38 protein-coding genes and 3 pseudogenes (2 of these 41 cut by a window edge) are annotated in these 57,671 nt (G+C 44.2%); 8 read left to right on the top strand and 33 right to left on the bottom strand.

The features are described 5' to 3' along the window. From AB4114_RS17260 to AB4114_RS17210, 11 genes are all read right to left on the bottom strand, one after another. A protein-coding gene (locus AB4114_RS17260; protein WP_441989560.1) for a carbohydrate ABC transporter permease crosses the window boundary here: on the bottom strand, positions 1 to 698 show its 5' portion. It extends 208 nt beyond the left edge of the window; the window shows 698 of its 906 coding nt (coding positions 1–698); the start codon lies at positions 696 to 698; its stop codon lies beyond the left edge, outside the window. A 75-nt stretch (positions 699 to 773) separates the two neighbouring features. Continuing rightward, on the bottom strand, positions 774 to 2,117 hold the full coding sequence (locus tag AB4114_RS17255) for an ABC transporter substrate-binding protein (RefSeq protein ID WP_441989559.1): 1,344 nt from the start codon (positions 2,115 to 2,117) through the stop codon (positions 774 to 776). 276 nt (positions 2,118 to 2,393) lie between these two features. Continuing rightward, positions 2,394 to 3,992: a response regulator gene (locus tag AB4114_RS17250; RefSeq protein ID WP_441989558.1), complete on the bottom strand. Its 1,599-nt coding sequence runs from the start codon at positions 3,990 to 3,992 to the stop codon at positions 2,394 to 2,396. After that, positions 3,970 to 5,763 (bottom strand): cache domain-containing sensor histidine kinase, encoded by a 1,794-nt coding sequence (locus AB4114_RS17245; protein WP_441989557.1) that lies wholly within the window; start codon positions 5,761 to 5,763, stop codon positions 3,970 to 3,972. The genes AB4114_RS17250 and AB4114_RS17245 overlap by 23 nt, the downstream gene beginning before the upstream one ends. Positions 5,764 to 5,998: 235 nt before the next feature. Then, a complete protein-coding gene (locus AB4114_RS17240; protein WP_441989556.1) occupies positions 5,999 to 7,024 on the bottom strand; it encodes a glycoside hydrolase family 88/105 protein in 1,026 nt (341 codons plus the stop codon). Between the two features lie 15 nt (positions 7,025 to 7,039). Then, positions 7,040 to 8,794: a hypothetical protein gene (locus tag AB4114_RS17235; protein WP_441989555.1), complete on the bottom strand. Its 1,755-nt coding sequence runs from the start codon at positions 8,792 to 8,794 to the stop codon at positions 7,040 to 7,042. Between the two features lie 15 nt (positions 8,795 to 8,809). Next, positions 8,810 to 10,453 carry an extracellular solute-binding protein gene (locus tag AB4114_RS17230; protein ID WP_441989554.1) on the bottom strand — a complete coding sequence of 548 codons (1,644 nt, stop codon included), beginning with the start codon at positions 10,451 to 10,453 and terminating at the stop codon, positions 8,810 to 8,812. 67 nt (positions 10,454 to 10,520) lie between these two features. Then, on the bottom strand, positions 10,521 to 11,396 hold the full coding sequence (locus tag AB4114_RS17225) for a carbohydrate ABC transporter permease (protein WP_441989553.1): 876 nt from the start codon (positions 11,394 to 11,396) through the stop codon (positions 10,521 to 10,523). A gap of 24 nt (positions 11,397 to 11,420) precedes the next feature. Then, on the bottom strand, positions 11,421 to 12,350 hold the full coding sequence (locus AB4114_RS17220; RefSeq protein ID WP_441989625.1) for an ABC transporter permease: 930 nt from the start codon (positions 12,348 to 12,350) through the stop codon (positions 11,421 to 11,423). Positions 12,351 to 12,716: 366 nt separating this feature from the next. Beyond that, complete coding sequence (locus tag AB4114_RS17215; RefSeq protein ID WP_441989552.1) at positions 12,717 to 14,951, bottom strand: helix-turn-helix domain-containing protein; 2,235 nt, start codon at positions 14,949 to 14,951, stop codon at positions 12,717 to 12,719. Positions 14,952 to 15,213: 262 nt separating this feature from the next. Then, the gene (locus tag AB4114_RS17210; protein WP_441989551.1) at positions 15,214 to 17,106 is read right to left on the bottom strand and encodes a beta-L-arabinofuranosidase domain-containing protein; all 1,893 of its coding nucleotides are present in this window, start codon (positions 17,104 to 17,106) and stop codon (positions 15,214 to 15,216) included. Positions 17,107 to 17,280: 174 nt separating this feature from the next. On the opposite strand from AB4114_RS17210, the gene AB4114_RS17205 reads away from it, so the two are divergent. The 3 genes from AB4114_RS17205 to AB4114_RS17195 all read left to right on the top strand — a co-directional run bounded on the left by AB4114_RS17205 (position 17,281) and on the right by AB4114_RS17195 (position 21,567). Continuing rightward, entirely contained in the window at positions 17,281 to 18,120 is an 840-nt protein-coding gene (locus AB4114_RS17205) for a helix-turn-helix domain-containing protein (RefSeq protein WP_441989550.1), read from the top strand. 614 nt (positions 18,121 to 18,734) lie between these two features. Next, complete coding sequence (locus AB4114_RS17200; RefSeq protein ID WP_441989549.1) at positions 18,735 to 19,922, top strand: RCC1 domain-containing protein; 1,188 nt, start codon at positions 18,735 to 18,737, stop codon at positions 19,920 to 19,922. Positions 19,923 to 20,052: 130 nt separating this feature from the next. Continuing rightward, positions 20,053 to 21,567 (top strand): methyl-accepting chemotaxis protein, encoded by a 1,515-nt coding sequence (locus tag AB4114_RS17195; protein ID WP_441989548.1) that lies wholly within the window; start codon positions 20,053 to 20,055, stop codon positions 21,565 to 21,567. 78 nt (positions 21,568 to 21,645) lie between these two features. Here the strand turns inward: AB4114_RS17195 and AB4114_RS17190 are convergent, their stop codons facing one another. The 9 genes from AB4114_RS17190 to AB4114_RS17150 all read right to left on the bottom strand — a co-directional run bounded on the left by AB4114_RS17190 (position 21,646) and on the right by AB4114_RS17150 (position 35,416). Further along, on the bottom strand, positions 21,646 to 22,809 hold the full coding sequence (locus AB4114_RS17190; protein ID WP_441989547.1) for a DUF4317 domain-containing protein: 1,164 nt from the start codon (positions 22,807 to 22,809) through the stop codon (positions 21,646 to 21,648). A gap of 313 nt (positions 22,810 to 23,122) precedes the next feature. Next, on the bottom strand, positions 23,123 to 24,115 hold the full coding sequence (locus tag AB4114_RS17185; protein ID WP_441989624.1) for a LacI family DNA-binding transcriptional regulator: 993 nt from the start codon (positions 24,113 to 24,115) through the stop codon (positions 23,123 to 23,125). A gap of 105 nt (positions 24,116 to 24,220) precedes the next feature. Then, positions 24,221 to 25,798 carry an ABC transporter substrate-binding protein gene (locus tag AB4114_RS17180; protein WP_441989546.1) on the bottom strand — a complete coding sequence of 526 codons (1,578 nt, stop codon included), beginning with the start codon at positions 25,796 to 25,798 and terminating at the stop codon, positions 24,221 to 24,223. A gap of 40 nt (positions 25,799 to 25,838) precedes the next feature. Then, positions 25,839 to 26,747, bottom strand: a complete 909-nt coding sequence (locus tag AB4114_RS17175; protein ID WP_441989545.1) for a carbohydrate ABC transporter permease — start codon at positions 26,745 to 26,747, stop codon at positions 25,839 to 25,841. 47 nt (positions 26,748 to 26,794) lie between these two features. Next, entirely contained in the window at positions 26,795 to 27,664 is an 870-nt protein-coding gene (locus tag AB4114_RS17170; protein ID WP_441989623.1) for an ABC transporter permease, read from the bottom strand. 123 nt (positions 27,665 to 27,787) lie between these two features. Continuing rightward, complete coding sequence (locus AB4114_RS17165; RefSeq protein WP_441989544.1) at positions 27,788 to 30,496, bottom strand: beta-galactosidase; 2,709 nt, start codon at positions 30,494 to 30,496, stop codon at positions 27,788 to 27,790. A gap of 254 nt (positions 30,497 to 30,750) precedes the next feature. Continuing rightward, on the bottom strand, positions 30,751 to 32,283 hold the full coding sequence (locus AB4114_RS17160) for a response regulator (RefSeq protein WP_441989543.1): 1,533 nt from the start codon (positions 32,281 to 32,283) through the stop codon (positions 30,751 to 30,753). Positions 32,284 to 32,297: 14 nt separating this feature from the next. Then, on the bottom strand, positions 32,298 to 34,097 hold the full coding sequence (locus AB4114_RS17155; protein WP_441989542.1) for a sensor histidine kinase: 1,800 nt from the start codon (positions 34,095 to 34,097) through the stop codon (positions 32,298 to 32,300). A 23-nt stretch (positions 34,098 to 34,120) separates the two neighbouring features. Next, positions 34,121 to 35,416 carry an ABC transporter substrate-binding protein gene (locus tag AB4114_RS17150; protein WP_441989541.1) on the bottom strand — a complete coding sequence of 432 codons (1,296 nt, stop codon included), beginning with the start codon at positions 35,414 to 35,416 and terminating at the stop codon, positions 34,121 to 34,123. A 320-nt stretch (positions 35,417 to 35,736) separates the two neighbouring features. Here AB4114_RS17150 and AB4114_RS17145 point away from each other — a divergent pair, with 320 nt between their 5' ends. Together AB4114_RS17145 and pdxR are read left to right on the top strand one after the other, a co-directional pair. Next, the gene (locus AB4114_RS17145) at positions 35,737 to 35,946 is read left to right on the top strand and encodes a hypothetical protein (protein ID WP_171629715.1); all 210 of its coding nucleotides are present in this window, start codon (positions 35,737 to 35,739) and stop codon (positions 35,944 to 35,946) included. A 595-nt stretch (positions 35,947 to 36,541) separates the two neighbouring features. Continuing rightward, positions 36,542 to 37,978 (top strand): MocR-like pyridoxine biosynthesis transcription factor PdxR, encoded by a 1,437-nt coding sequence (gene pdxR / locus AB4114_RS17140; protein ID WP_441989540.1) that lies wholly within the window; start codon positions 36,542 to 36,544, stop codon positions 37,976 to 37,978. 789 nt (positions 37,979 to 38,767) lie between these two features. Here pdxR and AB4114_RS17135 read toward each other — a convergent pair. Continuing rightward, positions 38,768 to 39,535, bottom strand: a complete 768-nt coding sequence (locus AB4114_RS17135; RefSeq protein WP_441989539.1) for an alpha/beta hydrolase — start codon at positions 39,533 to 39,535, stop codon at positions 38,768 to 38,770. Positions 39,536 to 39,563: 28 nt separating this feature from the next. Continuing rightward, on the bottom strand, positions 39,564 to 40,484 hold the full coding sequence (locus AB4114_RS17130; RefSeq protein WP_441989538.1) for a COX15/CtaA family protein: 921 nt from the start codon (positions 40,482 to 40,484) through the stop codon (positions 39,564 to 39,566). A 169-nt stretch (positions 40,485 to 40,653) separates the two neighbouring features. Between AB4114_RS17130 and AB4114_RS17125 the strand changes: the two genes are divergently transcribed. Then, positions 40,654 to 40,842: a hypothetical protein gene (locus AB4114_RS17125; protein ID WP_441989537.1), complete on the top strand. Its 189-nt coding sequence runs from the start codon at positions 40,654 to 40,656 to the stop codon at positions 40,840 to 40,842. Positions 40,843 to 40,861: 19 nt separating this feature from the next. Next, complete coding sequence (locus AB4114_RS17120) at positions 40,862 to 41,152, top strand: hypothetical protein (protein ID WP_441989536.1); 291 nt, start codon at positions 40,862 to 40,864, stop codon at positions 41,150 to 41,152. Positions 41,153 to 41,349: 197 nt separating this feature from the next. Here the strand turns inward: AB4114_RS17120 and AB4114_RS17115 are convergent, their stop codons facing one another. The 9 genes and pseudogenes from AB4114_RS17115 to AB4114_RS17075 form a co-directional block, all read right to left on the bottom strand. Continuing rightward, a complete protein-coding gene (locus AB4114_RS17115) occupies positions 41,350 to 41,739 on the bottom strand; it encodes a hypothetical protein (RefSeq protein WP_441989535.1) in 390 nt (129 codons plus the stop codon). A 117-nt stretch (positions 41,740 to 41,856) separates the two neighbouring features. Next, positions 41,857 to 42,633, bottom strand: a complete 777-nt coding sequence (locus AB4114_RS17110) for a metallophosphoesterase family protein (RefSeq protein ID WP_441989534.1) — start codon at positions 42,631 to 42,633, stop codon at positions 41,857 to 41,859. 604 nt (positions 42,634 to 43,237) lie between these two features. Continuing rightward, on the bottom strand, positions 43,238 to 44,515 hold the full coding sequence (locus tag AB4114_RS17105; RefSeq protein ID WP_441989533.1) for a Gfo/Idh/MocA family protein: 1,278 nt from the start codon (positions 44,513 to 44,515) through the stop codon (positions 43,238 to 43,240). Between the two features lie 42 nt (positions 44,516 to 44,557). Continuing rightward, positions 44,558 to 46,576 (bottom strand): alginate lyase family protein, encoded by a 2,019-nt coding sequence (locus AB4114_RS17100; protein ID WP_441989532.1) that lies wholly within the window; start codon positions 46,574 to 46,576, stop codon positions 44,558 to 44,560. Between the two features lie 25 nt (positions 46,577 to 46,601). After that, positions 46,602 to 47,623 (bottom strand): annotated as a pseudogene (locus AB4114_RS17095) (glycoside hydrolase family 88 protein); the annotation flags it as partial. A 33-nt stretch (positions 47,624 to 47,656) separates the two neighbouring features. Continuing rightward, a complete protein-coding gene (locus AB4114_RS17090; RefSeq protein ID WP_441989531.1) occupies positions 47,657 to 49,972 on the bottom strand; it encodes a helix-turn-helix domain-containing protein in 2,316 nt (771 codons plus the stop codon). 122 nt (positions 49,973 to 50,094) lie between these two features. Next, positions 50,095 to 51,624: an extracellular solute-binding protein gene (locus AB4114_RS17085; RefSeq protein WP_441989530.1), complete on the bottom strand. Its 1,530-nt coding sequence runs from the start codon at positions 51,622 to 51,624 to the stop codon at positions 50,095 to 50,097. Between the two features lie 78 nt (positions 51,625 to 51,702). Further along, positions 51,703 to 52,581 (bottom strand): carbohydrate ABC transporter permease, encoded by an 879-nt coding sequence (locus AB4114_RS17080; RefSeq protein WP_441989622.1) that lies wholly within the window; start codon positions 52,579 to 52,581, stop codon positions 51,703 to 51,705. A 52-nt stretch (positions 52,582 to 52,633) separates the two neighbouring features. After that, the gene (locus tag AB4114_RS17075) at positions 52,634 to 53,581 is read right to left on the bottom strand and encodes an ABC transporter permease (protein WP_441989529.1); all 948 of its coding nucleotides are present in this window, start codon (positions 53,579 to 53,581) and stop codon (positions 52,634 to 52,636) included. Between the two features lie 384 nt (positions 53,582 to 53,965). Between AB4114_RS17075 and AB4114_RS17070 the strand changes: the two are divergent. Continuing rightward, positions 53,966 to 54,545: pseudogene (locus AB4114_RS17070) on the top strand (IS6 family transposase); the annotation flags it as partial. A gap of 684 nt (positions 54,546 to 55,229) precedes the next feature. On the opposite strand, the pseudogene AB4114_RS17065 reads toward AB4114_RS17070, so the two are convergent. Both AB4114_RS17065 and AB4114_RS17060 read right to left on the bottom strand, forming a co-directional pair. Then, positions 55,230 to 55,361 (bottom strand): annotated as a pseudogene (locus tag AB4114_RS17065) (macrolide ABC transporter ATP-binding protein); the annotation flags it as partial. A gap of 167 nt (positions 55,362 to 55,528) precedes the next feature. After that, a protein-coding gene (locus AB4114_RS17060) for an adenosylcobalamin-dependent ribonucleoside-diphosphate reductase (protein WP_441989528.1) crosses the window boundary here: on the bottom strand, positions 55,529 to 57,671 show its 3' portion. 497 nt of this gene lie beyond the right edge of the window; the window shows 2,143 of its 2,640 coding nt (coding positions 498–2,640); its start codon lies beyond the right edge, outside the window; the stop codon is at positions 55,529 to 55,531.

Below are 57,671 nucleotides of genomic sequence, written 5' to 3'. Positions count from 1 at the left end.
GATCCAATCATCGATAACATCATACAAACCGTAAAGGCACCTGCAAGAAGTGGGAACGTGATATGTCTAAATTGCTGCCAGCGGTTTGCACCATCAATGCCTGCCGCTTCCGTTAACTCAGACGGGATCCCTTGCAGACCAGCTAAATAGATGATCATATAGTAGCCAGATGCCTTCCAAATCGTAAATATGATGATAGAAATGAGTGCATAATCTGGATTTCCAAGCCAATCAAGCTTTAGAGATGATAATTTTAACTTATCAAGAATTTGTGTAAGCACACCGAAGTTATAATTCAAAATAATGGTCCAAACGAAGCCCAACACGATACCACTAAGCAAAACTGGTAAATAGAACACGCTTCTAAATAGGTTTCGAAACCATTTCACTTGATCAACCAGCATGGCAAGTGCTAAAGCAACGACATTCTCTAAAACGACTAATACGAGGGAAAGAATGAGCGTATTTTTGAGCGCGTTATGTACGCGATCACTATGCCACATTTCCACAAAATTATCGAAACCGATGTAGCGGATCTCATTACTTATGCCATCCCAAGAGGTAAAACTTAAATACAAACTGCCGAAAGTAGGTACAATAACGAACATCGTGTATAAAATAAAAGCTGGTAACAAAAATAGTACCGTATAGGAAAGCCACGACTTCTTTTTCTTTACTTGTTGTATGGTGGTTGCCATTCTCTCACGCTCCRTTCGACTTAGAGAAGGAGAACCTCCGCTGTGGGCAGAGGTTCCTCCAACTGAAGCCGAGTTTTATTTTTTCATTGCTTTAATCGCAGCATCCCATTCCGCATCCGCTTTTTTCATATAATCTACGCTAAAGTCACCTTTAACTAACCAGTCTTGCGCCAGTTTGTAGAACCAGTTACGCCAAGTTGGCGGCATTTGGTCTTCACCCCAGAAACTATTAATTTGTAGCGTTTTAACGACTTTCGGATCTGCCATCATCGTAAGAACTTCTTGAAGCTGAGGACTTGCATCATACGTAATTTTCTCTTTGGTAGATGGAATTGCACTTGCAATTTTCAAATAGTTTGCATATTGATTTTTGCTGAAGAAGAATTTGATATACTCACTGATTGCAGCCGTTTTGTCAGGATCCTTGATGGCATTCGCTGAGAACGACCAACCGGAAGGCTGTGCAAGTCCGACAACATTAACGACACCTTTTTGATCAGGAACTGGGTACCAGCCGAAATCAAACTTCGGATCTGCTTGAGCGATCGTCGGGAACATCCAAGGTCCGGAATAAAGACTTGCTGCTTTACCCGTTACGAGCATCGATGCAGTTTGGTTATCTGCCGTACTCATAAATCCTTTGTCTACATAGCCCTTAGTGAAAAGTTCCGTAAACAATGTCATTGCTTTCATCGGACCTTCGTCTGTAAAGCTTGCTTTTCCTTGTGAACGCTTGGAATTCCAGTGAGGATCTTGCGCGAGCATTTCGTCCATAAAGAATTTATTGATCCAGAAGCCCCAGTGGAAAATATCTTTACCGCCAACAACGATTGGTGAAATACCTTTCGCTTTCAGCTTCTCTTGTGCGGCAATAAAATCAGCATACGTTTTTGGCTCTTCGGTGATACCCGCATCCGCATAAGCTTTTTTGCTATAAATAATACCTTGTGGCGCAGGCAAAGAAATCGGTGCATTGTAAACTTTGCCGTTTACTTGAGGTACAGTGTCGAACAAGCTTTGCAAATCTTTAGGTAATTCGGCAATTTTACCGCTATCTGCGAACAATTGGGTATCACGCATTTCAATTAAATCCGGGAACTCCCCAACAGCATCCTTCGTTTTGATGAAATCTAAATACGAAGCCGTTGTCGTCTCACTTAAATCTTTAATTTTGATATGAGGATTAGCTTTGGTAAACGCCGAAATGGAATCGGCAACCGCTTGTTTCGTTGCTGGATCGCCAGTCGCATAAATGACACTGAATGTAACATCCTTCTTCGGAGCCGCAGTTGCTGCTGCTGTGCCGGCCGGTGCTGCGCTTGATGTTGACGTTGTGGAATCATTGTTATTGCCGCAGCCTGCCACAATGAGTGCTAAAGCTGTCGATCCTAAGAGTACTTTGGAAAATGTTTTAACCATGTTGAAAGTAACCTCCCTTTAGTATGTAGCTTCTTGTGAACAACGCCAGCTTTGTTTGTACTTTCGACGCATCAGGTGTTGTTCTGTTCCTTGATTTAAGACTAACATACGCCCAAATCGTTTAGAATGAAGTTTTTTAAGCTCGTTATGCATGAATTTAAGAAGGTGACAATGAATGCTAGTGCTTTTATCTATATGGAAAAGCAGCTTCCACCCATGCTTCGAATCGAAGCATGAGTGGAAGCTGCCTACAGGAATAACAGAAATTACGACAATTCATCCTTTGATTTGGCTCTTGTATTCATGGGGCAGCTTGCCATAACTTTTCTTGAACATATCGCTGAATTGCCGTGGATTTTGATAACCAACCTTCTCAGCAATTTCGTAAACGAGCAGATCCGTTTGCAAAAGCAGCCTAACCGCATTCTTCATTCGGATGTTCGTAACGTACTGCTTAAAATTCTCTTGCATGTGCTTCTTAAAGAAACTGCTAAAATAATACGGATTCATAAACACTTGGGAAGCTATGCTTTCTAGTGTTATATTTTCGCTATAGTGCTCCTCAATATATTCCTTAACAATCTTCATCTGCTGCGCTTCGCGGCTGCCACCTGCGGTGCTTACTTGTTCCAGTATGTCCAAAATACGAACCGTTATAAAATCAGTAAGATCATGAAAACGGTAAAATTGATGCATCTGCTGTTGCCAGTCATTCCGTTGCTCCGGCGAAACCTGAAGGTCAATCCCAACAGCCGACATCTCCTCCATTAAATCTGTCAATAAGGCATATACGATTAATACCGCCGATTCTTTGCGACCATTCGCATTGGTTGCTGCCTGCTCAAAGAAACTGCCCAAAAGCTCATGTACCTGCTGCTTTTCCTTGGCAATGACCGCTTTAATTACAGCCTGCTTGGCACTTGCCAAGTGCTCCTCTGAGCCAACACGCCGTTCATTCACTGACCAGGATAGAATCATCCCTTGCTTTTCAAAATAGCTGTAGTTCATCGTCTMAAGGGCTGACAGATAGGATTGCCTCATGTCACGAAGGCTGTTAACCGGCAAACCGATACAGATTGTCACATAAACTTTAAGATAAAATAAAATCTTATCCCGCATTTCGTTAGCTAGCCGCTGCAAATCATCCTCTACCTGCATGTGGTTCACAATGACGCATAAATTCTCGCCTTTTCGAATGACGAGACCACTGCCATAATGTTGGATCATCTCATCCACCAGATTGGATACCGCAAACATTAATAAACGCTTCTCATGCTCTCCCCATCTGCCATCTTGTAACTGAACATGAGCTAGCTCCACATACAGGACGCTGAAACAAAGGCCACTAAACTGCGCATTCAAAGCTTGAAGTTTACGCTCCGCTTCCTCCCACCGGATATCCCCTTGCGTAAGCCTGTCGAACAGCTCCTCGAGCTGCGTCTTCTTATCTTTTTGTTCATAAACGGCCAGCTTACCTTTGGAGGATTGATCTTCATCTGCTTCCTGCAACTGCATCATTGCTTTGCCAACTGCCTCGAGCAACAGGCTCTTCTCAATCGGTTTTACCAAGTAATCGACTGCACCGAAGGCTAAAGCATCCTTAGCATAGGAGAACTCTTGATAGGCGCTGATGAAAATAATTTTGGTCCGCAGCTGCCGCCTTTGCACTTCCTTTATGACATCAATTCCTGTGCCATCTGGCATGCTAATGTCCGTGATGACAAGTTCAGGCTGCTTGAGTTCAATCTGTTCCATCAAACTTCTGCCTGTCATCGCTTCACCTACGATTGCAATGCCGAGCTCTTCCCACGGGATGAGCTTTTTTAACCCTTTGATAATAATCGGTTCATCATCAGCTAGAATGGCGTTCAACACGGACGCTCACCTCTTTCGTTAAAGGAATGACAAGACGGACGGTAGTCCCAATATGTTGGCTGCTATTGATCTCTACGCCAAAACCTTGCCCATACAATGCAATAATGCGTTCATGGACATTAATGAGCCCAATGCTACTTCCCGTATCCAGCGAACTGCCATTAGCCAACTTTTTACGAACAATTTCTAACGTATCCTCGCTCATCCCTACTCCGTCGTCATCTACAGTGACACTAAGCAGGTTATCTGGCAGCTTCTCAATCGAAATACGGATCGTGCCTTTCCCTGATCTGGGCATAATGCCATGATAAATAGCGTTTTCAACAATCGGTTGCAGAGATAGCTTCGGAATCGCACAGTCCATCAAGTCCGAATCGAAGCGGAAGTCAAGTCCTAGCCTATGCTCGCCGTACCTGATGACCATCAAGTGAAAGTATTGCTCCAGGTTTGCTTTCTCAGCCCGGATTGTAACCGTTTCCTCACCGTAATCGAGTACATACTTAAGCTGATGTGATAACGACAAAATCATATCGCCCACCTCATTTGCATCTTCGGCAACAGCGCTCATCCGAATCACTTCCAGCGTATTATACAAATAATGCGGTCTGATTTGGCTTTTCAACGCGTTCAGCTCCGCTTGCTTCTGTTTAATCTGTGCAACATACACAACGTCAATGTATTCCTTCAGCCGCCATACCATCTTATTAAAGCCATGGGATAGGAGCCCTAGCTCATCCTCTGTCTTAACGGTCACCTGCGTATCGAAATTACCGGACTCCACTTTCGCCATTTCTCGCGTAATACTGCGAATCGGGTTAGAGAAGCGATTAGAGAACCAGACTGCGACCACAATCAAAGAAACCATACATAAGCCGATGACGATCGTAATCGTCTGAATGAGCTGCTCTACTTTGAGAAACAGTTCTTTTTTATAAAACTCACCAATAATTTGGATACTATTCTCAGCTGTTTCCTGTTGTAGATGCAAGAAATCATCCGAAGCATTCGCCTGAAATACAGTACCGATGTGCTCCTTTTTATTGCTATATAGGATAATCCCCTGTTTATCAACCACATAAACGGTATCCCGATTATTCAGAACCATCTGCTGGAAAATTTCATTAAATACGCCTAGCCCTACGTCCATGTAAAAGGTCCCGACAATTTCGCCTTCAACCTTAGATGACCCCAAGACGTCAGTGAGATTGCGACCAAACGTCATGACTTGATCCGTTGCCCCAATATAATAATCCTGCTTATGCGTCGGAAAAAAGCCAAGACCATTACGATTGACCTGCATCTGCTCTTTCCAATCAACCCTTGGGTATTGATATTGGTAATCTAGAGCCACGTTTTTCTTCGTCAAACTTTGAAAAGTCCCGTCCGGCTGAACAAAAAAGACATTTTGCAAGTTACGTTCAGTATATAAAATCGTTTGCAAAAAATCGTTGATCGTCGTCGTTAATCGGTAATCTTTTTCCTTATTTTGTGCTGCAATCGCTTGTCCCAATTGCCCGTACTGCCCACCAACCCCGTAAGAGTACATGAGTTTGGAAATACTGTTGTATTTAACAAACATATCATCTACATTTCGGCTCGCAAACAGCAGCATTTGCTCATAATTGTTCGTCGCATAACGCTCCATAAAGCCGCTGAACGTCTGCAGTGAAATATAACTGAGAATGAGCAGTGGGATGAGACCTACTGAGATGAAAGAGAGTGTGAATTTGGCAAAAATGCTTTTGTGCAGCCGGAAAGGGTTCGATGCCATCAGAGAGCGCCTCATTCTTTCGATTTAGAATAAGTCTATTTTAACAGAAATCTCACGCGATACTACCGTTGTAATTTAATGTGGAAGTGCGCTTTTTTAAGACATATATGAAAAACGCCACCCTTGTGGGTAGCGCTGCGCTGTCGGACGAACCTGTTATTCAACCATGACACTTTAAAACAGTCGATCCCCAGCATGAACATCCGTACTAGAGATAGATGCACTCTTCCTGACCTTAAGTTGTTTCATGCGCTTCTTGGCATAGCATCAACAAGGCAATTCCTTGTCCCCATGGCATGATAGACTGACGGGGAATAGCATTATACGCCAGAATACTTTTTTGAATGCCCGTTCCTGCCGAAACATCCTGCACCGTACCCTCTTCCGAAATATGCCGAAGTACAGCCTTATACCCTTTCTCCGCGCAGTGTAAGTATTTTTTATCCAAATAGCCCATACGCACGCTTTTATTAATTCCATATACAAAGCCCGCCGTCGCAGAGGTTTCCTCATAGGAGGAGGCGTCATTGAGAATGGTAGGCCACATGCCATTGTCATTTTGAACAGCCGCCAGTCCCTCGACCTGTAGGTGGATTCTTTCAAAAAACCATTCTTTTTCCTTTTCATAACCACGCAAGGTTGTGAATATTTCCGGTATGCTGATCGTTACCCAGCTGTTTCCTCTTGCCCAGAGACAGCCGCTGAGATGATAATTACCCGACAGACAGTATCCATGGTAAAGCAGCCCATTTTCCCTGGTTTGAAGGGCTTCGATATGAAGCCTTGCCTGCAGCAGTCCTTCCTCGATATAAGCTGCTTTATTCAGGATCTGTCCCAATTCCGTTAAGAACACTCCGGCCATAAATACGGTATCTACCCACATCTCTCCGGCAAACTTATCGTTAATAACCGTATGCTCAAGAGCTCCATTAGATAAACGTGGAGCTTCCTTCATGAGCCAACTGGCAAATTTTTCGGCAAAATCAAGATAATGAAGTTCTTCCGTTTCTCGATAGAGCAGCAAAACCGAGAGCAGCGGTGCGGTAGTATTGATGTTATACGAAATCTTCTGGCTGTTCGCCATGTTAGAGTCGATAAACGTTTTGATAAAGTTATAAATCTCCTGGCTTCCGGTTGTCTCATACACTTTCCGCAATCCGTATAAAGCGACACCTGCTCCCCAGTCCCAATCGCCTTTCTTGTCTACATTAAAATCCATCCCCATGGTTGTTCGTGCTACTTTTTCCAGAATTCCATTCACTTTTCACACCCCCGTTTACTCTTGCCTTACTGTTATCTGATTAAAATCGTAGGTTACCTTTTTTCGGTTAGACTTTACTTCAACAATTCCACTGTTAAAAGCTGAAAACATATAGGGCCCGTTATAGGTAGGATAAGGAAAGATCACCTTTTCTCCATTTATGGTTCGCTTAGATTTGTCCATCGATAGTTCCCCCTCCGAGGAGGAATGGTACGATAACTGCATATTTACAGGGTCAAATGCAACACGGTTCTGTAAAATCGTCCTGCGAAACGTTGCAAAATCCGGGAAGTTCATGTTATCTCCCACTTCGCAAATGACCGCATTGCACCTACCCTTACTTCTAATTTCCCTTCTGGCAAAGTCTCCATCTTCTGTCCAGTTATACCCATTATGGATAAATAAAGAGATATAAACCCAGGACTTTCTTAGAAAAAGGTAATTCCCCTCTTCCTTCACCTCATCGAAGGCATCCCTCGGAACATGGACATGAATCCAATGCAGCGCTTGCTCCTGAGGGATCTGATACATTGCCATCACCACATTTTTTTCGCCAAAAAAGTGCCCGCAACCACAACCCAAATCTCCCGTCCAGTAGCCATGCTCGCTTCCCTCCGTGCCATGATGCCCAGGATGATGACTGAATATTTTCAAATTGGTCTCCTCCACAAGGCTCAGATCCCATTGGTGCTGCTGATGATGGGCATACCAACCCGCTTCACTACCTAGACGGTATGAATCTTGGAAATTCACAGCTCCCATGATATACCGGGGCGTGTAATAGGTATATTTATTGATGCTTCCCTCCTCCTGCGGCAGCTTTTTGTGAGGAGTTTCAAAAGTTATGCAGTGTAAATGCTTGCTTTCCTCGTGAACATAGGGCTGCGTTCTCCCTAGTGCAATCTCGTAAATCTGTTGATGGGGCTGATAGCCCGAACAAATGGCAGCAATGAGACAGGGACCCTGGATCTCCTCCCTATAGCCATGCCCGAAATACAGATAGTAGAGAGGAAAGGTACCGCTTCGGGCATGATCCAACGCAACAGGAGCATAGATGCGGCCATGGGCCCCTCCGTACATACCGTCGAGGCTATCGCATACCATGTCCAGCATTAGCAAATCCAGCATCATCTCTGCAAGTTTAACCAGTTCCGAATCGCAAGCAAAATCATAGAGACACAGCAGACACTCCACGACCTCTGGTAGATAGCTGGAGGAATCAAACTCTGCCCAGCCCCGCTTGGCGCGAAAAACAAGGTATTCCCGGAGAATGTTTCCTTCCTCCTCCAGAAGCTCCTTTCCTTTCTTTCCATACGCCTTAAAGCACTCTTTCGGATATTTCTGTGCAGCCAGATACCGGGAAGTATGAAAAAGCAACATATGATTCTCTGACTTGTACTTGCTTTCAAAACCATGATTCAGATAAAAATTTCGTATGGAGTTGGTAGTCAACTCCTGCAAAAGTCCAATTGGTTCAAACTGGTAAAGGGCACGTATCAGCTTTATGGCCGTAAAATCCGATTCTCCTTGCGGATCGCGGCCATAAGGATGGGGATGCTCAAACCACTCAGATGATCTCACCAAACTCTGATTACTTTCCTCCATATACATGGCTTTACTCAGGTTCGCAACGGCCATACCTCCATATAGATCCTTGGACAAATCCCTCTGAATTTGCTTATCGAGCAAATAGGAGCTTCTTTCTTCAAGGCTAACTATCGCATTCCTTGCCAGAAACTCCGCATCGTCGGACAATCTAATGAAATCCATTTCCATCTCACCTTATTATTTTTTAGCTAGGAACTGGTAAATGTCCTTAGTAAAGAAAGCATTCTTTTTATTCTGCTCATACCACTTCGCGTACCAATCGAAAGTCTGATTTTGTCCAATCTTCTGCTTCAAACTCTTAAGATCATTCATCGCTTGATCAACGGAATAGCCGTTCCCACTTACTACTGTCTTGGCAATAAGATCCTTGCTTTGCTGGGTCCAATCATTGTTGATTTTTAACAAATCAGCTGGAAGTGTAGGCATATGCTCACCATGTGTTAACGTGTACAGCGGCACTGTGGGGTTTTCGTACAGATCACGTGTTTCTTTTCTGATTCCAGCCCATTCCTCAGCATTTGGAATATTCTTATCAAGAACTGGAACGTTACATATCTCTTTGGAATCAATCGTTGTCGCTGTCATATACATATCGGTGTTGTAGCCTATTTCAATTTTACGTAAATCCGGATTAGTCGCTCTCGGGCATCCGAGCTCATCATTTTTCCAATGAACGTTTTCCGTGCCGAATTTGAGCAATTTCCATGTCGTTTCAGCTAGCATGAAATCAATCTCTTTCACTGCGGAGACCGGGTCCTTTGAGCCCGCATAAACAACCGTTGTCATCTGAAGCGGATTTAACATTCTGATCGTGTATTGTCCAAACTCTGTCTTAGGCATCAGCATGGGGGATATCGTTGCTTCTTTATTTGTGCTGCGGAGCGTCGTTAGTAAATCAACGTTCGCGTTATCAGCCACATAGATTCCCAGCTTGCCAGATAAAAAGTCTTTCTTCGCTTTCTCGCCGTTCTTATCCGTCAAATAATCACGATCAACAACACCTTCGTCAAACAGTCGTTTCTTGAAGGAAACGGCCGCTTTCATTCTCGCATCCTCTTCGACCAGCTTGTCATCTTTAATGAACATCGAATTGCCATGCATAGCATCAATAGCTTCATCCCCTAAATAAGCGAGTGAATAGCCGTACGTGTCCTTCTTCCCATTGCCGTCCGGGTCTTGTTCGGTGAACGCTTTCGCTACTTTAAGCAGATCGTCCGGCGTTTGTGGTATGGGCAGCGAGAGCTTTTTTAGCCAGTCGGTGCGGATGAATACAGCTATTTGTACGGTGCTAGGAATAACTCGCCCAATTTCGTACAATTTACCATCAGGCTTTGTACCGATCTTGCGCAGAATGGGATACTTTTCCAGCATCTTGCTGTAATTCGGCGCATATTGTTTGACCAGATCATCCAGCGGCAGCAGCTGCTTCTGGGTATACAGTTGATCCCGATAGCCCGTTTCAAACTCGTTGATCACGTCGGGAGCTTCTCCGGAAGCAAACAACGTATTAAATTTCTGCTTCGATTCAAACCTCGGAATGGCAACAAATTCAACATCCGCTGGCCCGTTTTCGTTAATCCATTTCGTCCAGCGATTGTTCGTAATTGATCCTTCCGCTGGTGGTGTGTTGCCACGGTCGTAGAGGGACATTTTGATCTTGCCCCGTTTCTCCGGTGCTGTTGACGATGATCCCGCTTTTGTTGGTGAGACGGAAGCTCCACTACCCTCTTCTTTTGGTTTGCTACAAGCCGCTAGTACCGTCCCTGCCGCCAACAAAGTCACCACTGCTGTTAACGTACTTTTCTTCATTTTGACTTCCACTTCGTTCATCCCCTTTTGTATTTATAGACTGAATTCGAATCCGTTCATCCTATCGCCATTTTACGACTTATCCTTTGATAGCGCCAAGCATCACACCCTTTACAAAATACTTTTGCAGAATCGGATATACAATCAGCATGGGCAGTGTCATGATCGCAATGCCCCCAGCTTTCACAGCCTCAGGTGACATATTCTCCAAATCTTCCGGCTGCAAGGCGATCGTCTGCATCAGCATGCTCTGACTCTGCACCATCTGCTGAACGAATACGGTCAAATTCATCTTTTCCGCATCATTGATGAATATGAGGACGCTCAGGAAGGAGTTCCAGTAACCAACCGCTAAAAATAGACAAACCGTCGCGATAACAGGTAATGATAACGGAAGAAATATTTGTACAAGAAGCCGCCATTCCCCACAACCATCGATGCGTGCAGACTCCTCAATCTCTGCAGGAATACCTTCGAAATAGGTACGCATGAGCAGCAGATTATAGGCGCCAACCAACCCAGGGAGCCATAGGGACCAGTAAGTATTAATGAGGCCAAGGCTTTTCATCAGAAGAAAGAAGGGAATCAGCCCACCGCTGAACATCATCGTAAACACCATGGCCAGCGTAATAAATTTGCGCCCAAAGCAGTATGTACGAGACAACGCATAAGCGGCAAGAGTCGTGCAGAGCAAGCTCAACCCCGTTCCTACTATCGTGATGTTCAAGCTGTTCAGAAAAGAGGGAATGACTCTTGAACCGATAAATAGGGTTTTATAAGATTCCACATTAAAATGAATCGGCCAAAGCCAGACGAAACCGGAATCGATGGCCGCTGAGTCGCTGAACGAGACAGCGATAATATTAATTAGCGGAATAAGGCAGCTGACGGCAGCCAGCAGCAGAATTGTATGAACAGAAGCATTAAACCATTTCCCTGCGTAATTTTCTCTCACGTTCTCACTTCCTTTCAAGCCCGATTACCATAGGCTCTGGTTGAATTTACGGGCAATACGGTTTGCTGTTAACACAAGTGTGAAGCCAACTAATGATTCAAATAACCCCATTGCAGCCGGAACGCCGAATTCGCCCCCCTGAATTCCCGTCTTGAATGTATACGTACTGATGACTTCCGAAATATCGGCGACAACCCGATTCTGCATCACATAGATGTGATCGAAACCAACCTCCATGACACGTCCTACACCAAGGATTAGCATCAAAATAATCGTAGGTCGAATGCCAGGAAGTGACACATGCCACATCTGCCGCCATTTGCCAGCGCCGTCCATTGCAGTCGACTCGTACAAGCTCGGATCGATCGTCGTAAGCGCCGCTAAATAAATGATCGCCGAAAAGCCAGCCTCTTTCCAAATACCTGCACTCAAAAAAACGGCAATCCATGAAAACGGTTGATAAAGGAAGGCATACCGTTCAACGCCCAGCTTTTCCAGTATGTCGTTCACCATCCCGGAATCCTGAGAAAACAAGGTGATAAAGATGCCGCCGACAATAACCCAGGAAAGGAAATGGGGCAAATACAACAGTGTTTGTACGATTTTCTTGAACCACATTTTTCGAACCTCATTCAGCAGCAGAGCAACCAATATCGGAAATGGAAACCCAATAAAGCTTAATAAGCTCAGCATGAATGTATTGCGGATGATCTTCCATCCAAGTGGATTATTAAACAAATAATCAAAATGCTTTAATCCAACCCATGGACTCCCCCAGATTCCATCCCAAAAGTTATAATCCTTGAATGCAAGGACGATCCCGCCCATCGGCGCATACTTGAATAGGAGAAAACAAATAATGGCTGGAGTCAGCATGATATACAGCGGAATATTTTGCTTCAGATATTTGCTGCCACGCTTTTTAATATCTCTGGTTCGAACTGATTTATCCATGTCCAAAGCTGTGTGCTGCGAAGATACTTGCATGTGACTTTACCTCCTATGTCGCCCTGCCGAGCGTGTATCGCTTGGTTGTGATCGTTGCTATTCCGTTCACAACTCAACACTACACGGAAGTCCCTTAGCAAGGCAATTCACACATTTAGACGCGATGCACTACTTCAATAATCAGCAGGAGTTCAGGGTTTAAACGGCATGCCCCACGCTTTGTGGCATGCCATGCACAGTTTTCACACAAGACTCTGTTTCCACAATACCCTGCACTATTGGGGACAAACGGCTTGTCGGCTAAACAAAAAACGACCCATTCAGGGACTTTGTTGATCTTTCCCTGAATCGATCGTTTTCGATACTTCCTGATTATAATTGTTGGAACTCTTTGCGGTATTCGCCAGGTGTCCGGCTCACGAGTTTCTTAAATACACGAATAAACGAAAAGGTATGTGTATACCCGACCTTCACTGCGATTTCCTGGATCGTAATAGATGTTGTGACCAGCAAATATTTAGACTGTTCGATTCGTAGGCCAGCCAAATAATCAATGAATTTCTCACCGAATTCTTCTTTAAACAAGCGGCTTAAATAATTCGGTGTCAACTTAAATTTCTCACTCAGCATGACGAGTGAGAAATCTGGATTGTTATACTCGTTTTCGATATACACTTTCACTTGGTCAATCAGATCATGCTGACTTCGCTGCGCGCGAAGGTTATCCAGCCTCCTGCAGGCATCCTCCAGAATACGATGTAATTCTTCCTCCAATTCATCCACCGTGTCGAAAGACACAATCCATTCGTTAATTGGATTCATGGCATATTCTCGCCAACATTCCAGATAATCTGCGGATAACCCCGACATTTCCTTGTAAAAGTGAAATAATAAATAATTCATCAGATTGACAACTTGTTCCCGTGAAAATAACTGTAAGCGAATTTCCACAAACAGGGCGTTATAATGGCGTTCCCATTCGGCTTCACCGAGCCTGTAGAAATGGACCAATTCACGAATATATGGAAGGGATCGGAATATTTCTTCGCCCGACTTGTTAGTGATATCCTTGAATTCAATAACGCTGCTGACTCCGACCGTGGTCTTATAGCTGAGTGCTTCTAACGCTTCTTCATAGGAACTAGATACCCCATGAATGCCTGACACTTTCGTTCCAAGTCCACAGGTGATCGTAATCGCTACATTTTCGTGGATCCAATCCACTGTTTTGCGCATAATCTCTCGAAACGGATCACCTGCTGCAATCTCATTCGGCAGTTGACAGACAACGCACAATCGATGCTTTTCAATCCATTCTGGACAGATCAGAATACCCTCATTCTGGTTCAGTTCTTGAACAACGTTATCAATAATAAATTTAATCAAATATTGATCCTTATTATTGTAAGTTGAGGTGAAATTCGAATACTTGTCGATCTCGATAATGGCCACCACATATTGATCGTATGTCTCATGAAATCCGAAACGAGATAACTCCTTTTCCCACCCTTCCAGCTGAAGCTGCGTCCCGGTCAGCAATTCTTCGAACAGATATCGCCGACGGTAGCTAAAATTCTCGTCGTTCTCTAGCCGATACTTGCCGAATTGCTCGAGCAGATGATCAAGTAGATTGTCAATAATTTTGAATTCATCAAACTTGACTTGTCCTAGTATATTGGGTCTCTGCAGCGGAACGGATGAGAGCCGCTCCAGAAGAGACTGAATCGGCTTATAGTTCTGCCGACTAGCGTATATAATCCATAGTGCACCCGCAAGAACCGTGATGATGCCGATCACCAGCCAGAAGGCATTGAGGTTCGAGAGAAAGCGAAAAAATACGCCGTCGATAAATCCGCTTCTAATCGTCCAACCTGTGTACTCCGATTTCATAACGGTAAAATCTTCCCGATCTAGGCTAGCTCCTCCGTCTATCGCGTCGTCACCGATGATATAATCTCCATTGGCATCAAGTAGGTGAAGATAACTGAATTTAGAACTGGACACATTGTTGACGAGCTTAGCGATCGTATGTAATTTTATATTTGCAACAAGAACCCCCTCTGTTCCCAACGGCAACGGCATCCGCATGACTAGAGATACGACGGGCGTTGTCACTCCGGCGTTGTCGATATACTGACGACTTATACTCCAGCGATTAGCAGGGGGGGCGGCAATTAGCGTATTCAAATATTGGCTATTGGAAAATTGATCGAGCCCCATCATCGACGTGTCACTTAAGACGATTTGGTCACGTGTACGATACAAATACACCGATTCGATCTCGCTGAAGCTGTCTCGCAGCAAAATTAATTTCTTATATACGTCACGGTCGTTAAGATATCGGTTCTGAGAAAACGGAGATGTACTGTAAAAATCGATGACAGATTGGTCATCGAGAAATGTCTGCACGATATATTGTTCGACAGTTCGCAGCTTGGAATCGATGTATTGCATGGTATTTTCTGCATAGATCTCGTTCGCCTTCAGCGCTTGCTGCTTGGACAATTCACTCATGGTGACGAAAAATATCCATAGCAACACTATAATAACGAGAATGAAAACTGGCAGATAAGCAAATACAAGGCGATTTCTCCACTTCTTCCTCATGTCAACATCCCCTTTATTCGTACAAAGTACAACGAGTCGGATAGACAAGTCAATACTCAATTAGGAGAATCATGCACATTTAGAAGAATGAAGGCAATGAATGAACAAAGAAACCCCTTCCAACCAATCAGGCTGGAGGGGAATAGCATCCTTCAATCATTTATTCACTTCGTTGTTTTAACCTCTAGTTGCAGCCTGCGCACCCTCATTTTTACATTAGCAACGATCCATCGTGCCATCCATGAAATGAACTCTCGCTAACTTACTCTTTTATCTGATTAACAGGAAAATAAATCGTGTACACTTCATCCTTAATTTCATAGAGAGGAATAAAACGTATCCCCCTATCCTGTCCCTTCGTTCGATAATAGCCCACATTCCACCAACTGTGGTTCCTCTCACTATCCGCAATGAGCATGGTGTCTGGCAATGTAGGGTTGCCAATCAATCTGTGTTCACGTTCAATCAACCCCGCCAATACAATTGGCCCGTCCATAAAAGCAACCATCTCCTCTGACCCAGAAAGTGGCTCCGATGTCAAAGACTTAGGAAATTCAATTTGCACGTTGTCCCCGTTGCTCCACGTTTTACGAATTTCAATGAGTGATTGAGGTTTACCAGCATCAGCAAGTAGGACGCCATTCACATACATGGTCGGCTCGTCTTTCACCCAACTCGGTACTCTAAGTTTTAATGTAAATTCAGCATCCTTGTCACAAGTAATTGTCAAACGATACGTAAATCGATCAGGTCGATGTACAGGAATTGGCGGCATATCAATTTTCGTTATCGTCGTCATGCCTGTAACATTCCAATTATTCAATGGATGAACACCATGTTGCCCATCTTGCTTAAGACTAATGTTAATTGTAGTATCATCTATCTTCAAATTAACTTCAGCTGGAATCCACTGGCACACAACTACGCCATCCTTCTCCTCCATGAAAATCTGCTGCTCATAAGAGGCATTCGCTTGAACTAGCGTACCATGGCAGCACCAAAAGTGCTGCGTAGCTGATCCCCACTTCTTATGACTCCCTGCGCCGATTCCTAGAAAATACGAGATCATGCCTGTCTCTCCATGCTGATGAGCAAGGACTCCGTTATAAAACCTTCTCTCCCAGTAGTCGGCGTATTGTGGTTCTCCCGTCCATCTGAGCAGTACGTGAGCTAGTCGCATCATATTGTAATTCACACAGTGCTCCTGTCCTACGCCCATTCTCTCAGCAAATTGACCGGCGGGAACCCATAATTCACCATCATCTCCAGCACCCGTACAATAGTACCCTCTATCGGTAACCGCACACTTCCAGAACGCTTCTACGACTTCTCTAAATCGCACTTCGCCCGTTACCTCCCACGCTCTAGCGGCTCCCAAAATTTCAGGAATCTGCGTATTCGCATGCTTATTCGTCAACACATCTTGTCCCGTCAATAAAGCGTCAAAAAAACGACGGCGATCGTACCGATGGATTAATGCAAGATGTGTATCATCGCGAGTTACACCATACAGATCTGCCCATACTTCCAACATCCCGCCTGTTTCTAAATCAAGTAAATCATCCATTTGTTCTCGGCTAAACTGTCCAGTCCAGCGGTAGAACCAGGAAGCTAAGCCACGCATAAGTTCGAGTGCCTGTTTATTTTGACCAATCTTATACATATCGTATAAACCCATCAAAAGCTTGTGAATCGTATAATGCGGTGCCCATACATATTTTCCTTTGGCAATTCTAGTCATGTAGGTCTCTGGAAAAGCGGCAAGCCATTCTCCACCATTCGCTTCCTGACAGCGAGCCAACTCTTGGACAATGAAGTCCGCTTTTGCCTTAACTAACCTATCTTCCGTTTGTGCATATATGCGAGCTGCTGCAGATAACCAATGCCCCATCATGTGACCACGCAACTCACAAGTTGGAGATTCCCATCCCCAATGCCAATGTTCTGGGCCATCCATACTCGTCGTGGTTGCACTAGTAGTTCCGCCATTTCCACTGTAACTCCATAATCCAGCTTCCAAATAGAAATTACGAAGTAAATTTTCATTTGTTAAGCTTACTACATACTTTTTATTGAGCTCATAGCGTGCTGTAAGAGGTCCTGCTGACAATTTTACCTGACCTGCCTGATAGTCTTCCATACTAGTTGATTCCAACTGAATACCTCCATTATTTTGTGTTTTTAATAATTATAGAACTTTGCTATCATTGATAGAAATACACAAATCATCTAATTACATATACTTTTTTTGGGATAAAATAGTATCGGTATACGAAAGGAGGTCTGCAAGATCGATTCGTTCGTTTATTTAACAGGTGACCGGTTCCCCATGGTACGAGATATCGGCTGGAATCAAGTAGATACAGTTTATACACATCACGATCGCATATTGGACTTCGATGTTTTTGTATTTGTTACGAATGGCCGCATGCAGGTCGTTGAGGGGAACACGGAATATATCATTCAGGAGAAGGAGCATCTATTTTTAAAAAAAGGGCTTCATCATTGGGGACGCCCTGAAACATTACCAGGAACATCTTGGTTCTGGGTGCATTTTAATTCACCTGAATATGACTGCGCTTCCTATAAAGAGCACGCCCCCTTACCCGAAATCGATTTCTTTTATCCGGATCATTATGCCTACAGATTCCCAATGCCAAAGCATGGAACTTCACCTTTCCATCGAACTCTAGAAAATAAATTACATAGGCTAGTGGAGGACTTTGGTAAGCCAACCGAACATGGTATGGTTCAACTCAGCATTCACGTGTATCAGTTGTTTATACAGCTTCATCAATCGATGAAAGAACAGAGCAATTCAACAAGAAACTCAGGAAAAGGGGAAACTGTTGCTGGGCGGGTGATGACTTTTCTGAAGCAGCATACAGACGAGGACTTTGATTCTGAGAAACTAAGCAACCATTTGAATTTAAACTATAGTTACATATCCGCAACTTTTAAAACACAAACAGGGCTTAGCATAATTGAAACGCATACGAAATTAAGAATAAACAAAGCGATGGATTGGATGCGAAACACATCTCTCAATGTATCTGAGATTAGTGAGAAACTAGGATATAAGAATCCTTATTATTTCAGCCGAGTGTTTAAAAAAGTAGTAGGGGCATCTCCCTCAGCTTATATGAGCAATTTCTATAAGACTTTTTGATGATTTTGCACGAGAAGTCCTCAAGTAAATAAGAAAAGGCGGCATGCGCCGCCATTTTGATATTTGTGCGCTAGCGTGCGATGCCTGACCAGGATACTTCTCTTGCGCACAATATTTGTGCGCTAGCGTGCGTTGACTGACCAGGATACTTCACTAGCGCACAATATTTGTGCGCTAGCGTGCGATGACTGACCAGGATACTTCTCTTGCGCACAATATTTGTGCGCTAGCGTGCGTTGATCGACGGGATACTTCTCTTGCGCACAATATTTGTGCGCTAGCGTACGATGAGCGACCGTGTTACTTCACTAGCGCACAATATTTGTGCGCTAGCGTGCGATGACCGACGGGATACTTCTCTTGCGCACAATATTTGTGCTCTAGCGCACGATGACCGACAGGATACTTCACTAGCGCACAATATTTGTGCGTGAGCGTGCGATGAGCGACCGGGTTACTTTCAATTATTTTTAAAAAATGCCTAGTTCTGATTAGACTCAGACTAGGCATTTCCCATCCGTTTCAACATCAAACCGAAACTTTTCCTATATTTTACAGTATAATGTTTTGATTTCAATTATTATCCATTTATACCAAAGAAATGAGGATGAACAATGAAAACGAGCTTTCATACTTTGCATCTTAAGAAGCTTTTGCTAGCTTTTACTGCTGTAGGACTCCTGAATACAAGTCCTATTATTTTTTCTTCCGCACAAGCTGCCGCGGACTCTTCCTCTGCTTCACCACAACCGGTAAAGGTGTCAGCAGGTTTGGAATCGTATAGCCTTCTCGATGATGAGGGACATGTCTGGATAATCGGTAAACGCGTCCCAACTAGAGTAAAGGGCTTAGAAAATGTTTCTGACTTTGCTTTCAATGGCCGAGGGTTGGCTGCTCGAGAAGATGGGACGGTGTGGGAATGGTCTTATCAATATAATTCACCTGAGGATACAACCTGGTACTTTCCTGTCACTTCTCCGGTTCAAATTCCACAATTAAAAAATATTGTTAAAGTAGCTGAAAATGCTCAGCAATTAAACGCAGCTTTGGATAAAGAGGGGACTGTTTGGGTGTGGAATTCCAAACACAGTCTGGAGAAAAGAGAAGAAAAAGCCCCTGTGCCGATTCCTGCGCTGAAAAAAGTAAAAGATATTACCCTTTTTAAAGATCAGGTTATTGCCTTACAAGAAGACGGGACTGTATTTAGTTCCACTGGATTCGATGATTATACCTACAATTTATCTGCAAATTGGAATTTACAGATCAATGAAAATACATCCTATAACATTAAAACAAAACAAGTTCCGGGTTTATCTGACATTGTTGAACTAGGAAAAGGAACGAATACAAGACATCTGCTAGCTTTGAAAAAAGATGGCACCGTCATGGCATGGGGCGAAAACCATTATGGTCAACTGATAGGCAAACTCGGGGATGCTGAACCGATAGAAGCCGTACAGGTGCCAGGGCTAACTGATATTATTTCGCTAACATCCGGAAATACACATAGTCTTGCACTTAAAAAAGATGCGACGGTCTGGGAGTGGGGATATCTTACTATGAATGGAAGCCATGATTTTGAACAGATTACCACACCTGTGCAAGTTAAGGGGTTGGACCACATCACCGCGATTAGTTCAGGCTTTGGCTTCAATACGGCCATTCGGCAAGATGGAACACTTTGGGCATGGGGAGATAATAATTTTGGACAGTTAAGCGACGACACCAATACCCCCAAATTTAGTCCGGTCCATGTTTCATTTCCGAAACCAAGATGGATGCTTGATCTTCCAAAAAATTGAATTACAATCGTGGAATTCCGCCAATCAATGCATGTTAAGCATCATTTTAAAAGGAGTTCCTCCAAGCTGTGCAGAATTCCCCCATCTAGAGCAGACCGACAATGATCGGCATTCAAAATGGGGGATGAAGATGACTATTTCAAGCATGTTCAACAAACAAGATTTAAAGCAAGAATCACATCTTTCTCTTCGTGACCAAGACGTTATTCGCCGGAACTTTATTGTTTTCCTTGCCATTTCTGCTACCGCTTTACTCATTTATATGAGTGTGCTTACCTTAGGCGCGGGAGAGATGGACTTTAGTCTTACGTTTACGCTCATATTTGAAACAATCATTTGGTTGACGTTTGCCTACTTGCACTTCACCAAGAAGTTTATTCATTATTTATGTTATTTCGCGGTCATTACCAGCGGCATTTCAACTACCGTGCAGCTGATTGGAAAATCGGATGTCACCAACATCTTTTCCGTCTATTATATGATGATCATGGCGCTTATTTTCATGAAAATGCTGCCTTGGCTCATCTCTGCTGTATGGGGACTTGCTCTGGTCCTCTACCAATTCGTCGGCCAAAAAGATGCGCTGCAAATCGATCCGCAAACAGCTCCTACCTATCTCATTTATTTTTTCTTAATTAGCGTTCTGATGTTCGCCGTTTTGAAGGTTACTGGCTATATGCACAAAAGTATGGAAGAAGCCCGGACGCAAGCGGAGCAGTTCCTTGCCCTTCAGCAGGAACAACGAGAAATCGCCACTAAGCAAGTTACGCTGGTCACGGAGCATCTGCGTTCCATCACACAATCAGCCGAGGAAGATAGCTCTTCCTTTGATGAAATGAACAACGCCTTCCAGGATATTGCAACAGGCGCAGGTGATCAAGTCGATTCAACACTATCGATTACGGAGTCCGTGAATCACATGAATGAGCTGATTAAAGAGATGTCCGACTCAATCTACAACTTGCACGGAAAAACATCCGAAGCAGCTACACTCTCCGACCAAGGTCTCGGCCGTATGGAGCAGCTTTCGGATACTTTCTTAGCTTTCACCAAAGATATTGAGGCTGTTTCTCATGACACAACTTCCCTGATCGCGCGTTTAGATGAAACAAGCCAATTCAGTCACACGATTCAGGATATCGCGAATCAAACGAACCTCCTCTCGCTCAATGCCAGCATTGAGGCGGCAAGAGCCGGCGAACATGGCAAAGGCTTTGCCGTCGTCGCGAATGAAATCCGTAAGCTGGCCGATATGACAGCCAAATCTGCCATTCGCATTTCCGAGCAGTTACAGGAATTCACAACACTGTCTAGCCAAACTCGCTCCCGAATGGATCAAGTCTCTCTGCGTATGCAGCAGAGCACGGAGATTACAGGCCAAACGAAACAAGCGTTCGAGTCCATCACCGATTCCGTCACGATGCTTAAGGTGCTTTCTATGAGTTATGGCGAGCTCATGGATYGAATCAGCAACTCGTCCGTCACAATCAGCGATTCCACGAACAACTTGGCGGCGATCTCTGAGGAAGCATCGGCGACACTCGAAGAGTTGTCCGCAACCTTGCAATCTCTGCTCCTCAACAATCGCAAGAACTTAGTTCGTATCAAGGAAGCGGAGCAAAACTTGCGTGTGGTTACTCAATAGGGCTGTAAATCATGGTTAATTAAAAAAACGGAGCCCGCATACCCGCGGCGCTCCGTTTTTTTAATTTCAGAATTTTCTCTACAAATCCTCCGTATTAAGCGTAAATCCTTCGATAATGACGTCTTCATCAACCTCGATCAAAATACATCGTTTTCCGTGATAATTCACCTGTTTCACGTATTTTAAATCTTGTGGACTGACTGTAATCGTGGCGATCTTCGTATCAATCTTAATCGATTTTGAAGTGAACTTCGGCATGACGCTGCTCGCTTTGATTTCATAGTTTTTGTCGTCGACAACGTTTTGGAAGGCTCGTTCCACCTTTTCTGTCGTCACATTCTCCACGCCACTCGCCGACAGCATGCGTTCCACATCTTTATAATCCAGCTTTGGAGGCTCTTCCTCCTCGTTGGATTCGATGACTCGATGAATTTCCTCGTACACATGAGCAATCGTAGCGGCATCAAGCTGATCCCCTGCCAATTCATTCACGATATCTTCAAAAATGGCTCTCTCTTCTAATGCTGTCACGGTCTTCTCGGCATTTAAGACTTGCTCGATGTATTGCCAATTCGGTTCATGCGCTCTGCCCGAGCAATACAGAATGCGATTCACGTCGGAGTAGTTGTCCGTCACACTAGGATAGAAAAAACCTTGCTCCGGCGTGTTCAATTTGATGATCGGATCTACGAAGACATTATACTTATATTCCCTCTCCACATAGTCGAACATGAGCGTTTTCTTTTGTTGTTCCGTAGAATTCACACTGCACAGAATGAATAGATTCGCGAACATCTCGTTCTTCTCGCTCTCCATGGCATCTTCGTTCCTACTCTTGGTCGGCCGTGAATATTGCCCTCGAACGAAAGTACACACAGTATCTTGCTCGTATACGGTATCAACCAACATTTTCTCCACCAACAAAAGCATCAGATCTTGCCATTCTTCCGCATTACCGGTCACCAAACCTTGATGCAGAAGCACCTGTGTAGGCTGTTCCGCTTCGTCCTGAAACTTTAACTCATACATCTTCTGATCTAATTCGCCGGTCAGCAGTTTTTTGAAATTAAGCATATATAGTTCCTGCTTCTCCCTGTCGACTAAGGCGAACGGTTGGCGCTCAAAATGGTAGATCTCGTTGGTTTCCTTCATGATATACACGTTTAAAATATCGTGAATTTTAAGCATTTCGTTATCCAATTTAAAATGCTTGCGAATATGTGCGATTTCTTTCTTTATCATGGTCCTGTAGACGCTCCTATGAAGTAAAATGGCCTTCCTAAATGCTCAAATCATAACAAAAGCCCTTCATGAGAAGGGCTTCCACCGTTGCTTCCCTTTATTTCAGATCCAACTAAAAATGAACAGCACTTCATATATCTCGTAATTGAACATATAGCGTTAATTGACTCTACTTATGAACTACTTCCTGTATGTTAATTCATAATTATAGATTTCTCAACAATTTTGAGTAACTATCTTCAAAATAAATAATAATTGTGATGTTCAGGCGTACATTTACATTATGAATACGGATCCCGTGACCGAATTGTTCTCATTGTGTACTCTGCCTAATGATGAGATTAGGCTCTAACACCGTCAGTTTCGTCACTTTTTCTTTCTGAATCAATTTGGATAAAATCAACATCGCCTGCTTGCCGAGTTGTTCACTTTGCTGCGAAACCGTCGTAAGTTCTGGATTCATCGCTGAGGACAATTGCGTATCATCAAAACCAGCAATCGCGATATCTTCAGGAATCCGTATCCCGCGCGACAGGACTGCTTTCATAGCACCTATGGCCACATAATCATTAATACATAAAATAGCTGTAGGGCGATTGGACATGGCAAGGAATGCTTCCATTAGTTGTCGACCGCAGGACATAGAGAAACTCCCCATGCGTACCCATTCCTTGCGGTAAGATAGATGATTCGCCTCTAGCGTACGCCGGTAAGCTTGCAACTTCTCCATCGTGGTTGTCGTAGCTGCGCTTCCGCCTAAGAAACCGATCTGCCGATGGCCTTGATCAATCAAATGCTGAACAATTAGCTTTGTGCCTAAATATTCGTCTGTTTTTACGCGATGACATGGATGTCCTGGCAGTGAGCCATTAATCATAACGATGGGGATTTTCCTCTGAATATCCACCACTTCCTGCACGAGTGAATCTGGACAATGCCGGTCATTAATACGGCCACCCATGAGAATGAGTCCATCCACTTGCCGTTCACATAGTAAATTTAAATACTCGGATTCTCTGCTATAATCGCTGAAGGTATTGCATAAAAAAAGGGTGTACCCCAGTTTCTGTGCAGCTCGCTCAGCCCCTCCGAACACCTCTGGGAAAAACATATTACTGCTATCCGGAAACAAAACACCGATCATGCCGGTTTTCTTATTAACCAGACTGCGTGCCAGGGCGTTGGGTTGAAACTTATATTTTTCAATAATCGCTATAATTTTCTCCCTCGTGGAAGCTCGTACAGGTGCCGTATCATTGAGAACCCGGGAAACCGTCGCGACGGAAACGTTCGCTTCCCTAGCAATATCGTAGACTGTGATCGTGTCCAGGAGCTCACTCTCCGTTACATCGAAATGAAAAGCGAAAGATCGAAGGCCTGTTCTGAACAGACCTTCGATGTGTGAATCCTCTTATTTCGTGCTTTCTACCATTTTTTTGAATTCATCCAATTGCTTCTGAACTTCCGTCATCACTTTGTCGAAACCGGCAGCTTTCAACTTCGCTCGGAAATCATCTACCGCTTTCACAGGGTCACCCGCTTTACCGTAGAGAATAGCAGGGCCCATGGATCCCACAACTTGTGTAATCGCTGTCAACTCATTCGTGACGTTAGCTTTATCGAAGACAAATCGGCCATATGGATACGGCTTCTTGATCTTATCGTAAGAAGCATACAAAGCGCCTTTCCCAACCCAGTCTTCGCCATTAGGAATTTCGTTCTTGTCTATACGTCCGCCCCAGAAATCGGAGTAGAAATCGTCTCTTTGCACATCATACCCGTCCGGACGGTAGCGTTTGCCGTCTTTCACGACATACTGCACACCTTCGAGGCCATAGTTCATCAGACGATATACTTCAGGGTCTTGGCGAATGAGTTCATACACCATCAGCGCGCGCTCTGGATGCTTACTTTTCGCACCAATGGATGTACCGCCATGCGTGATCGACATGGAAACGAGGTTATTTTTAGTCGCTGAGAATGGGAAGAATTGCAGATCTGAGCCTGGCTGAAGTTTATCCATTTTGATGCGCTCGCCAAGGTAGGTTTGTGTATGATGTTGATCGACAGAGGTTTTACCTGCTTCCATCTCCGCACGGTTGTCGCCTTTATAGTTCAAAACATCCTCGCGCCAGAATCCCTTGTCGCCCCAGCTTTTCATCATCTTAGCAAAATCAACAAACGTATCATCAAGGAATGGACTATAGGCTTTGTATTTATCATTAAAAGATTTGCCGTAAATTAATGCGAATAATCCTGTATTTATCGGAAGTTCAATCGCATCCGTGTAAGAATTGATATAGCCGCCAATGTTGCCTCCTGAAGTACCATTCGTATCCCACGGAACAACGCCCGGCTTTTTATCCTTGACACCTTGCAAGTATTTCTCTAAAGTCTTCCAATCCGTAATTGGTGACGTGATGCCGAATTCCTTGGCCCAATCCCCACGATACTGGAAGCCGTGATTTACCCATTGCGTATAATGATCTTCGGGAATCAGCATGATCTGATTCTTGTATTTCGTCTCAGCCCAGTTCTCTGGCGGTACTTCCTTCCATGTAATTGGCGCAAAGGTTGGCAGGAGCTTATCTAATGGCTGGAAGGCGCCTTTTTGCGCATTTTGCCATGTATCCAACCAGTCTGTTGCTACGGTAATTAAATCAACAGGCTCCCCAGATGCGAGTAATAAATTGTATTTTGTTTGCCAATCAGCCCACTCCACCCATTTAATTTCCAGTTTTGCATTGACCTTTTGTTTTAAAATGGCATTAATCTTATCCATGACTTTCTCGAACTGTCCATTCTTCGGCTTGTCGCCCAACATGACATAAGAAATCGTTTGAAACTCAGACGTATCGATTTTCCCGCCAGCAGCTGTTGCAGGTGCTGGCGAATCTGAAGAAGTGCTGTTAGATGACGTACAAGCCGTCAAACTTACTGCGAGCGTCGCAGCGAGTGCAATACTAAGCGCTTTCTTTTTCTTGAACATGGAATTGCCTCCCCATTATCATTTTGGTCTATGCCTAACGTTAGCCTTTAACAGCACCAACGGTGATACCTTTGATGAAATATTTCTGCACCAAGGGATAAAACAGGATGACAGGTCCTGTTGCAACAACCGCTGTGGCCATTTTCATGGACTCGAGCGGCATATCTCTGGGTTGAACATTGGATGAAACGGACGAATTCTTTATAAAGTCAGCGCTGGTGACCACATTATAGAGAAACAATTGAAGTGGTCGATATTTCAAATCCGGCGAAAGGAAGAGCATGGCATTGTACCATTCATTCCAGTAGCCTAGTGCAATAAACAGTCCTATCGTAGCCAAAGCAGGTGTCGTCATCGGCAAGATTAAATTTGTAAATATTCGAAAATCGCCTGCTCCATCCATTTTGGCCGACTCTGTAATGGCATGAGGAATCGAGGTGACGAAGCTTTTCATCATAATAATGAGAAAAGGGCTCATGAGTCCTGGCAACAGAACCGCTAAGTAGTTATCTTTGAGGTGCAGCCACTGCGTCATGATTAAGTAAAAAGGGACGACGCCCCCTTGAAACAACGTTGTAAAGTAAATGAAGAAGGATATCCGGTTCCGATACGGAAAGTCTGGACGTTGCAAGGAATATCCCGTCATGGCGACGACGAATAGTCCAATCGCTGTTCCCGCGACCGTAATCCCCAGCGTCACACCATAGGATCCTAGAATCACGCCCGGATTTTCAAACACGATTTTATAAGCAAACGTACTGAATTCGGCAGGCCATAAATTATATCCATGCAGCGTAATTGATTTCTCTGAGGTGAACGAAGTGCCTAGGACGAGAAGAAATGGGATTAGGCAGCATACTGCGAATAAACCAATAAAGATATAGCCGAATTGTCGTATAAGCACGGATGATAAATCCGTCCCCCTCTGTCGAGCGATGACTTGCTCCATGGGATGTCCCTCCTCTGCTATTCATCATTGAATAAATCAGATAACTTTTAAAATAAGGTGTTCTCAGGTGAAGCCTTTTTAACTAACCAGTTTGCTGTGATGACGATAAAGAAGCCAAAAATGGACTGATATAAGCTGACAGCGCTTCCTAAAGAGAAATTAAAATTGTTCATTAAGGAACGGAACACGAATGTCTCAATAATATCTGTAGCATCGAACAACGCTGTATTATTAGCTCCAACTAAGTTGTAGAATAAGCCGAAATTGCCTCGGAGGATGCCTCCCAATGAGAACAGAAACAAAATAATAAAGGTTGGCTTCAGCCATGGGAGCACAATATAACGAATCCGCTGTAAGGCATTGGCGCCGTCAATTTCTGACGCTTCCACAATCTCAGAGTCTAAGCCCATAATGGCGGCGAAATACACAATGGAGCCATATCCTGTGGACTGCCACAAATACGTGATGACAATGATAAAAGGCCAAATACTTGGATTTGAGTATGTTTTGACAGGATCCCAACCGATCGATTTCAGAATGCCGTTCAGCAATCCGAAATCATAGCTGAGAATGTTATAAGCAATGAGTCCAACAAGCACGAAAGAGATGAAATAAGGCAGAAACATCAGCGATTGCGAGACTTTCTTAAACCACTTTTTACGAAGCTCATTGAGTAGAATCGCAATGCTGATCTGCAGAATATTGCCGAATACGATAAACTCGAGATTATAGAGAATGGTATTGGACGTTAACTTCCACAGCGCGCCTGAAGTCACTAGAAATTTGAAGTTATCGAACCCAACGAAGTCACTGCCAAAGATCCCGGCCGAGTAGTTATAGTTGATAAATGCAAGATACAGCCCAGGCATAGGAAGATACGACATCACTAGGAAAAAAAGAATAGCAGGTACGCACATCAGCAATAACGTGCGATGCGACCAAAATCTTCGCAACGGTGTCGTTCGCTTTCTGACAACGGGTGAAACGACATCTATGGTCTTGGTTGTGGTGGCAGTTTTCATACGTTAGCTCCTTTCATATTAACTATCGGAGACGGGTACGAAACGAAATGGTTCCAATATAGCATCGTTTTCTAACCCTACAGCCTCCAACATAACAGCTAGTTCGTTCCCCTCTTCCCGCTTATGGAACCATGCCCCAGGCAAGTAAAAGGATTCGTCACTCCCGCCACGGAATATCGGCCGATTCGCACCGCCTTGCGTCCATAGACGCCCAACCAGATGTCCGTTAAAGAACACCGTCAGTTTCATATCTCGGCCACTGGCATATACACGCCAACCTAAGTCCTGATTGCTGTCTTCGAGCTCGCCATAGAGCCATGCGACGGCACCAGGCTTCAGCGCTATCGCTTCTGTGACAGGTTGCGCATCGATGCGCGAGGCTTTAGCATGTTGCAATAAGCCTTGTTCCTTACAACCCACTACGCTCCATTCATTCGCCGACGTACCTTCGTACAATGTAATTTGTCCACTCAAGGCAATGAACGTTTTATCCAATAATAGCGTAATGACCGCAGTTTCTCCCGCATGTACGAAAGGCGTAAGATCTAGAAAAGGATCATGCGGATTCACTTGTCCTAGTGAATGTCCATTTACATAAGCATAAGCTTGGCTGAAGTTGCCAGGCGTATGAAGAATCCAACGATTGGCTTGGTCTGCCAGCTTAACGTGCTTACGATAGCAGTGATATGCAGGCAAATCTGCTGATAACCAGCCTCCTATGCTGACGATCGGCCATTGCCCGTCATCCACATCCGTAGCTGCATATTCGTCTTTGATACCACCGGCTTGCATGAGCTTGAATCGCCAATTTTGATTTAGATCTCTTGTCGACGTGACGCCAACAATACCAGTAAGTCCCTTCAGACTGTTCAAATGTAGCCCGGGAAGTGTCGTATCGTGGAAATTGGTATGTCCCCAAATTTCCGCACGGGCTGTTAGATCAGGTACGACGTGTATGCCTTCAGGAATCGGCACATAGCGGCTTGTTCCGCCTGGTGTTACGGTACCCATATACTCTTCTCCCGTATAAAGAGAAACCACATCACTAGCTCGCTGTAGGATGAAGCCTTGATAGTTGTCATCAGTCTGCGGCAATTGGGCTTGATACCAAGCGAATCCACGATATATCCCGTGTTTTTCTAAATGATCGGCATCGTCTCCAAGGTATAGGGTTTCTTCTGAAAGGGAAAGCACGTGGTCAACCTTGCTTAGTTGCCATGACGTCTCCACTTCCCTGCTTTCCCTCGCTTGCACAGCAAATGCTTCAATTCTCAACTTGCCATCCTCATCGATGCCTTCCAAACGAAGCGCACGAGATCGGCTCATTCCGATGATTTCAAGAATATGCCCATCTGATAGATGAATCGTAGCTCTAGCTTCATTGTCCGAAGATTGAAAGGATAACGTTACCCTTCCTTTTAATTGCGAATCATGAACGGTCATTTCGATATTCTTTACCTCGATCTCCGACTCAAAGGTGAATTGCACTTCCCCTTCACCCTCCGTATGGAAAATGAAAAGTGTACGCTGCTCATGCGCTAGATGCTTCACTTGCATTAGTTCAGCTGTTGCATAATCGAGCCCACCGCCATCAGCAATCCCCCAAGTTTGTAAAGGCACATGAAGTGGCAAAATCGGGCATTCTAATGCCGAGACATTCAATTCGAATACGAGCTCGCCGCCGTGCTTCAAAGCTAGATGATTTTGCTCACTTGGCGTTGCCTCAGCTAGCGAAGCACCATAGGTTTGAATGACGTAATGCAGCAACCTGCCCTCGTACGCTTCTTCCCGGATATGCCCTTCTGGCGTAATCATGCCATGAAAATCATAATCCGATGTCAGAAAGGAAAGCGGATCTCCCCAATTGTTGGCGGCATTCGTAAAGCCAAAGTTTGTCCCTGATGCTTGCAAATAAGGACCTAACAATTTGGCTCCAGCTGAAAGAAGACGTCGGAGCAAGAAGTGCGAGCGGTTCGTTTCGGTTACCAGTAAGGGATAACCCCTTCTTGCTAATTCCTCTCTGTAGTAGTGAACTCTCTCTTCAAAGGATGGATCACGATCATTCGGGTAAAAATTGCAGGTTGGCACAACACCTTCAGCGAACCCGGTTGCTTGTAACAAACCGCCTTGGCCAGCACATGCAAGTAAGGGAACCGTGATGCCATGTTGGTAGGCTAGATCTCTCAACGCTGAAATATAACCTTCGGGATCCGTACAAGGATAGAAATCAAGCTCATTCTCCAGTTGAACAGCAATGATGGAGCCTCCCTGGCCTTGTTCATATTGCTGTAGAATGGGTAGAATCTGTGCATACCATCTAGCCACATGCGTTAAGAATAGCGGATCATTGTCCCGAATACGTATGTTTTCTTCGATAAATAGATAGGCGGGTAATGCGCCCCCATCCCATTCGGAGCAAATGTACGGACCTGGCCTTGCGATAACCCATAAGCCAGTGTCCGAAGCCTCTTGAAGGAACTGCATAACATCTTTCTCTCCGCCGAAATCCCATACCCCTTCTTCGGTCTCATGATAATTCCAAGGAAAATACACATCAATTGCGTTATAACCAAAGGCTTTTATTTTACGTAATCGTTCTTTCCAACAAGCACGAGGGAGTCTAAAGTAAAACAAAGAGGCACAGAGTATAACTTCTGATTTGCCATCTATGCGTAACGCCTCGGGCGATAATTGAATGATCTGATTTTGGCTGATGGATTGTCGCACGTGTGATTCCTCCCTCGGTTGGGCTCTCTACTTCTCGTATGAAACCCATTTCATTCGCCATGTAGGTTTCATGTTGTCCCTATTGCCAGTATAGTTAAAATATAAAGCGCTTTCATTCAAATAAACTTCTAAATACATAAGAAAACAACAGGATTCACCACATCACAAAAAAGCAAAAAGTTGTGAATTATAACGCAATTCACAACTTCATGCCTTCCATATTTCACTGATTTCTTATATTTTTCACTTCACTTTTAAGACTCACATCTAAATTCTTTGACAGTTTTCCCCTCAAGCTCTTTAAATACTTTACAAAAATAGGAGGTTTCTTGGAAACCTGTTTTTTCTGCGACTTCATATACTTTCCAGCTAGGATCCTGAAGCAATAACTTAGCCTTACGAATTCGATATCGATTTAAATATTCTACGAATCGTATCCCTGTCTCACTTTTAAACAAATTAGAGACATAATTAGAACTAAGATGAAGATTATCAGCCACCTTGGTAACCGTGATATCCTCCGCATAATGCTCCTCGATATAAGCAATGGCAGCTTGAATCTCTTTACGAAACGGCGTATTCCCCATTGATTCATAACTTAATTCTTTTTGCCATTTCTGAAATAGTTGCTTCAGTTGCGGTAAAGTGGGGAAAGCTTCGAGTAATCGATTTATTTGTCGATAGGTTGCCTCCGCACTTGAAGAAAACTTCCCTCTACCAATCGCAGCTGCTTTCGTTATTATGGTGGCTTCATGAATGATGACTTTCAATTCCTCCAACGAGAGTCTTCTTGCCAAAAGTAAGTCAAAGAATAGCTCAGTTTCCCTGACTACTGCTTCGAATTGGCCGCTTTGTATGGCAGTGGCGTAGGCTTTTATCGAGACCTCTACCCCTTCTGTTACTCGAGGCTTACTACCCGAATAGGAATAAACTAGACCGGCACCATCATAGATTGCGTGTTCGAGGGCTGTTTCTGCTTGACGATACAGCATCGCCCAATCCGTTAAACCATGTCCGATTGAACTGATGCTTACAGTCAAGGTACTAGGTTCACCCTTATTTTCCAAGAACACAGCAGCTTGCCGCAACAATTCATCTCTACATGTTTGTTCGCTATGTTCATTTGGAAAATGCCTCATAAGCACGTTGCGATGATCTGAAATCGAAACTTGTATAGGGGCTTCCCCTAGTTCAGATAGCAAGGCACGCGTGAAATTAGCGTCAAATTCGCCCTCGATAAGCATAATGGCAATGGGACCAGAGGGGATCGGGAATCGTATCGCTCTCGCTTGCTCCTCCATGTCATCACCCGTCTTCAATTCCCCTAATATGAGCTTACGTCCTAGTAAATGCCACATTTCCTGCAAATTCTCATTTCGGATTGCTGCTTGTCTCTTCTGATGAAGCCCCGCTTCAATTTTCATTTTCATTTGCCGGAGTAATTGCTGCAGGGACTCAGGTTCCAAATCATGTTTAAGTAAATAATCCTCAGCACCCAGCTTCAGAGCCTCCTTCACGAACCGAAAATCATCAAAGGAGCTAAGCGCAACAATTTTTATCGAATCATCTTGTTGTTTCACCTGCTGAATCAAATCAATCCCATTCATTTCGGGCATTGATATGTCTGTCAGAATTAAATCCACCTGTTGATGCTGCAATAAGTCTAGGGCATGCACACCATTTAGAGCTTCGCTCACGATATGAAAGCCGTAATCTTCCCAACAAATGATCGATTTAATAGCATAGCGGTAGATCGCATTGTCCTCAACGATCATGGCGTTCAGCATACTGAGCCCCCTCCTTAACGTTTTATTTTATAAGGAATCCGCGTGGTGGCCTTGGTACCTAGTCCTAAAGCACTCTCATAACTAAGCCCATATTGAGGCCCATAGTAGAGCTGAATTCGCTCATGAACATTGTGAATGCCGATACCTGTAACACCTGGCACTGATTCTTTTTGAGAGCCGACATGCAGGATATTCGCGACTTGTACCGTATCCATGCCTTTACCATTGTCTTCTACGGTAAGTAGTAAATCTCGCTCAATAACCTTAGCGGTTAATTGGATTTTGCCTATTCCCTTCGACATCTCAATTCCGTGTAGAATAGCATTTTCGACCAAAGGCTGCAGGATAAAATAGGGAACCTCACAGGCCAACAAGGATTCATCCACCTTATAATCCATTTGAAAAGCTTCCCCATAACCAATTTTTTGGATAAAAACATAGTTCTTTAACTGCCTTATTTCTTGATCCAAGCTATGAAATTCACCAACACGCCGTACTGAAGACTTCAATAAGTCGATAACGGAGCTGATCATTCGTTCAATCTCAGGTTGTTCGTTCATGCGAGCATACCATTTCACCGTTCCGAGGGTGTTATATAGAAAATGAGGATTAATTTGACTTCGTAACACAGTGAATTCGGCTTGCTGTTTCGCGATTTGCTCTTTATATACGATATTAATAAGTTCATTGATCCGAGCTAACATGAAATTAAACCGAAGTGATAAACTGCCGATTTCATCTTTACCCAGTGGAACAATGCGTACATCAAGATTGCCGTCTTCTACACGTCGCATCGTCTGTTCCAAAATTTTGATATTTCGCGTAGCTGAATTGGAAAGGATTGCGGCAATGCCTGTCGAGATGAGTACAGCCAACAACGATACAAGGACAATTACAAAAACGATGATTTGCGTACCCGACAGCAAAACAGACATTGGAATAAAGCATAGTACACGCCATCCCAAGGTCGGGGTTCGTTCTTGTACGAATAAATGGCTGTCCGCGCCTGCGTATTCCACGGTAGCCATGGCCACATCCCCCTCACTAAGCACATTCGATATACTGTTCCGAATAAGTTTGTCTGTTTCTGGACTTCCGCCGCCTACAAGTAATTCATTGAAAGGGTTGAGGATGGCGACATTACTCTGCTTAATAATGGAACTTCCGCTGCCCAAAGAAAGAAAAAAGTTAGCATCCAGACTATAAATAATCGTTCCTAAGCTGCGATCAATCTGGTTCACATCGACGAAATTTCTGATGAGAAATACTTCATTTCGCTCACGTAGAGAAGGCGTCCAACTCATGCTAAGCTGATGAGATTGCAGATACTTCTCAGCACTCATCGTCATCGTCGATACGGCTTCATGATTCAGTGTATGATCTAACCCCTTTTTATTCTCCCACCAATACAATTGCCCTGTGCTCGTTTGGATCATGATGGCATTCAGATAAGGATTACCATTTCCATACTGTGCAAGTAAAAATTCCATCCGACTACGAAAGGCAGGATAGTTCTCATTGGTAACTTCTTCCCCTTGTTCAGCCACAATTTGTCGAAGATTCGTATCACTGAGAAGATAAACAGAGGAGGTAAAGGCTTCCTTCGCTTTGTTCTCGATATTGTCTGATACTTGGTGTATAACTTGCATAGAGAGATCCTTGGTATTCGCTTCAATAAACTTGGTTGATGCGTAAATCGCAACCCCGCCAACACATGTCGAGATGAACAGAATGAGAATCATATTGGAAAGAAAAAGCTTTGTGCGAATTCGAAAATCCTTGATACGATTGGATAGCTGCTGAAAAGCTCTCATTCATCCATGCTCCTTACCCACTCTCATTTCGTTGCCCGACGTTGTTGATTAAATGCTTGATCCAGCTCTTGAATACAGGTGTCCACATTGTGTGAGGGGTCAATAATGAATTTCGTAATGGCATTAATGAACACCTTCTGTAGATCTTGGTTAACAAAATCAATGTAAAGGCTGGACCAATCGTACGTTTTACCCGTTTGTATATAAGTTGAATCTAATTCGATATAGGTCGGATCAAAATCTTTGGGTAATCCTTTTATAACAGATAGCGCTTTCTTATTTGTCTGAAAAATATTTCCCATTTGTTGCGTAGCAAACAGCTCCAACGCTTGTAAGGCCGCTTCCTTATGGGGAGATTTCGGATTCACAACGATACCGCCTGTCGATTTCAGACCGAATATTGCCTTCTGCGGATCTGTCGAATACGGAAATGCGAATAGCCCCAAATTGCTACCTGGATTTTTGGATTTTACCCCATCAACCGTCCATGTGCCGTTAATGATCATCCCTGCTTCCCCGTCCGCAAGGAGCATTTGCGCCTGATTCCAGTCTGTTTCAAATGGTTTTTTGTTGACGTATTTTAAGCGCTCACCGAATCGCTGCAAAATTTCTTTGAAATGGATTTGATCGTCCTTAAATGTTGTTTTTCCTGCTTCGATATCAGCAATCCATTTGGGATTGGCCGCATATTGATTTGCTAATAAATCTGCCGCGAGATCCCAACTAATCGTCCAAGCATCCTTATAACCTGCTGCGATCGGGACAATCCCTACCTTTTGCAGAGCTTCACAGGCTTCGATAAATTGTTGCCATGTTTTGGGCKGCTCCTTAATGTCAGCCTTGGCAAATGCGTCTTTATTGTAAATCACACCAACACCATTCACATCAATCGGCAGCGCCCATATACGCCCATCGCCTGTCTTCACGCCATTTAGGTAACGTTCATCGATATGAGCTAGACTTGGCTGATTGCTTAAATCCATCGCATAGCCTGAACGAATAAAATCGATAGCCGTATCCAAATTATCAATCATATACATATCCGGCATGTTGTCCGAAATCGCTCTAGTACGCAGCAAGCTCAGATAATTACCCCCATCAACACCTGTAAGTGCGAATGCATACGAAGGATGCTGCTTACTGAATAGCTGCGTCCCTATTTCTAGCCATTTCCTAGCCCCCTCCTCATCAAAATGGTGGAGCCAAGAGAGTGTTTCTACCTTTGGCTGGCTTCTGGGAATCTTGGTTACATGCTGTGACTGGCATGCTGTTAACACCATGACAAGCGATAGGCTTAGGGATACGAAACGAGATTTCATCCGATCACTCTTTCTATTGATAGCGTTTACATAAGTATTCGTAAGATAGGTTCAATTTCTGTTCTATATAACCCACACATCCACCCCTTCCATTATAATTCGCATTAACACATGAATCTCCTCTATAGTTTAATGAATCCAGGTATACTGATTCTAAAACCAATCACATTCAGCATTATTGGCAGTTGTCGTAGAATTAGAGCTGAACCCCATAATTGGATGGATATATCGATTGCTAATTGGATGGTTACATGCCGTGGATGAACTGATACTATGATTCTGAAAGTATCGTTTTCAATAACTTAAAGGAGTGATAATTTATGTCGTTATATCTTTACTATTTTATATTTGCTGCTATTTTAATTACTGGTGGAGTAGCAACAATAGCGATTGGACACTCTAATTCAAATAAAGAAGGCAATCCGGGATATGATCGCCAAACAAAGAGCATATTCGTTAATCTTACTCTTTATTATGCGGTTATTATCCCTCTAGGATTGATAGCTTTGATCGTTTATATTGTAAAATGACAAAGAACCTTAGTTCAGTAACTCACTGTACTAAGGTTCTTTCGTTTCTTTTTATAGCTGAAATAAAGCATTACTTCTATAAAAAATGGTTTATTAGAAAGAAAAAGAACMCTGAAAAAATGGAAATAAAAAATATAATTGTTAATGGGAGAAGTCCATCCAATTTCTGCTCATAATTGTTTCTATGTGAATTATTCATTCTTATTCTCTCCTTTTTTCACGTTATTACTGTATTGATTCTGGACTTTTTACATTCAATTTCACGATCATCTTCACGGATGAGACGAGCCCCACCTATAGCGATAAGCAAAGGACTTGATACGAGCGCAATGCAAAGCATAATGAAAGATAGCAAAGCTGTCACTGGTCCATCTCCTTCCCTCAGTTAATAACACCAAGACTAATTAATAACTATCATAAATTTGAAGAGGACGAATGTAACCAACCAATTACTCAGTTTTTATGCCAACCAATATTGATCTAATCCATGTTCACAGAATGCTAAAGAAGAAAACATCGGTTATTTTTCATGAAAAGTGGTATTATAAATGTAAAATTGGTCTGGTTTGATCTAATATTCAAGGGGATTTTTAAGATGTGGAAACCTGATCGCAATAGTAAAAAAGCTCTATATGAGCAAATTGCCGACTATCTCGAGCAAAGAATTTCATATGGGGAGTTTCCTCCGGGCAGTTTGCTGCCCCCCGAACGAAAACTTGCTGAACAATTTGATGTGAACCGAAGCACTGTCATTTCAGCATTCGCGGAACTGCGATCTATGGGGATTATCGAGAGCCGCATTGGTAGCGGAACTCGGGTAAGTACATCCAAATGGGGGGCCACTCCGAAACATACGCCAAACTGGAGTCGGTTTGCTGAAGGAGGAAGCTTTCTTCCTAACCTGCCTTTTTTACGGAGGATCCGCGAAGCGCTAGCTCATAATCCATCATTAATCGATTTTGCGAGCGGTGAGCTCTCGGCTGATCTAGCTCCAACAGATGAAATCGCTGCACTCATGAGTAATAACGCATACACGTCCTATTTGGGTTACGTTAACCCTCAAGGTTCAACTCCATTAAGAGAGGCTTTGGTTGATTATCTAACTAATTATCGAGGAATCCGGACAACAGACTCCTCCATTCTTATCACATCGGGCTCTCAACAATCGTTGTTTTTAATTACGCAGTGTCTTCTGTCTCCAGGTGACGCAGTCGCCATAGAAGATCCTTCCTACTGCTATTCGCTGCCCATGTTTCAATCTGCTGGCCTTCGCTTGTTCCGCCTCCCAGTCGATAATCATGGCGTACAGCCAGAGGATATTCGCACTTTATATAAAAAACACCGTATTAAAATGGTGTTTTTGAATCCGAATTACCAGAACCCAACTGGAGCGTTACTAAGTGAAGAAAGACGCAGACGTCTTCTTGATATCATTAGTGAATTAGGAATTCCTGTAGTAGAAGATGATCCATATAGCTTAACCTCGTATGACGGTGTCCCTCCTTTGTCACTCAAATCCATGGATACGACGGGTTCGGTTCTATATATTGGTTCATTCTCCAAGATTGCAGCTTCTGGCTTACGAATAGGATGGATGGTAGCTCCTCGTTCTATAGTGGAAAGGCTAGCCGATGCTAGGCAACAGATGGATTTTGGATTAAGCATCATTCCCCAGCAAGTTGCGGGGCAATTTTTACAGTCAGCTTATTTTGCTCCTCATTTGGAGCGCTTGCGAATTCAGCTTCAATTTAAACGTGATTTACTCATCGAATCTTTAGAAAAAGAACTTTCAGGTCTGATTGAGTACGTGGTGCCCGTAGGAGGCATTCATTTTTGGTGCAAATTGATTCCGAGTATTCCAGACGGTATATTGTTGGAAGAATCCATTAAGAAAGGTATCGTCATGGTACCCGGGAGTGTTTATGGTTCCGATTCGGGATACGTGCGGTTTACATTCGCTAGGGCGAAGTCAGACGAGATTGCATTGGGGATATCCAGATTTGCTGAAGCACTACGTGAGTTGATTAAATGAAGACTTAAAATGAATAACCCTATCCTCCAATGAGATAGGGTTATTTTTTATTTCAAGCATTTTGAAAGTAAATATGATCTATAACATCTGTTTCATGTTTTAAATGAGCTCGCGATTAACCAAGCTATCGGATACAGCATAAGAACCCAAAGTGAGATAATGACCAGATGCAGCAGCCAAGCGCGATTCCCCAGACTTTTGGTCATCACTAGCTTCCTCCATCCCCGTAAGTGACCATTAAAACCGACATATTATATTCCAGATTTATATGGAGCAATAGTTCTCATAATCTAGAATAAAGATGCCCCTCAACAATCACACCAGATAACTTTGAAACCGAAAAAATGCCCGTACCATAAAGGTACGAGCTACAGCCATTTAAGTTCAAACTCAGCGACATTTCATCTTCCAATCGCCGTGTGAATTGTAACTTGTTTTGTCGTTTTTCAAGTGCTAATTCTGACGTTATCGCATTTAAGTTTTGACACTTTTTGTATTATTATTTGTCATTTCATATGAAAATTGTAAGATGATACGTCGTAAAATTATTTAAGAACGCAAAAAAAACACGATACCTAATACCAATTCTTATCCAGTTTTTTCACTTCCATAAAGTCTCCGCCAAAAAGCATTAATATTAATTAAAAAATCACTTTCAACCTTATTAATTTGATCATTATGGTGTATTGGAAGGGAGGAGACAATAGATTGAACAACTAAATGATATGAAGGCAGCCGATCGCTGATGGCTGCCCTCATGCCGTTATTGCACATATCCTTTAGATTGTGCTAATTATTTTTAAATTGCTCCATCCAATTCTGCATGGCATCAACAACCTTCTCCAACTGGTCATCTTCTCCGATTTGAGGATCACTATCTCCCTTTTGCGGGCCATAGGATCCGAATTGTCCGTGATTCCCGCCATTGATCGAAACATATTCCGTTAACTCGGGAAGATTGGCTTTTGAGCTTTCCCATTCCTCAAGTTTAAGAACCCCGTCAGACGTACCTGTAATTTGCAGCGCGGCAAGGTCGGTTTCGGAAAGGCTTCCGCTCTCATCAGCATACGAAGCTAAGAAGTRGATGCCTGCCAGTTGATCGCTGTGCTCTGAAGCATATCTGGCCGCAAACGCGCCCCCTAGCGAGTGTCCTCCGATGACAAAGGATTCGCCCGGATGCTCCTTCACGAAGGAATCGGCTTTGTTTTGCCCAAAAATAGCCAGATTAAGCGGCATTTTTGCAATGTATACACGATGACCTAGCTTAGCAAGCTCGCTTGCAAACGGCGAATAGCTGCCCGGCTCAACTAATCCGCCAGGATAAAAAATAATGTTGGGCTGCATGATGCTTCCATCCGCAGGCTCGAATGTATACCCGTCTTTCCCCTCTGTTACATTTACCTCGCTGTTGCTTTGCAATGCCGACTCCGCTTTATTGCTTGGTGCGTATGTTTGAGATTTTAGATACAGGAATGATCCGGCGGCAACAAGCGCGATGAGGACGAAGCCCGCCAACAGGATGCGCAGCCATATGCGTTTTCGTTTTGTCTTTGTCACTGAGCAACTCTCCTTTGAATAACTTTCATTATTTTTCAATTGTTGCGGGCTTGGAAAGCCTCCATGTCAGATAGCTCATGTAGGCAAGCATGCCAAATAGTACAGCAATAGTGGTCATATGGGCTAGTACAACGAACATGTACACTTCCGGGCGGCTAAGCGTATACAGCATGCCTACGCCAGTAAGAACTTGGAACAAAATGAGACCAACAGCAAACTGGGCTTGCATCGTCAATTCACGATTGCTCTTGTAATTTTTGTAAATCCAAAACCACAACATGACAACCTGCAAAACCAGCAGCATTCCGGCGATCCGGTGAGTCAATTCGATTGTTATCCCTCCTGCCACTTCCGGCAGTCGACTGCCTGTGCAAAACAATCCGGTACAGGAACCTGCCGAATCGGTATGACTTACAAATGCGCCGGTATAGACCACCAAATAAGAATATACGGTCAAGCACCATACAAAATTGCGAAATGCCTTGCTTGTCCTCGGCATCTGCTCGAATTTCGCAAGTCCCCGCGCCTTCTGTTCTTGCCTCGAGCCAAGACTCGTCATTAAAGAACTCGCTAAAGCGATAAAAGCGAAGCCCAAATGGAGCGCCATCACGGGGGGAGATTGTGAAAATACGACTGCTAATGCACCCATTGTGCCTTGAATGATGACAAAAACCAGTGTTAACGCTGCAAAAAATTGCAAATCTTTTCGCTGCTTCAAATACACTAAAAAAGTTAGCAGTGTAGCCACGGCCAAAATGCCTGCAGTCGTACTCACCAGCCTATGCGTGTATTCGATGACAGAAGCAAGCGTATGAGCCGGAACAAATTTCCCGTGACACAGTGGCCATTCCGTGCCGCATCCCAGACCGGACTCTGTTCTGGTGACGATGCCACCTCCAAATGTCGCGAAAAACATAAACAGCGTTGTTGCGTAACTAAGCCATTTCAACCGAGTAATCGTTGCCAGTATTTTTCACCTGCCTGTTCTTGATGCAACCATGACAATTTTCATGGAGGAGATACTTTGATCTCATTAAATTATATATACCGGTAGGTTAATTATCAAGACGCTTTTGATTAAAATGATGAATTGTCATAAAATATTCATGGAGGTAGTTTTGATAAAAAAACACTCGCAAAGCGCGCCAGGTAGACCCAAGCATGCAAAAAATGATCCTTCCATACAAGAAATGATTATTAAGACTGCATCCAAACGCTTTATGGAGTACGGATACGAGTCTGTGTCGCTGCTTCAAATCGCCGAAGAATGCCAAGTCCAAGCCTGCTATTTATTATCATTTCATTAGCAAACCGGAATTATTTAATGTGGCAGTTACGACCGTCTTAAATCAAGTACATAGGCATATATCTCGTATTCTACAGGAGGCCGAACACCTCGAAGAGGGATTGGTTACAGTAGCCGAAGCACGGTTAACCAATCCCCCTGCCGAAATCGAAACGATGCTGAGAGAGGCTGAGCCCTTTTTAAATGAGGAACAACTACAGGAAATAAGACAATCCGAGCATAGTATCTACCAGTTATTAGCGGATTTTCAAGCGGCAATGGACAACCATGTGCTTAGAGTCAACGATCCCATGCTTCTGGCAGGATATTAAATCGAGAGAGAATAAAAAAGTCAAAGACAGGTAAAGGACTCTTTCAATGTTTAAATTTAAGGCCACGTTTTGTTTTTTTGCAAATTCAAGAAACAACTGGTCAACGTGTTTCTTTTTATTAAGCAACTCATATAAGATTTTAGAAGAGACTAATACATTTTCTTCAATCGTTTGATGTTTAGATAAGAGAAAAAAATTCATTTGTTTATAACATCCTTTGGCCTTTTATCTTCATTGTAAATATCGCATTCATATATACTCCAAAAAATTAAAACACGTATATATGACTTTAATCTTTGTTCTGAATAATCGACCTTCCCTTTGTACTTGTTATAAAGATTATTAGTCATATGATAAAGTATCAAATCACCATTTTCATAACTGTAAAGCACATTTAGATATTCAGATATTATGACATCAGGGATAATAAATCGTTTATCAAAACCAAAAAAAGATGTAGTACTTAGAATTCTATTTATTATTGGAAAATGAACCGAACATTTGTCAAACTGGCGTTCAACCGTTGGTGAGCAAATCATATTGACAAACTTTTCTGTAATATCTTTTGGAACAAATGCTTCATTCAAACTTTTCTTCCAATACTATTGTCTTGAAACCAATACTCACTCCGCTTATTCCAACGGTGATATTTTACCTCACCACTCGCACTCTCGGAATCAATAACACCAGTAATAAATAAGGGATCAGAATATTGATCGACAACAACTGAACCTGATGTTAAACATCTGTGTATTATTATAATTATCAGATTCATTATGATATGCTGCTTTATGAACGTGACCATTCATATATAAATCGATTCGGCTATCAGAAAAACGATTAAGCAAGCTTTCTCGTTCATCATTGTGTATACAATTTATAGTGTGATGTCCTATTGCTATGTTTATGGTATTATCCTTGGGCAAATGCTTTGTTGCCTCATACAATTTACTTAAGCCAATGAGAATTTTGCCTTCTACACCTTTTGATCCTGCGATAAGACAAGTATTAATATGTAAAACGTTAAATCCAGGACAACGTTTTACAAAATGCAAAGCATTTTTTGGGTATTCTTCATCCATATATTCTTTATAGAACCTAAAGAAGGGTTCTTGAATGGAAAGTATTGTCTCAAAAGTACCCGAGTCAATACTATTCACTTCATCTTTTGCATTTGGCGCACTTAATATATGACTCGCTAATCTATCCACCATAGGATTTCTATTTAAGTCGTGATTTCCAGGAACAATAAAAAGATGTTGCTTTCCAATATCAATAGATTCAAGAAGAGAATCCAAAAAGGATATTGTTTCGGGTCCATAACTACCCCCTCTATGAGCAATATCCCCCGTAATAAACAACCAGTCTATTTCATCTTGTATATTATGTAGATACTCAATGAGATTATCTCTCATTACAGTAGTTTCGTAGTTGTTATACAAATGATGTATATCCGACAACTGAGCCCATTTAATTAACATTTTTCATCCCTCTTCAGTTCTTTCATTTTCCATCATTTAGGATTCGGCAAAATAATTTAAATTCTTTTAATTGCATTTTAAACAACCCAGATTCATTCTTATTAACATTTCTTAATTATGCTTAATCCTGTGAAATTTGAATATAATCACACTCGATTACATTAAAAATGACATTTTATATTCATATTTAAAACAGGTTACAATCCGCAAAACCAGTATAATAATGACTTTTAATTATCGCACCAGACTCTCTGAAAACAAAGAAAAGCCCGTACCTTAAAGGTACGAGTTCACGTCATTTATATTCAAACTCAACGACATTTCATCTTCCACCGACATTTTAAGTTACAACTCACACGCCGACATTTCAAGTTACAACTCACAAAAATAAAATCCTTCCCTAAGAAAAAAAAATGTGATACTCCAAAATTAATTAGAAAACGGAGCCCGCAAACCCGCGTGGCTCCGTTATTGTTGTTTCAGAATTCATTAGAATTTGTTGGTCGTCGCTGCGAAAATGACTGTTTGTTTCAGAATTCGTTAGAAAAAATAATTTAGCCTATATACAATGTATGCATAAATATGCAAGACAAATATTTAATTATTAAAAAGCTTGAATCCGTTCCGGTGTCATTACGTTGTTGTAAAATTCGTCCAACTCAATCGACTTGCCTTTATGAAGTCTCGAGTGCTCTGCAGCAAATGCCATCATATGGCTTCTTACAGAAGCCGATGCCGAGGTAAGAAGGCTTTCTCTGCCCGTATAGCTGAGGACCTCTTTAAGGAAACTGCGTACAATACCGCTGTCTCCCCCGCCGTGGCCGCTAGTTTGCTCGGGTATTTCAATGACGGTCTCCTCATGAGTCAGAAAATCGCAAACAACGATTTTACTTTCCTCGGCCCTAAGTTCTCCTCTGGTTCCCATGATTTGAATTCGCCGCTCCTGGTGCCTCGTGAAACCGCACATACTAAACATGGCAGTGGCTCCGTTCGCAAACTCCATATTAACCACCTGGTGGTCAACTACGTTATTGTCGCTTTTATACACACAGCGTCCGTAATTGGTCTCTTGAAGGCCTTTAATGATGCTCTCCTTGGATAACTCATCGGCGAAATGCCTCGCCCAGTTTTTTCCTTCCCCCAAATAAAACCGAGGTGCCGAATATGCACAGGTGGACTCTACGGCGCATCCACTGATGCAATAGTCGGTAGATCCTTCAGGAGCGTTCTCGGAGCGAAAATGCATAAGCGATCCGTACGAGCTAACGCGTTCGCATGGTTGATCCATCAACCATGATAGAACGTCCATATCGTGGCACGATTTGGCCAAGATCATCGGGCTTGACGTCTCCGAGTTGTTCCAATTGCCTCGTACGAAGCTGTGGGCGATATGCCAATACCCGACATTTTCGTTTAATTGAATGGACGCGACTTGACCGATTTTCCCTTCAGATATGACTCGCTTCACGGCCGACCAGAACGGCGTATAGCGAAGCACGTGGCAAATCGTTAACAAACGGTCGTGTTCCTTCGCCGCCAGCTCCATCTCGATACATTCCTTCGGCGTAGGCGACATTGGCTTCTCCAGCAGCACATGGTACTTCTTCGCCAATGCCTGCATGGTCGGCTCGTAATGCATCTGGTCTTGTGTGCAAATAACGGCGATGTCGGCCATGATCGGCCGTTCCAGTAATTGCTCCCACGACTCGAAGCTGCATTCTCCCGGTATATGGTGCAGTTTGGCAAAGTCCTCTCTTCGAATAGCGTTTGCTTCGGCTACGGCAACAAATTTCAACTCATGCGGATAGTCCAACGCGTATGGCGCATAGCTACGAGCACCTCTGGCTCCTGCACCGATCAATATTGCGGTTAATTGGGTCATCTCCAACCACTCCTCTTTTCTACTGTTTCTACTCCTTGCGGATTACATGCCCCTAACCCCTGTATATTCGTTTTCGTCAATCAAAATCGATTGGCCGTTTAGCAGATTCAGCCGTATTTGTCGATCGCCTACTTCTCCCGAGGCTTCAACTTCCTTTATCGGGCAACTTTCTCCCGTGTTTGTAGGAAACAACAAGGTAACAAGGCGAACCGATCCCACGGCCGTCAAATCATAGACAACCGTAGGAGCAGGCGCATACTCTCCTTGCGCAAACGTATCGGTGTTTTTCCACCCTTGCCACTCCGGTTCGATATGCCCCTTTATGATTGTGGCTGTCAGGTTGTCCATTCGGTTCGTAACTAGGCTCAGATTCGGACTTTCATGGTTCAAGGTAAAACTGTTCAACCCTTGAACAGCTGCCGATTCGCTGTGCAGATGCCATAGAAATTCATAGTTGTGCGATTGTTCATCTTGCGGCGTTAGCCTGTCAATGACCAGAAAGCATGGAGAAACGAGCGGATCGTTTTTCAAGAACAGCACGCTCCGGCTGTGGGTGACTCTAATCTGCGCCTGCGAGCCATAGCCTTCGTTATATATTCCTTGAACCCAATCAAAGACTTCGGACGAATACCATTGTGCATCAGTCAGCACATTGATGTCTTCATCCATCCAACGGTAAGCGATTCTCCGATTTTGATCCGATCCATCTACACGAACCGTGTTGTGCGATCGGGTCGACAGAACATAGCGACGCATCTCCGAGTCGTCATAGGCGTAATTGCCCCCCTCGGTAAGCAGTAGCTTTCCGTAGGCATGTATAAGCAGATTCAGCTTATCCTCGTGCTGGTGTCCCCTCCCGAACGGTCCCGCGTCGAACATCGCCCATACGGCTTGCCGATCCCAGCCGGTCCGCATGACATAGTAACCGCTGTAAGGAAAGGGTATGGACGTTTCAACCGGCGGTTTCCCTTCTTGTCCTTCGGTTAAGGCCCATAGAAAGTCCAACCTGTGTGGATAATGTCTTGTCGCCTCCTGCATGGAAAACGAATCCGATACTTTCAACCAGCGGCCATCGTTCAGATCTGGCAACCGGCCGTCCGGCATCATCAATTTGACATGAGCTGTGCAAGCATGTTCGAGTCCTTTAACGAGTTCAGGAGCAATCGGGATATGATAGGCGTGATACAACTCAATCACTTGAAAATAATTTTGTAATACGACCTCGTGATAATTCGTGCTTAATTCAAAATGAAACCCGTCCGGGTATAGCTGTCTGTTCAATTCTTGGAACAGCTTCTCCTGAGCATAGGCTCTCCAGTTTGTCGCTTCCCTGAATTCCGGACAAAGCACGCCGATGTGGGACAGACCGTTCATCTCCATAAGCAGCCAATTGCCTTCTTTCCGATGATGGAGGCGGAGCCGCAAAGCATGTTCCCACAAGGATTTATACCAGTCGATCAACACGTCATCAGTAAAATGTGGAGAATGGTAACAGGCGTGAAGCGCATAAGGCCAGGCATTGCCCATACGCAATCCGCACTCGATCGTCCTCCATCCGTATCCCGGCCCACTTTCCGGTATAACGACCTGCTGGACCCAGCTGGTAAACAGGTTAACGAGTCCCTCGGCGTATTTTTCACTCCCCGTTTCCAGGTAACGCCTCGCCAGCACCTCCCATTCCCAATGACGGTTCAATTGCACGGTCCATTCTACATATTGATTGAACGTAGGATTGACGGACCAGTCCACCTTCCCAGAGAATTGATGGGGCGTGCCGCAAGAAACGAACTTTAAAGACAATATACGCTCACCCATCTCTTCCATCGTCTCTCCCGGCAGAAAAAACACGTTTTGCATATCATGAGGCGGAATACGGAAATACAGATCCGGACGCAAGGATCGCCTCACATGCTCCGCAAATAGTCGGCGCGCCTTAACGAAGTCATCGCTTTCGACCGCTTTCTTTAAATCCCCTAGGGCCGGTAAGCTCATATCGATTGCACGGGTAAAAAAATCGTAATCGCTTACAATAGGTCCAGGCCGATATGTTTGATTTTCCATTCTACTCATTACCTCCATCCAGCTACTACCGGTTATACCAATATCCAGTGATACCTTTCTCAATAAGCATGAGTGCTTCGAGATAATAGTAATCGCCCCAGATCACAAAATCATCCGGGGAGCTGTTGGCCCGAATACTATACGAACCTCGCTTGATCAAACCTTCCGCATCTTCTTCTCCAACTGTCGAATAATTGTCGACAAGCGATTTGAGCGAGAGCTCCAGCCAGTCTTCGAAAAAGGCCCTCTCCGGATGGTTCGGATCCAAATGATCCAATAGTTCGAGCAAGCCTGCGCAAACGATCGCCGACGCAGAGCTGTCTCGGTAAGTATTTGCGTCAACCGGCACATTGAAATCCCAGTAGGCGACATGATCTTCTGGCAAATGCTGCAGGAAGTAGCGCGCCAAACGAAGAGACGTTTCAAGGAATTCCGGATTTTTCGTATATTTGTAAGAAAGCGCAAAGCCATATACGCCCCATGCTTGGCCGCGTGTCCATGTAGAACCGTTGTGATACCCTTGATGCGTCGTCCCTCCGATAGGTATGCCTGAATCCTGTTCGAAGTAGAACGTGTGATACGAGAAATCGTCGCCGCGCACCAGATAACGGCGGCTTTTCTCCGCATGCTTGATCGCAATTTCACGATAACGGTTGTCGCCAGTCATTTCCGTTGCCCAATACAAAACGGCAAATTCATCAGACAATCAATGATGATGCGTCCACCTTGCTTTTCGTCGCCCAAAGATCCCCACGCCTGAATCAGCTGCGCCTCTTCGCGCCAGCGACCAAGCAGTTTGTCAGCCGCCTGCAGCGTTAGCTCTTTCGCCGCTTCGTCCTTGTCAATTATCCAACCAGCTTTTGCCGATAATGAATAGAGGAAACCAATATCATGATGCCCGAGACCAACATTGTCGGCAAGCCGCTTACGAAAACTATCGATGTTGCGCTGCGCCGCTTCGCGGAACACTTCATCTTTGGAATATTCGTAACAGAGCCATAGCATGCCTGTCCAAAATCCGTCTGTCCAGTCTGTATTCGGATTCAATTTCGTCGTGTATCGGCAGCCGTACTATAACTTTCATTCCGTTCTCGTATGCTTTTGTCTATATTCCCCGGGGGTAATCCCGGTGACCCGTTTGAACGTACGTATAAAATTTTGCGAATTATTATAACAAAGCCTCTCGGCGATATCAGACACCTTAAAATCCGTTTTCGTCAGAAGTTCCTTCRCTTTCTCTATCCGGTACGTGATGATGTATTCGGTAAACGTAACGCCGACCTCCTGTTTAAAAAAGCTGCTAAAGTGCGACACTGGCATCATCACCATATCGGCTAATTGAGGTTGCGACAGATCTTCGTCGTAATGCTTGTGAATATAACTTAGCACCTTCTCCGTAGTCTGCGAATTTCGCTCGCTGCGTAGGTGGCGGAAATGGACAATCATCGTATGAAAAATGTTTTGTATAAGCCATTCCTTGATATGTTCCATTGTTTTGAATTGGTTCAACGTATGATATACGTTGTCTGTAAATAGCTTCGGCCCGTCTTTAGGGTCGAACTCATACAGCGTCCGAAGCGTCGCTGCGAGCAGTTGTACGAACGATTGGCGTACGTGATCGATTGTCAGTGCTTCTTCCATTTTCAATGTTTCCGCGAAATCGTTGACTGCGCTCTCTATTTGTTCAAGATTACCAAGCTTCAAATTCAATAGAATGAGTTGTTCCTGCTCCACGGGGTACGAAAAAACGGTTTCTTCAGGATTCACCCGGTCGATAAACAACACGGTCCCGGTTCCTTCGAGAAGCTGGTACTTGATTGCCTCAAGTGCCTCTTTGTAAGAGCGGTGTAGGTTTTCAATGCCCAGATAGCTGTGGCCGACGCCGATTGTCGCCGTAACGTGGAGCACCTGCTCGATTACTCCCCGTATTTCCTCGGAAATACGAAAAATCTCCATTTGCACCTKACTCGTTCCGCTCTCCCTCTGCCCGTTGTTGATGACGACAGCAATCTGCTCCGACTGCATTCTGACGACCATACCTTCCGTATGATGGCTGATGACTTCTTTGGCTATATTCATTGCCGCGTATAGAAACAAATTAACGTCCTGCTCCGATTGGCCCCGCAAATTGTCCAGCTCGATACATAGCACGGTATAGTACCCGTAAGCGGCTGGTATTTGATAATAATCGAGCTTCTCGCCAAACTCCCCTTGCCGAAATGTCTCTGTTAGGAGACGCTGGATGAAACTCGCCCGCAAGAGCGGCATCGATTGCAGGATTTGGCTTTCCAGATGGTTGTTCGTCGACTGAAGCGACTCTACGTAATAACTGATAAGGCCGAATTCGTCCATTTTCTGCGGCAACGGCTGGTTGAACTTACCAATGCTGCGAATCTTCTCGATAAAGCCTGAGAAGGCCCGAAATAGCCGCTGCGACAGCAGGACGGCTGCGACGAGGCTTACAAAGGTAAGCACGAGGCAAATGAAGATCGTCGTTTTTTTAATCGATTGGATATGAATCGTCAACTCGCTCAGCGGTAATACCGACACATACCGCCAGTCGTTATAGGATGATTTCAACGAGTTGACCAGCATCAAACTACCGTCGATTTTGTATTCGCCGAACGATTCAGGCAGGTCGGACTCCTTCAAGTCGCGGATAACCGGATAGTCGGAGAATTCGCGACTTAGCAGCCTTTTGTTCCAATCCGAAAAAATATTGCCAGATGGTGTAAGGATGATCATTTCACCGCTTGTGCCCTGATGCATACTGCCGAACACCTCGAAAAACGCTCGTTCGTTCAGGTTGATAATCAAATAACCGAGCGCCTGATCAGACGTCACTGGTAAACGACGGACAAGTGTCACGACGTGGGACCCACCGCGCGGCACTGATGCCATCACTTTACGGTCGAACCAGAACAATGGCTCATTACTTTCATTGATTCGTTGAAGCAACCCGGCATCAAGCTTGGACGCTTCGAAGATACCCTCGCTCGGATTGACGGCGAGCTGCTGACGTTTCATATACAAATAGACGGAATCCACATTTTCCATCAGCACTTCCATGGAATTGAGGATGGTTGTGACCTTTTGGAATAAAAGATTGTCCTTGTAAGGATCCGGTGTTTTCAAAAATTCCGTCAAAAGGGGATTAAACGCTTGCTGCAGAACGATTTTATCATTGGTGACGAGCAGCTTGTCGATTCGTTCCTGAATTTGCCGCATTGTTTCTTTGTTCGTTTTACCAATTTCCTGCATCATGCTGTCGCTGGCGATCATATAGGTAATGGCGCCGAGGACAATTACCGGGATAATTGAAAATAACGAAGCGGCAAACAGCACTTTCAAGCGCATCTGATTTGATAAGTGCCATTTCCATAAGGAGCGCAGCATGCGATAACCACCTTTCAACCGAATATTTCAAATAAAAACCGGAAGATCAATTCCCGAAAGGAAATGATCATCCGGTGTAGGGTATAGGCAGCAAGGTCAACATTCCCGGAAATAAGATCAGATTATTTTTTGTTCACCTTGTACCAATCGTTCACTTCCTTCGTTAATTGAGAACCGCCTTTATCAAGCCATTCTTTCGTGAACTTGTCGAAGTCCTCAATAGGGCTCTTGCCCATCACTACTTTGACGAAAAACTCGTCGCGCAGCTTGTTAAGATCAGCACCTTTCTCACGCTGTGCTGGTGCTAGAAAACCGATAACCGGGTTTGTCACGCCTTTGTCCGCGACATAGTCAATCATTTCGCGCTGCATCTTTTGAACATCGGCTGAAGCCGTAGTCGAAACCGCCAAATACGGATCGAATTTGTTATGGGATACCAGATTGGCGACGGCGTCGGCCTTTATCTTGTCGGCATTAGGCTTCAGGGTGCCATCGGCATTTTTAGTATAGTGGGCTCCTTCCACGCCGTATTGCTTGAAGAGAGTACCTTCGTCACTTGCTTGCCAATCGATGAATTCGATAATCCGTTTGACTTTGTCTTTGTCCTTCCCTAGACTCGCCGGTATTGTCTGCAGACCGTAGAAGCCGATTCCATTGCTCGTGCCGGATTTGCCTGTCGGTCCAACCGGATTTTTGGCCAACACAAACTTGGCGTTCGGGTTCGTTTTGGCAAGCGCATCGACGAATTTCGGGTAATCACTGATATTCCCGACGTAAATGCCCGCGTTACCGCTGTTGATTTTCTCCCACACTTGTGTTGTTTTCAACACGGCAAAGTCTTTGTCGATGGCGCCTTCCTTGTACAAATCACGTACAAAGGTGAGTCCCTGTTTGCGTCCCGGGGTGATCGCGCTGTTCATCAACGTGCCGTCTTCCATGATCCGCCAGTTGTTGCCGGTATCGAATGCGTGCCAAATGCTTTCCAAAAACGCAATGTTTTCGCCGACAGCGAAGCCGAACGTGTCCGCTTTGCCGTTTTTGTCAGGGTCGTTCTTCGTAAACGCGACCGCCGTTTTAAACAGCTCATCCGTCGTTTTCGGAACAGGCAGGCCCAAATTGTCAAGCCAGTCTTGGCGGATCATGACCGCGACGGTGGTTAATGGACGCGTTCTGGGAATCCCGTATATTTTGCCATTGATTTTCAAGTTGTCCCAAGCCGCCTGAGGTGTCTTCATTATATTCGGCATATCTTTGATGTAATCATCGAGCGCAAGAAATGCGCCTTGATCTACGTAATTGCTAAAGTCAGCGGAAGGAAACGATTCCCATGTAGTGAAATCAGCCATATCGCCAGAGGCGACAGCCAGCTTTACTTTTTCCTCCGAGCTGTTGTTCGGAATCGCCAGCGGCTCATAGTCGATGTTGAATTTGTCTTCAATGAATTTCCAAGCTTCCGTTTTTTGCGCAGGATCGCCGTAAAGCGGGAACATCGAGCTGATTTTGATCCGCTTTTTGTCAGCCGGTTTGGCGCTGCCAACAGGATTGCTGGCGACCGGCTCTTCTTTCTTTGCACACCCAGTTACGGCGCCCCCCAGCATTGTTGCAGCTAGGACAATGGACATATGTTTGTACCATTTTCTTTTGTTTAACATGTTTCTGACCTCCTGATATCATTTATATTATATATGGTGAAGAGAACCGGGTAAATGGTCCTCCGAAACCCGATCGGATTAGCCTTTGACCGAACCGAGCAGCACGCCTTTCGCAAAATGTTTCTGCAGAAACGGATAGATCAGCAGGATCGGAACCGTCGCAACGATCGTCGCAGCCATTTTGATCGTTTGCGGCATTACGTTTGCACTTCCTTCAAGCGAAGCATTCTGGAATTGCTCGACGGAGCCTTCAACGATCATTTGACGCAGCAGCACCTGAATAGGCCATAAATCGGTCTTATTGATATACATGACCGCTGAGAAAAAAGAGTTCCAGTGACCGACCGCGTAAAACAGCGTAAAGGTGGCAAGCGCCGGCATCGATAGAGGCAACACGATGCGGAACAGAACACCGAAGTTGCGACAGCCGTCGATGCGAGCCGATTCTTCGAGTTCCTCGGGAATGCTATTGAAAAAGTTTTTCATGATGATCAGGTTAAATGCACTGATGGCGCCAGGCAAAATAACGGACCATATCGTATTCAGCAGATGCATATTTTTGACCACCAGGTAGCTAGGGATCAGTCCGCCGCTGAACAGCATCGTCACAACGACAAGTAACAGGATCAAGTTGCGGCCGCGCAGTCTTTTTTTGGCTAGCGGGTAGGCCATCAGGGAAGTGAGAGCGAGATTGACGAACGTGCCGATCACCGTAATCACAACGCTCATCCACAAAGAGCGGACAAAATGCCTGTTGGAAAAGATCGTATCGTAAGCACCCCAAGTCACTTTCTGGGGCCACAAAATGAGTCCGCCGCGAAGGACCTGCTCCATCGGCGAAAGTGAGGTAGCTAGGACGTACAAGAACGGAAACAGCATAACGGACGAGCATAAGACAAGTACAGAAACATTAGCAATATCAAAAATTCTGCTGCCGAGCGATGGTTTGTAGTGCAGCAAATCGGTTCCTCCTATCTGATTCCGGGCATAGTGTTACGAATCCTACGATTTAGTAGACGCCTTCTTCTCCGAGTTTTTTGGTCAGCCAATTGGCCGTAACAATAAGGATCATGCCGATGGCAGATTTAAACAAGCCGATCGCAGTTGTGTAGCTGAATTTGCCTCCGATTAGTCCCTCACGGTACACGTATGTTTCGAAGACGTCGCCCACCTCGTTCACGGTCGAATTAAGCATGAGGAAAATGTGCTCGAAGCCTACGTCAAGAACGCTGCCCATCCGCAAAATAAGCAGAATTAATATGGTGCTGCGAAGGGCCGGTAACGTAACGTGCCAGAGTTGCCTCCAGCGCCCCGCTCCGTCGACGATTGCCGCTTCGTAAAGCTGCGGATCAACGCCAGCGAGCGCAGCCAGGAAGATGATCGTACCCCAGCCGGCTTCTTTCCAGACACTTTGACCGACAATCAAACTGCGGAACCATTCCTTCGTGGTCAGGAAGGCGATCTCCGTACCCCCAGCCGATCTGATCATCTCGTTAACGAGACCGCCTTGCGTTCCAAGCATCATATAAGTAATGCCGACAACAACTACCCAAGAAATGAAGTGAGGTAAATAAATGATGGTTTGGATAAACTTCTTGAACAAGTTGATCCGAATTTCATTCAACAGTAGCGCAAGAACGATTGGAACGGGAAAAAAGAATACTAGATTATATAAACTAATCAGCAGCGTGTTTCGAAGCAACAACCAGAATCCGTCGTATTGGAACAGCGTGATAAAATGTTTAAAGCCGACCCACTCACTGCCTAGCACCCCTTTGAAGGGGCTATAATTTTGAAAAGCGATAACGATTCCCCACATCGGGATGTATTTAAAAATAATGAAGAAAGCAATCCCTGGGAGAAGCATGGCGTATAACTCCCAGTCGTTAATAACGCCTCGCTTTTTCGGCGGAATCACTTTCAATGTTTCGATTTGCTGTGCCGATGCCGAATTCATGATGTTCTACCTCCGTTTTCTTATTTATTGCAGACGGCGTCTCTCACGGTCTTAATTAAAAGAGCAGTATGATGCGACTGTCTGGCCATGGCAGTAACGTAACATAACCTTCGGACAGTGCGATATAATCATATGTTTTGAGCATCCAACATGCGGTGAATGCCTGCTTTACCAACGGCTGGCGCGATAATCATTAGAAATGATTATAGAGATATCGAGGCATTCTAAGAGTTGCTTAATTGATCTACGGGCAAGTAAATCCTCACATTGCATTAAACCATTTTTGTTCTATTAATAAGCAAGGCTTTTTACGATACTAACCCTGAATGCGCCGAAGTCCTTCGCATATCCGAGCTGCTGCGCAAAGAGATGGAGCAATTTACTATGGAAACCATATCAGATTTATTTAAATGGAAGCATTATGAATCAGCAATCATTTTACTAACAGTGAGATGGCATTTAAAATAAAGTTTGAACTATCGAGACATGGTGGAAATAATGACCGAGCGAGGATTAGAGATTTCTCATACGAACAATTATGAGATGGGCCCATGAGTTTGGTCCTGAAATAGACAAACGAATCTGCCCCTATTTAAGACCCACAAATGTTTCCTACAGAACCGATGAAACGTATATCAAGGTCAATGGAAATATATATAGAGCAGTTGATTCTACGAGGAAAACGATTGATTTTATGAAATCAGAAAATCGAGATATGCCGGCAGCAAAGAGTTTCTTTACAAAAGCTTTTGCCTCGCCACATAATCAATTACCACGTGAGATCTCTTTGGGGAAAAACCCGGCATATCCAACAGCCATACAAGAATAAATAAATGAAAAAGCCCTGCCAAAAGAAACTTTGGTAAGGAAGACAAAATAACTAAACAACATAGTAGAACAAGATCCTAGGTTCATAAAGAAAATCACAAAACTAATGTTTGGTTTCAAAACGTTTCACACTGCACCCCATGGTCCGTATGGAGGAAATAAAAGACTTTCTGGAACAGACTCAATTGACGATAAATGACATACAAGTGAAATACGGAATGGTAATGTCAAATTATTTTTATACCAGCTTTAAGAAATACTATGGCGTATCACTAACCGAATAGCAGATTGAAGAATGTTGTAGATACGGTGCAGAGCAACGACCAGATATCCTTTTCTTCGTCAGGGGAAAAAATGAAATTCAAGTTGTTACATCTTGTAGATCTTTGCAAGCTGTACTCTAGAATTTACGGGCGTACCCATAACTAGGAAATTGTCTTTGAAACCGTCATTTTCACTAGAAATATGTGCTGTCCTCTTTTTTTGTAGAGGTGGCAATCCATTCGTTTGCTTCCGAGAAAGAAATAACAGCTCATGCAGATTGAAACTCGCTCTCTCAGTCAAATATTTCTTGATGGCCTTAGGACAATGAGCCTTAGAGTAGTGCCAGAGTATAATTTGAATCTCGAAGCAGCTTTAGCAAGATGAATTCGCTATAAAAGAAATCGATCAATTATGTGGTTTTTCCGATTATTAATAAACAAAAATAAATAAACCGGGCCCCCATATTTCCATGGATTTCCGGTTTTTCACTCTATGCATTGCCCACCAACCGCCCATCGCGAAATCGCACAACCCGTTTCGCCTGCTCTGCAACCTACCGATCATGCGTAATCAATATAATCATTCTCCCCTGCTCATTCAACCGACTGAAAATATCCATGATCTCCGCACCCGTCTTCAAATCCAATGCACCTGTAGGCTCATCCGCCAGAATAATCGGTGGATCAGACGATATAATATCGACTGACCTTGTTTTTGTATAATTATTCACCCTAATGTATAAAATCAATTTTCAAACGAATTCTGTAACAAACCGTCTATGGAATTATGGAGCAATTCCAATTAATTCTGGAATTTCACAACAAAAAAAAGCCAGGGCACCCGCCCTGGCTCTTACTATGAACATCTGCTATATCCGCAGTTGATACAATTCTTACACCCTTCGCTGTTCACCAGCGAAGCGGAACCACACGCCGTGCATAGGTCCATCGCCGCGACACTCGTCGCGCTCGGAGCCGTGTGCCCGCCACCACCAGCAGCGCCCCCAGCCGGCGCTGCCTCAACAACTTCACTCGTCGCGGTCACGTAGTTCCGCGCATCGTCAGGCTCGCTCATCACTTCGTCGTGCTGCTCGAGCGCTTTGGCAACCGCGTCTGCGATCGACTCGACGCGGTTGTTGCCGAATCCAATGGCGCCGGAGCCGCCAATGCCCTTCAAGTGCTTCACGAGCAGCTTCACTTTATCCCCGTGATCGCCATAGCGCAAGAACAAGGAGCATACGCGGCCGAGTGCTTCGGACATCGCGAACACGTCGGACCCTGCTTTTCCTACGTTGAGGAAAATCTCGCTCGGTGTGCCATTCATATCATTGATCGTGATATACGCCATACCGAATGGGGTATTCACTTTATAGGTAGCGCCACGTAAAATTTGCGGACGACGCTTGTATTGCTTATCAAAGACCTGTTCCGTCTTCGCATCCACATTCACCACAAGCTTGCCAGACAGACGCGATAAGCTCTCCTCATCTACAACAGCCTCTGCAGCGACAGCTACTGGAGCTACTTCCGGCTGAGCCTCCACTTTCACTTCTTCCTTCTTATCCGAGCTCGTGCTCAATACCTGTACATCACGGCTGCCATCGCGGTAGATGGTCACGCCTTTACAGCCCAGATCATACGCCAATTCATAGAGTCGTTTCGTTTCCTCAACCGTGAAATCAGCTGGACAGTTAGCTGTCTTCGAAATCGAGCTATCCACCCAAGTCTGAATGGCGGCTTGTGCACGAATATGGTCTTCAGCGGACAAGCTCATGGAGGTGACGAAGTAATCAGGCAGATCTTGATCTGGATTCGCGTCTTTCCAATTCTGCGCAATCGGCACATACTGCTTATCGAAGCCTAGGCGACTTTGACGATAGTACTCGAATGCGAAGTAGGGCTCGATCCCTGTCGATGTGCCAACCATTGTCCCCGTACTTCCTGTTGGTGCTTGGGTAATGACCGTCACGTTACGCATACCATTCTGATGAATGGCCTCGCCAACCTCAGGATATACCTCTGTCATTTTGCGCATGAAGCCACTTTCCATGAATTTATCTTCGATAAAGGCTTGGAAGGATCCCTTCTCGCCTGCAATCTCAGATGAAGCCAGATACGCTTCTCTCGCCATGAACCCATAAATCTTGTCCAAGAACTCGAGTGATTCAGGGCTGCCGTACCGTATTTTCAAAAGAATCATAAGCTCCGCCAGACCCATCGTACCTAGTCCTACCCGACGCTCATTTTGCTGATTCACCCGATTTTCTTCAAAATGATACGGCGTTTTGTCAATAACATTATCCAGAAAACGCGTTGAATAGCGTACGACGGTAGCAAGTTCTTTCCAATCCACATCATGATTCTCCGCATCATAGAACTTCGACAGATTGATCGCTGATAAATTACAGACACCCCATGCCGGAAGTCCTTGTTCACCACACGGATTCGTACAAATAATAGGATTAAAATACCAGCTGTTGGACATCTGATTGTAATATTCCAAGAAAACTACGCCAGGTTCAGCGGATTTCCATGCCGACTCAATAATCGAGTGCCAAACATCACGCGCGCGAACCGTGCGATAAGGCTTAACAGCTTTGCCTAATTTCTTCCACGCGTCTAAATTACCATCCCACAACTCATTGTACTCTGGATCTGTTGTATCTGGGAACACCAGTTCCCACTCCAGATCTTCCTTCACTGCTTTCATGAAGCCATTGCTTACGCACACAGATAAGTTCGCGTTCGTAATCTGCCCCATGGTGGACTTCACCGTAATGAAATCCTCCAGATCCGGATGCCAATCATTAATCATGAGCATTAATGCCCCACGGCGGCTACCGCCTTGCTCGATCAAACCCGTCGTATAGCTAAATAATCCACCCCACGAAACAGCACCGCTGGACGATCCATTAACGCCTTTCACCACTGAACGTCTCGGACGAAGTGAAGACAGATTAATGCCAACGCCACCACCGCGTGACATAATTTCTGTCATT

Source organism: Paenibacillus sp. 2RAB27 (assembly GCF_052115445.1).
Taxonomy (GTDB): Bacteria; Bacillota; Bacilli; order Paenibacillales; family NBRC-103111; genus Paenibacillus_E.
The sequence above is the reverse complement of the archived record's forward strand: the minus strand, read 5'-3'. Positions and strand labels throughout refer to the sequence as shown.

What these genes read in the sequence shown, in the direction of transcription:
- AB4114_RS17100 (WP_441989532.1), bottom strand. Translation starts at nt 46,576, where the DNA reads ATGGAAAATCAAACATATCGGCCTGGACCTATTGTAAGCGATTACGAT.
- AB4114_RS17105 (WP_441989533.1), bottom strand. Translation starts at nt 44,515, where the DNA reads ATGACCCAATTAACCGCAATATTGATCGGTGCAGGAGCCAGAGGTGCT.
- AB4114_RS17255 (WP_441989559.1), bottom strand. Translation starts at nt 2,117, where the DNA reads ATGGTTAAAACATTTTCCAAAGTACTCTTAGGATCGACAGCTTTAGCA.
- AB4114_RS17200 (WP_441989549.1), top strand. Translation starts at nt 18,735, where the DNA reads ATGAAAACGAGCTTTCATACTTTGCATCTTAAGAAGCTTTTGCTAGCT.
- pdxR (WP_441989540.1), top strand. Translation starts at nt 36,542, where the DNA reads ATGTGGAAACCTGATCGCAATAGTAAAAAAGCTCTATATGAGCAAATT.
- AB4114_RS17220 (WP_441989625.1), bottom strand. Translation starts at nt 12,350, where the DNA reads ATGGATAAATCAGTTCGAACCAGAGATATTAAAAAGCGTGGCAGCAAA.
- AB4114_RS17110 (WP_441989534.1), bottom strand. Translation starts at nt 42,633, where the DNA reads ATGTTAATTAAATGGGCTCAGTTGTCGGATATACATCATTTGTATAAC.
- AB4114_RS17075 (WP_441989529.1), bottom strand. Translation starts at nt 53,581, where the DNA reads ATGAATTCGGCATCGGCACAGCAAATCGAAACATTGAAAGTGATTCCG.
- AB4114_RS17205 (WP_441989550.1), top strand. Translation starts at nt 17,281, where the DNA reads ATGGTACGAGATATCGGCTGGAATCAAGTAGATACAGTTTATACACAT.
- AB4114_RS17245 (WP_441989557.1), bottom strand. Translation starts at nt 5,763, where the DNA reads ATGGCATCGAACCCTTTCCGGCTGCACAAAAGCATTTTTGCCAAATTC.
- AB4114_RS17155 (WP_441989542.1), bottom strand. Translation starts at nt 34,097, where the DNA reads ATGAGAGCTTTTCAGCAGCTATCCAATCGTATCAAGGATTTTCGAATT.
- AB4114_RS17180 (WP_441989546.1), bottom strand. Translation starts at nt 25,798, where the DNA reads ATGTTCAAGAAAAAGAAAGCGCTTAGTATTGCACTCGCTGCGACGCTC.
- AB4114_RS17235 (WP_441989555.1), bottom strand. Translation starts at nt 8,794, where the DNA reads ATGGATTTCATTAGATTGTCCGACGATGCGGAGTTTCTGGCAAGGAAT.
- AB4114_RS17160 (WP_441989543.1), bottom strand. Translation starts at nt 32,283, where the DNA reads ATGCTGAACGCCATGATCGTTGAGGACAATGCGATCTACCGCTATGCT.
- AB4114_RS17170 (WP_441989623.1), bottom strand. Translation starts at nt 27,664, where the DNA reads ATGTGCGTACCTGCTATTCTTTTTTTCCTAGTGATGTCGTATCTTCCT.
- AB4114_RS17175 (WP_441989545.1), bottom strand. Translation starts at nt 26,747, where the DNA reads ATGGAGCAAGTCATCGCTCGACAGAGGGGGACGGATTTATCATCCGTG.
- AB4114_RS17190 (WP_441989547.1), bottom strand. Translation starts at nt 22,809, where the DNA reads ATGATAAAGAAAGAAATCGCACATATTCGCAAGCATTTTAAATTGGAT.
- AB4114_RS17215 (WP_441989552.1), bottom strand. Translation starts at nt 14,951, where the DNA reads ATGAGGAAGAAGTGGAGAAATCGCCTTGTATTTGCTTATCTGCCAGTT.
- AB4114_RS17085 (WP_441989530.1), bottom strand. Translation starts at nt 51,624, where the DNA reads ATGTTAAACAAAAGAAAATGGTACAAACATATGTCCATTGTCCTAGCT.
- AB4114_RS17145 (WP_171629715.1), top strand. Translation starts at nt 35,737, where the DNA reads ATGTCGTTATATCTTTACTATTTTATATTTGCTGCTATTTTAATTACT.